The following is a 57,185-nucleotide window of genomic DNA, read 5'->3' on the forward strand; positions in this document are numbered from 1 at the left end:
TACCGCTCCGACGACCGGGGCGAGAGCTTCGAGTTGGTGCGTCCTCTGTGGGAGCACCCGACCCGTTCGCGCTGGGAGCCGGGCGGCGGCGGGGAGGCCCTGCACACCATCCTGACCGACGCGCGCGACCCGGCCGCGGTGACGGTGGCCGTCTCCACGGCCGGGGTGTTCCGCACCCTGGACGGCGGTGCGAGCTGGACGCCTTCCAACTCCGGTGTCTCAGCGGTGTTCCTGCCCGACCCGAACCCCGAGTTCGGCCAGTGCGTCCACAAGGTCGCGCGGGACGCGGTCGACCCGGACCGCCTCTATCTGCAGAACCACTGGGGTGTCTTCCGCAGCGACGACGCGGGCGAGAACTGGACCGACATCGGCCAGGGCCTGCCTTCCGACTTCGGCTTCGCCGTGGCCGCCCACCCCCACCGCGCCGACACCGCCTATGTCTTCCCCATCAACGCGGACGCGGACCGGGTGCCCGCCGGTCGGCGCTGCCGCGTCTACCGCACAGCGGACGCGGGCAAGAGCTGGGAGCCGCTCTCCGCGGGACTGCCCGATGGCGACCACTACGGCACGGTGCTGCGCGACGCCCTGCGCACCGACGACGCGGACCCGGCCGGCATCTACTTCGGCAACCGCAACGGCGAGCTGTACGCCAGCGCGGACGACGGCGACAGCTGGCAGCAGCTCGCCTCGCATCTGCCGGATGTTCTGTGCGTACGGGCGGCGGTGATCGACTGACCGGGGTCACTCACGGCTGGGGACAACCCGGTCCACCGGCCGTTCCTCCTGGCCAGGCGGGGTGGGTCGCGCCCGGGCGCGGCCGCCTTGCCCGGGGCCTCAGTCTGCCCGGCCGTCGCCTACGGCAGGCGCCAGTCGACCGGCTGCGCGCCCTGTCGCGCGAGCAGCTCGTTGGCCCGGCTGAACGGGCGCGAGCCGAAGAAGCCACGGTCTGCTGACATCGGCGAGGGATGCGCGGACTCGATCGCCGGGAGATCCCCGAGCAGCGGTCGCAGATTGCGGGCGTCGCGCCCCCACAGCACCGACACCAGCGGGGTCCCGCGCGCCACCAGCGCCCGGATGGCCTGGTCGGTGACCTCTTCCCAACCCTTGCCCCGGTGCGCCGCCGGCTTGCGGGGCGCCGTCGTCAGCGCCCTGTTGAGCAGCAGCACGCCTTGCTCGGTCCAGGGCGTCAGGTCGCCGTTGGACGGCCTGGGCAGCCCCAGGTCGGCGTGCAGTTCCCGGAAGATGTTCTCCAGGCTGCCCGGCAGCGACCGCACCTCGGGCGAGACCGCGAAACTCAACCCGATGGCCATCCCCGGCGTGGGATAGGGGTCCTGACCGACGATCAGCACCCGGACGTCGTCAAAGGGCTGCTGGAACGCCCGCAGCACGTTCGCCCCAGCCGGAAGATACGTCCGGCCCGCCGCCACCTCGGCCCGGAGGAAGTCCCCCATGGCCGCAACGCGTTCGGCCACAGGCTCCAAAGCCTTCGCCCAGCCGGCTTCAACAAGTTCACGCAGAGGTCGTGGTGCCACAACACGTCACTCTACTGGTCCACACCGAGACCCCGCACAAACACCCAAGCCCCGCCCACGGGACCGCACCGCGGCGCTACTCTTCCTCCTCGTCGAGGTCATCGAGCCGGTCGAGCAGATCGTGCGGCCGGTCACCGAGAGGGAGCCGATCACCGAGCAGGAGGGGAGCTTGTCGCGTCCAGTGAGGCCGTCCTGTGTGCTGGGGGTGGATTCGGGGGGCTCAGGGCTGCGTGTCGCGCTCGGGGTCGGCGGGGACGGCCTGCGGCGGGTTGGCCCGGTCTCGTCGAAGGAGCCGGTGCGTACGGGGCCAGGCGGGATCGACGCGGAGCATCTGCTGGAGCAGTTGATTCCGATNCCCTGGTGCCGCAGTACGCCGCCCGCCCCGAGCCGGGCCCCCTCGCGCACCGGCAGCCAGGAGACGCTGCCCGAGCCGTAGTTCGCGGTGACCAGATGCCCCGCAGCCAGCGCCAGATGGGTGGGGCTCGCGCCGCCCACGGCGACCGGTGCGCCGAGCGGCACCGGCCGTTCGCCGAGCACATCGAAGGCGGCGGCCTGGCCCCGCTCGCTCTCACCGACGGCGTAGAGCACGTCACAGGCGTCCGACAGCGTGAGGTACGAGGGGTCGGCGAGGACGTCCGTGCTGCTCAGCACGGTGAGTGCTCCGGTGTCCTGGTCGACGGCGGCCGTGGTGATGCCGCGGCCGCCCGCCGAGGTGAAGGAACCGATGTATGCCCGGGCGCCGCCCATGTCCGAACCCCTCCGTCGGCAGGTTTTCGGCAGACGGTAGCAGGCGGTCTAGACCAAAGTCTCAGGTGCTGGCGAGCGCGGGCTCCGGAGCGCGCCGCAGAGGCGTGGCGAGCCCGGTGAGCGCCTGCTCCAGACCGTGCAGATGGGCGAGCGCCTCCTCGGCGCCGGGGTGGTGGCGCGGCGCGGTCGCCGGGTGCGGGCCGAAGGAGCCGACGAGCGCCTCCTCGCTGTCGACCAGCGTGTCCAGCGCCACGGCGACGCGGCGGCAGGCCGCGGTCAGGCGGACGTCGTGCGACGCGTCCGGGTCGGCGGCGACCACGGCCAGGCCGCGCACCTCGCGGGCGCAGTCGTCGAGCAGTACGAGGATCTGGCGGGCGCGGGCCTTGCGGGCGCGCAGTGGGCTGAGCGGGTGGACCAGCGGCGCGAGGGCCATCCGTACCCGGCCGAGCAGTGCCTCGAGTTCGGCGGCGTGCGGCGCGGGGTCGGCACTCTCGTCGCCCGCGAGACGCCGGGCGGCCTCGTCGGTGCAGCGGTGGACCCGGCGCAGCGCGCGCTGAATCCACGCCTCGGTAGCGGCGTGCGTGGTGATCGGCAGGACCAGCAGTACGGCGAGAGCGGCCCCGAGTGCGCCGACGCCGGTCTCGACGAAGCGCAGCACCAGCAGTCCCGGGTGCAGCACGCCGAGGAGTCCGTACAGCAGGCCCGCCATGATCGTGACGAAGAACATCATCCACGAGTACGACGGTGCCGCGGTGTAGAAGATGCCGAAGACGCAGACCGCGACCAGCGCGGCCGTGGGCCCCGGCGCCCCGTGCAGCGGGACGGCGACCAGCAGTCCCGCGGCGATCCCGACGACCGTGCCCAGCACCCGGCGGAAGCCGCGGACCAGGGTCTCGCCGCGGGACGCGGTGTTGACGAAGATCCACCAGGCGGTCCCGACGGCCCAGTACCAGCGGTCACCGGACACGAACTGCCCGATGACGACCGCGAAGGCGCAGGCCGCGGTCGCCTGGAAGGCCTGCCGGGTGCTGGGGCGCTCAAGACCGGCTCCGGCGAGCGGCGCGGGCGGCATCGGTGCCGGAGTGCGCCGCTCGATGCACCAGACGCCGAAGCGCACGGTGGCCGACGCGAGAAGCGCCAGCGCGACAGCGGCGTACAGCTCGGGCAGCTGACCGGGGACGGCGTGTAGGAACTGTGCGACGAAGAACTGCATGAAGGCGAAGATGCCGAGCGCGTGCCCGCGGGGCCCCCAGCGCCGTGCGTACACACCGCAGAAGACGACGGCGACGAAGGCGGCGTCCCGCAGCAGCGGCATCCCGTGCAGCGTGGCCGCGAGGGCGAGCACCGGGAATCCCGCGGCGGGCAGGAGCGCGGTGGTCACCGCCTGTTTGCGTACGGTGGCGTCGCCGACGGTGAACAGCGCGAGCAGCGCGGCGAGCCCGCCCGTGATCGAGGCGGTCAGCGAGAGCCCGGCGAGCTCGGCGGCCGCCACCGCGAGTCCGACACCGAGCACGGCGCGCAGCGAGACCCGCAGGCGCAGCAGCCCCGGATCAGGAGCCACGAACATCTTCCGCACGACCGCGGTCCACCCCTTCGTCACATAGCAAAGGCGCCGCGGGTCCAACCCGCAGCGCCATCGACGGACTCAGGAAAGCATCTAGCGGCCCACTGGCTCAACTCGGCCTTTGCGGCCTGAACCATTGGCACAGTCTGGGACGGTCAGGCCGTGCCACCGGAAGGCCAACGGACCATGACCGCGCCCCCGCCCGCGCGGCGGGGGCGCGGCGCCCGCATCAGCCGCCGAGTGCACGGTGTAAACCGGCGCGGTCCGTTCCCAGCTTGGTGAAGACCGCGGACAGCAGGCGCGACACGGCGTCCTCGTCCAGCCGGAGTGCGGTGGCGATCGCCGCGTTGTCGAGGCCGCGTGCGGCGTGCCGGGCCGCCGCGCTCTCCCCCTCGGTCAGGGTGTCCTGCCCCGGGATCTGCGGGTGGTGCGGGCGCAGTCCGGCGGCGGCCAGTTCGGTACGGGCCCGGGTGGCCAGGGTGTCAGCGCCGCAGGCGGTGGCGGTTTCCATGCCGCGGTAGTACTGGCGGGCGGCCTGTTCCAGGTTGCCCACGGTGTACAGGGCTGAGCCGTGGTCGATGAGGGCCTGGGCGAGTTCATAGGCCGCCGGGGACTGTTCGAGGTGGTCGACGGCTTGTTGCAGCAGGTCGACCGCCCGCCCGGGGTCGGTGGCCGCGGCGGCGCGCAGCGCGTGGCCCAGGACGCTGGCGGTGCCGAAGACACGGGCGCGTGCCACGGCCTCGTCCGCGGTGGCGCGGGCCTGGTCGGGATCGTGCTTCGACTGGGCGATGGCGAGGTCGAGCTGCCAGGGGCTCCACGCGGGGTTGCGCATGCCACGGCGGTCGAGGCGGTGGCCGGCCGCTGTCAGGTGCTGTTCGGCCTGCTCTCGGTCGCCTCGGGCCAGGAGGAGTTTCCCGTACACGGCTTGCGGGTCGGGGTAGACGACGGCCTTCGGGAAGTCCCTTCCGAAGTCGTAGGCGTCCGCGATGTTCTGGGCTTCGGTGATGCGCCCTCGGGCGATCAGGGTCTCGACGAGGGTGCCGACCGCGTACCACTGCGCCGGGATTCCCTGCCCGACGCGGTTGGCGATCTGCAGTCCGTTGCGGACGAAGTCCTCCGCGTCGGTGAGCCGTCCGCGGCGGTAGCGAATGTAGCCGAGGAGGGTGTAGGCGAACGAGAGGTGCGCGCCGCGCCAGCCTCGCTCCTCGAATTCAGCTATGCCCTGGTTGAACAGCTCTTCGGCTCGGCCTGGCTGGTCGCAGTACATGAAGGTGAGCGCGACCACGGCCGGCACCTCGAAACCGAAGTCCTGGTCGGTCCAGCTCATGCCGCCTTCCAGGGCCCGCTCGGCGTAGTGCAGCGCCTTGCCCGCGGGCTCGCCACGCCGCACGGCGTCGAAGGCCCGCAGTCCCAGAATCTGGCGCTCGGCCAGGTCGCGGCCGGTCAGGCGCTTGGCGAACTGGGTCAGCAGCCGGGACCGGGCGGAGGAGTCCTGCTCGTCGACACGGACCGAGTCCCACTTGAACTGCTCGGCCTGCATGCGCAGTCGGGTACGGGCACTGGTGGTGTGGCGGGCCTCCGCCGCGAGGAGTTCGGTGGCCTGCTGCACCTGGCCGACGTGTCCGAGCGCCTGGGCGAGCCGGTAGATGACGGCTTCGCGCAGACGCTGGTCGATCTTCGGCTCCTCCAACGCGGCCCGCAGGTGGTTCACCGCGGTCGCGGGCTCGTGGAGCAGCCCCGCCGAGCCGAGTTCGAACAGCAGCTGAGCTCGGTCTTCCAGGTCCGGCGGTTCGCGCAGCGCGCGGGACAGGCAGCGCAGTGCCGCGTCCGGCGCGCCGGAGGAGAAGTTCTCGCGGGCGGCCTGGCGCAGCTGCTGCACGACCCACGGGTCGCCTTCCGGATGCATCTCCAGAATGTGGCGGGCGGCGGCCGTGGCTCCGTGGCCCGCGTCGATCAGGGCCTGCGCGGCCACGCCGTGCATGGCGACGCGCGTGGCGGGTTTGATCGACCGGTACACGGCGGTGGCGACCAGCGGGTGGAAGAACTCCACGACCTCCTCGCGTCTGACATGGGGCAGGGAGGTCAGGATGCGCGCTTCGTGCAGGCGCGCGATGGCGTCGGCGGTCTGTGCTTCGCCGAGCGCGGCGACGCTGCCCACCACCGCCGTGGAGTTCCCGCTGCCCAGCACCGCGGCGGCCCAGGCCAGCCGGACGGTGGAGGTGCCCAGGTGCTCCAGGCGTTCCACGAGGCCGCTGCCCTTGACGGCGGAGGCGAGATCCCTGAGCTGCGGGATGTTCTCCACCAGCGGCTTCAGCCCACGCTCGCGCCCCTTCTCGACCAGTTCGACGACCTCGAAGGGATTTCCCCCGGTGATCGCCCAGCACTCCCGGCAGAACGTGTCGTCGGCCTCGCCGCCCAGAACGTCCCGTACGAGGCGTGCCACCGCGCCGGTGGTGAGGGGCGACAGCTGGTGCGGGCGGGCCCCATGGCGCTCGGCCAGGTCCTGCAACGCGCCGACGTCGGCGAGGAGTTCGTCAGGCCGGTGGGCGACCACGATCAGCATCGCCAGCTCTTCGGCGCGCGCCGCGAAGGCGGCCAGCCAGGTCATCGACTCCGCATCGGCCCAGTGCGCGTCGTCGAGCACCAGCAGCACGGGGGCGCTGCGCACCGACAGATGGGTGACGACCCAGTCCAGACCGTCGCGCACACCCTGAGGGTCGGGCGCCGAGTTGTCCAGCGGACCGGTGAGGCCGATCGCCGGTGCCACGATGCCGTACCAGTGGCCCAGGACGTCACGGCGTTCGCTTTCACCCATGGCGGCGAGGGACGGTTGGACGAGTTGACGCACCACATGGAACGGCACCTGCCGTTCCTGCTCGCCGCCCCGCGCGGACAGCACGGTGCAGCCGCGGTCGGCGGCCTCCCGGCGCAGCTCGTTGATCAGGGTGGTCTTACCGAGCCCGGCCGGTGCCGCGAAGGTGAGCACGCCACCGTGCCGGGTGCCCGCACCATCGGCCGATGTACCGCACAGGTCGTCCAACGCGCCGTGGATGGCGCGTAGTTCAGATTCCCGTTCGAGTACCGGTGGGGTGGCCCATCGTTGCTGTTCCGCGGACTGTTCTTGTGTCATCCCAACGCCCCTTCAGCGCGTGTGGCCGAGTGTACGGCCACGGGGGCAGGGAGTTGCAGCTTGCGGCCTGATTGGGGAACTCCGCCCTCCAGTACGTGTCAGGCCCGTATCCTTGGTCGACTCAGCGCTGCCGCGGGTGGGGAATCATGGGCAGGTGGTCTGGTTGCGGGATGCCCGCGGGGACTTCGCGTACGGTCACGCCCGGCGCATGGACCACATCCCACCGGGACATCACGCTCGCCACGGCTATCACGATTTCCGCCGCCGCGAAATGGTCCCCGATGCATTTGTGTTGACCGGCCCCGAAGGGAATGAAGCTGTTGAGGTGCGGCCGACGCCTCGGGTTCCCCTCCCATCGCTCCGGCCGGAATTTCTGCGGTTCGGGGAACAGCGCGGGGTCGCGGTGGAGTGCGTAGAGGCTGTACGCCAATTCGGCCCCGTCCGGGATGGCGACGCCGCCGAGGTTCACCGGAGCCAGCGCGCGCCGAGTGAAGAGCAGCGGCGAATGCAGCCGTAGCGCCTCGTGGAAGACGTGGTGTGTGTACGTGAGCCGGGGAACGTCGTCGGGCCGTACGGGCCGGTCGCCGATCACGTCGTCGACTTCGGCCTGTACGCGCTTGCGGGCCTCGGGGTGGCGGCCGAGTTCATGGAAGATCCAGGTCAGCACCGTGGCCGAGGTCTCGGTGCCGGCGAACATGATGGCGATCACTTCGTCGCGCACCTGCTCGTCGCTCATGGTCTCGCCGGTCTCGGCGTCCACGCTGGACAGCAGGAGCGACAGGAGGTCCTGACGGTCCGCCTGCTCCGCGCGGTATTCCACGATCACCTGGTCGATGATGCGGCGCAGCCGTGCGGCGGCCGTGTCGAACCGGCGGTTCAGCGGGATCGGTAGCCGGTCGAGTGCCTTGGGGATGACCGCTCGGACGAGCATGCCTTCCAGGATGACCGGCAGCGAGCGCTGCACCTCCGCGACGGCGGGGCGGCCCAGATCACCCGAGAAGATCATCTTGGCCACCGACGACAGCGTGAAGCCGCGCATCTCCGTGACGATCGAGAGCTCTTGCCCCGCGGTCCACGAGGCGGCCATCTCGTCCGCCTGTTGGGCCATCACCTCGGCGTAGGCGGTGAGTTGGGCCCGACGGAACGCTGGTTGCATCAGTCGGCGCTGTTTGCGGTGGAACTCGCCGTCGGTGGTCACGATGCCGTTGCCGAACAGCGGGCGCAGCTTGTCGAAGACCCTGCCGCGCCCGAACTGCTGTGCCTCACCGACCAGTATGGCGTCGACGAGGTCCGGGCTGGTGAGCACGTAGACCGGCCAGGTGCCGAGATCGATCCGTACGACACCGCCGACCGTGCGCAGCGACTCCAGGAACGCGATCGGGCGGCGCCACAGCTGGACCGCGTGCCCGAGGACAGGCAACCTCCCCGGTGCCACCGCGGGTTCGACGGCGTCGGACTCCTGGGGTGTGGGCACCACGGCCTGGCCGCCCGTCATGCCGCGGACACCAGGTCCGGTCGGGTGTAGGCGCCTTCACCCCCGGTCACCCATCGCTCGTCGCTGTACCGGGTGCACTCGTACCGCTGCCACAGGTCGGCGCCGATGATCCAGTCCTCGTAGCTGCGCACGCACCGCGCCACTCCGGCGCGTGTGGGCGGGTCCGTCACGCCGAGCACGGTCATCACGTGCGGCAGTGTCCGCGCCGCGGCCTGGAAGTCCTGGAGGCGGGAGCTGATCCGCTCCTCGACGGCGCGCACGGCACGCGGCAAGGGCCAGTCCTGCCACCAGGCCAGCAGAACGACGAGGTTGTTGTTGTCCCCGCACGCGTACTCCTTGCGCAGGGAGAAGATGTCGTTGCCCCAGGAGATGATGTCCACGGCACTCCACAGGAGAGCTTGGAACGTCGGGCTTTGGTAGACCTCTTCGGGCACCTCGATGCCCAGCGAGGCCTCCACCATGTCCATCATAGGCAGGAGTTGGGAGCTGTGGCGGCGCATCAGCACATACTCGTCGACCGTTGGCGGCCGCTGCGCGGCTCCGCGGTTGACGGCCTCCTGGTCCAGGGAGCGCAGCATGGGGGGTATGTGAGCGCGGTAGCGCTTGCGTATCCCCGGCGGCATCCCGGACAGGATGGAGGCGTGCAGGTCGGTGAATCCGTCCACCAGCGCGTTCGCGTGGCGCCGAGGCGCCAGGTAGGACGTCCCGTCGGTCAGGTACTCGTTGATGGCGTCGGTTACGGGTCGCCACACGTCGAGCCGGCCGGACCTGATGACATGGTCGTGCTGGTCGTCCAGCACGAAGGACCAGGCCATCCACTGGGAGAGCAGGAGGAGTTCGCGGTACGACGCCCCGTGCATCACGCGCCCCGCCAGGTGGCCGCAGCCGATGCCCGAGAACTGGTTCGCCGCGTCCTTGATCAGGCCCTGGCCGAGCGCCCAGGAGGTGGCCTCCGCATTGGCCTGTTCCGCTTGGAGGTGTTTGGTGCTCTCAAACGGGAGGTGAAAGTCCGGGATGCTGAACGAGTCGAGAAGGGCCATGCAAACCTCCAGGATAATTCTGGATGCGCCACTCCCCGCTCATACATAACAAGTTCGATCAGTTTATGCGCATGAACGACACATCAAACAAGCCACATGGCCATTAACGCTCAGCCTGAAGAAGATTGTCAACAGAGTTCGACGTCAAAAACCAGGACAGAGCGGGCAATTGCCGAGTCAGCGCTTCACTAGGCATATGCACCGGCCATACTCCCTTCGGCCAGGGGGAGTTGAGGGGTCCCAAGCCCAACACCCGGCACCCCTCACCCCCTCACCCCCTCACGACCCGGCTACCGGACGCTCCTGCCCACGAGGCCCAACGCGTGCAACTCCCCCTGGACCAGAGCGGCGAACTCGGTCGCTCCGCGCACCGACGTATGGGTGTTGTCGCGCGCCTCGTTGTAGAGGAAGAGCGCCTTGGAGTCCTCGGGCCCGAGCTCCTCGACCCGCCGCTTGGTCAGTGCCGTGAGGTCGATCAGCGGGACGCCTTTCGCGGCGGCGAGCGAGCGCATCTCGGCCGGGAGGTCCACGCCGAGGCCGTTGACGTTGAGCGCGATGCCGTTGTCGAGTGTGCCGTCGGAGTTGAACCAGCGCCTGACGATCGGCGTGACGAGGACAGGGCGTCCGCCACGGCCCCGTACGCGCTCGATCATCGTGGAGAGGTTGGCGCGGTAGACGTCCGCCGGTGTCTGCTTGTCGTTGTGCGCGAGCTGGATCAGCACCAGGTCACGCGGCCTGACCTGGGACAGCAGGACGGGAAAGAGCGCCGGGTTGTCCAGGAAGGACTGCGAACCCTCCCCCGAGTCCGCGTAGTTGGCCACCGAGGTACCACCGCCGAAGTACCGCGGCAGCTGCTGCCCCCAGCCGGTGTACGGGGCACTCGGCTGGTCGCAGACGGTCGAGTCCCCGGCCAACAGGATCTGCGGGGTCCGGGGCGCCGGAGTGACCCTCAGGTCCACCACCCGCGGGGCCTGGCCACCGAAGCGCAGGTCCAGGCCCGGGCTCCCGGCGGGGCCCGTCGGCTCTCCCTCGGGATCGCGCACGTTCACCGTGAAGGTGCGGCGTACGGTCTCCCCGGCCGCCGTGGCCGTCTCGGCGAGCATCGATCTCCGGGCCTCCGCGGTGACGTCCGTACGGCCCGCCGTGTCACCGCCGAGCAGGACCGAGACACGGTACGTGCCGGGGGCGACGTCGAAGTGGCAGACCACCGGGGCGGTTCCGGTGCAGTGCGCCGGGGCGGGGTGCGTGCCGTAGCCGGGCGGTTCGGCATGAGCGGGGGCCGCGGCCGTCAGGCCCGCGACGGTGAGCGCGGCCAGCAGTGCGGTACCAGCGCGTTTCATGGGGCGACTCCTCATACCAGGATGGACGGTCCAGGTCGGTCAGTTGGGGATCTCGTCGGGGATCTTGTCGCCCACCAGGGCGAGGTTCTGAATGGCCGCCAGGCCGTACAGGGCCGTGGTGTTGGTGCCGACCCAGGGCGCCTCGCTGCCCGGCACGAGGGCGATCGGCCCGTCGATCTTCTCGGTCTTCCACGGGTCGGACTCGCGGTAGTCCCAGGGGTCGCCGTCGTAGAACTTGCTCCAGGCCCGCGCGGCGAGCTTGTCGTCCCCGAGCTGGACCGCCGCGTACGCGTCCTGGCGGGAGTGGCCCTGGAAGAGCAGCAGGGTGCCGAAGTTCTTCCCGTAGCGCTCGGCCTGCGCGGTCTTTCCGGCGCTGTAGTAGCGGCAGTAGTCCAGCCATGCCTCCTTGAACTTCGGCATCTCGATCATGCCGATCAGCTCGGCGTTGATCTCGACCAGGCCGAACATCGCGGACAGGTGTGAGACCCCGACCGCGGGTTCGTCGGCGACGGCGAACCGGCCGGTGTCCAGGTCGTAGAGCGCGGTGCCCTGGACGAAGCCGTTGGGCTGGGCGGCGATGGTCTCCATCGTGCCGAGCAGCCGGTCCTTGGCCTTGGCGGCCTTGGGCCCGCGGCGCTCCCACTCGGTGAGCCAGGCCGACGCCAGGCCGCTCCAGTCGGTGCCGAAGCCGATGGACAGGGCGTTGCGGTCGGGCTCGTACGGCTCCTTCCTGATCTTGCGGATCGGGTCGAGGGCGAGGAACGTCTCGTCGGAGTCGACCAGGGCGTGCATCAGGTCCCCGACCCGTTCGTCGGCCGTGAGGAAGTAGTACTGGCGGCGGTAGACGGCCGTGGAGATGCGCTGCTGCTTGGCACTGTCGGCGTAGTGCTGTACGCCGTGCCGGGTGCCGAGCCCGGCCCACTTGCCGAGGTGGTAGACGTCGACCTCGCCGGTGTGCCGGGTCATGGCCTCGGCGAAGCGGAAGATGTCGGCGCGGCCCGAGCGGAGATAGGCGTACCAGAGCCACAGGTCCGGCGAGAGCTCGGAGTTGTCCCAGGCGTAGCCGCCCACGTCGTAGCGCCACTGGTGCCGGTCGGTGTCGTAGGTGTGCATGATGTCGCCGTAGTCCCAGAAGCCGTACCAACGGCGTTGGTCCACCTGGTCCTTGTAGTACGTGAAGAGGAAGTCGAGGTGATCCTCGATCTTCTTCTTGGCCAGGGTGGAGCGGTCGACGGGCGCGAACAGGCCGCCGAACACATCGGCCCCGGCGAGGTGTTCGGGCGGGGCGGCCAGCTGCGGCGGGGTCTGCGCCGCCGCGGCCTGCCGGGCGAGCTCCGCCGCCGCCGGGGTGGCGTCGTTGGCCCAGAACATCAACTCGCTGGTGCGTGCGATGCCGTACGGGGTGCCGAAGCCGGGCTCGTAGTCCTCGTACGTGATGTTGAGACCCTCAAGCTGCTCGGGATGGGTCTCCTGGCCCATGCCGTCATGGTAGAAGCGCAGGTCCATCGGCTCCGCCTCCGGCGACCACAGCCACAGGGTGACCTCGGCCGCGTCCGTCTGGGCGTCGCGGATGTCGAGCTGGGCGGGGAACTTCCGCCAGAAGTCACGCAGTCCGAAGGAGAAGCCACCGGAGACGCCGCCCACATAGCCGAACCCGGAGGCGCGCCGTCCGCCGCCGGCCGGAATCCAGCCGTGCCCCTTCTTGGTGCGTTTGCGCAGACCGAACCCGTCGGCGGAGAGCTGCGCGAGCGTGTAGTCGCCCCACTCGGGGATGTACTGCAGCCGGGAGGTGACCCGTTGGTCCCAGCTGCTGGGGTCGGGCAGCTTGTCACCCTTGAACTGGGCGGCGCGGACTGCCTTGCCCGGATCGCGGCGCAGCCCGGTGATGCCCTTGACCGCCTCGACGAGCATCCCGTCGCCCTCGCCACCGATCCTGATGTGGCGGTCGTACGACTCGTCGCGCATCGGGACGGTGAAGCGGACGCCGAGGCCGCGGACGAAGTCGCCCTTCGCCTTTCCCGGCTCCTGGGTGCCGTCGAAGGTGATGGTGTGCACCATGCGGAAGGACTCGGCGCCCGCGTAGAAGTAGAGCCGGATACTGAAGGGCAGCCAGGAGCGACGCCCGCGGCGGTGCTTGCCGTCAATACGGACGACGGCGCGGACCGGGCCGCGCTGTTCCACCTCGACCTTGTCGATGGCGCTCTCGAAGTGCTCGTACTTCTCCTTCGCTTCCTGGGCGTCGTGGAGTTCGCCCTGACGCAGGAGCACGAGGCGGCCGTTTCTGGCGATCTCGGTGCCGCCGCGGGTGACGGACCGGACGAGGGCGGAGCCCCTGGTACCGATTTTCGCGGTGATGACGCCGGTGGACACGGTGACGGTGGAGCCGCTGGTGGCGACGGTCACCTTCTTCGCGGGCGCGGCGGCGGTGCCCGCGGTGAGCATGAACTTCTCGGCCTTGCCCGCCGCCCCGGGACCGACCGCGTGCGCGGTCCACTTCAGGGAGCCGTCGGGCCAGAAGCCGGTGGCCCAGGTCTGTACGGGCACCGCTGTGCCGTCGGCGGTCGCGAGGGCGAAGGCCTGGTCCTTCTCGTATCGGCCCTTGGGCCAGGGGACGCCGAAGGTACTGCCGGGGGCAGCGCCGAGCCCGCCGTCCTCCAGCCAGCTGATCTCGACGGGGCCGGGAGCCGCGGCCTTCGCGGCGGCCTGACCGCCTGCTTCGGGGGCCGCGGCGGCCGCCTGGTCCTGGCTGCCGATGAGCCCGGCGAACGGGACGGCGGCGCTCGCGGCGGTGGCCGCCTTGAGCAGGGTTCTACGAGGGATCGGAGACACAGTGGGTCCTCTCAACTTTAGGTCAGGTGCATGACAGATGACGCTGCGGCCGCCGCCGTCCCGTGAGGGACGACGGCGGCGCGCGTCAGTGGGACCGGCGCCGCTCCTCGACCGCCACGGCCGCAGCGGCGAGCGCCCCCAGCACAGGCGCCGCCAGCGGGAGCGAGAACCAGGCCGAGGCGGCCACCACGGCGATCCCCCCGATGAGCAGGAAGGACCCCGCGGGATCGAGCACGGTGTGCCGGGCCGCCACGGCAAGCAGGGCCCGCCAGGAGTCGCCGGGCATCCACCGGGCGGCGGCTCGCAGCACCGCCACCACCAGCCCGAGCAGGGCACCGATGCCGACGGCGCCGACGAACGCGCCGCCGGGCAGCCCTGCCCGTACGGCCGCCAGGTCGAGCCAGAGCAGCCCGAGCGCCGCCCACGCGGCGAGCCCGACGGCCCAGCCGGTACGCAGGGCGGCCCGCAGATCCGCGGTGAACTGCCGCCACCCAGTGGACTCCTGGCCGAGATGGCCTGGATGGCCTGGCTGGCCGAGATCGTCGAGGTGCCCGAGATGCCGCCGCAGGTGCCGGGCTCCGGCCGCGAAGGCCGCGGGCGCGGTCACCAGCGGCAGCGCCGCCACCGCGATCCACACGCCGGTGAGCAGGCACTCGGCGAAGGTGCCGAAGCGCTCCATGAAGGCCGATTCACGGCCTGTGGCACCGGACTTGGCCCGCCCCGCGGCCAACAGCCTCATCCCTCAGCCCTTCAGTCCGGACGTCGCCATGCCGTCGATCAAGTACCGCTGGAAGGCCAGGAAGAAGAGGAGCACGGGCAGCAGCGCCACCAGGGACATCGCGATCATCCCGCCGTAGTTGGCCACCGCGTCCTGGTCCACGAACATCTTCAGACCCAGCGAAACCGTGTACTTCTCAGGCTCGTTGAGATAGATCAGCGGCCCCATGAAGTCGTTCCAGGCATGGATGAACGTGAAGATCGCGCTGGTGATCAGGGCCGGTCGGCACAACGGCAGCACGATCGACCAGTAGATCCGCAGATGCCCGCAGCCGTCGAGCCGCGCCGCCTCGTCCAGCTCCTTCGGCAGGTTCCGCATGAACTGCATCATCAGGAAGACGAAGAAGGCGTCCGTGGCCAGGTACTTGCCCAGCAGCAGCGGCGTGTACGTATTGATCAGGTCCAGCTTCTGGAACAGCACATACTGCGGGATCAGCAGGACGTGGTACGGCAGCAGCAGGGTGCCGATCATCAGGGCGAAGAGCAGGTTGCGGCCGGTGAACCTGATCTTGGCGAAGGCGTACGCCGCCAGCGAGCTGGAGAACAGCACGCCGACCACCGAACCCACCGCGAGGAAGGTGGAGTTGTAGAAGAAGGTGGAGATCGGGATGTCCGCGATGCCGTCGGCGAGACCCGCGTAGTTGTCCGTGACCGGATTGCTGGGGAACAGCTCCAGACTGCCGACGATCTCGTCGTTCGGCTTGAAGGAACCGCCGATCACCCACACGACGGGGTAGAGCACGACCGCGAGGATCGCCAGCGCCCCCAGGTGCCAGGCGAGCGAGCCGGAGCCCGCGCGCCGGGTCCGCGTACGGATGCTCATCGGGCGGCCTCCTCGTAGTGCACCCAGCGCCGCTGGGACCAGAACAGCACCGCCGTCACCAGGCCGACCGCGAGCAGCAGCATCCAGGCCATCGCCGAGGCGAGGCCCATCCGGCTGTTCTCGAAGCCCTGGATGTAGAGGTAGCAGGTGTAGACGAGCGTGGCGTCGGCGGGACCGCAGGAGTTGCCCGCGCCGCCCAGGATGTACGCCGAGCCGAAGATCTGGAACGAATGGATGGTCTCCAGCAGGACGTTGAAGAACAGCACGGGGGAAATCATCGGCAGGGTGATGTTCCAGAACCTCCGCAGCGCTCCCGCCCCGTCCACCTCCGCGGCCTCGTACAACTCGCGCGGCACCTGCTTGAGCCCGGCGAGGAAGATCACCATAGGAGCGCCGAACTGCCAGACGGTGAGCGCCACCAGGGCGTAGAGAATCCACTCCGGGTCGCCGATCCAGCCGCCGACGTCGGCGCCGAACAGCTTCTGCGTACGGTCGACGATCGCCTCGTCCGAGAACAGCGCCCGCCACACGATGGCCACCGAGACGCTCGCGCCGATGAGCGACGGCGCGTAGAACGCCGCGCGGTAGAAGGCCTGGCCGCGGCGGCTCTGGGCGAGCAGCAGGGCGACCCCGAGTGCGGCGGCGAGCTTGAGCGGCGTGCCGATGACCACGTACCAGGCGGTCACCTCGACCGACTTGCGCCACCGGGGGTCGCCGAACATCTCGGTGAAGTTGTCCAGACCGATCCACCGCGGGGCGTCGAAGAGGTTGTAGTCGGTGAAGGCGAAGTACAGCGAGGCGATCATCGGGCCCGCGGTGAGCAGCAGGAATCCGGCGAGCCAGGGGGACATGAAGAGCAGTCCGGCCAGGTTCTCGCGGCGGCCCCGCCGCCGGGCGGCGGCGGGGCGTCTGGCGTCGCCCGGACGGTCCCGCGGCCCGGGGTCCCCGGTCGGGGCCTCCACCGCGGGGGTGTACGTGTGTGTCACTGTCGATCCCCTCAGGAGCCGAGGGCCGTCTTCGCCTCGGAGAAGAACTGCTTCGCCGCGTCGGCCGGCGGCGTCTTGCCGAGCGACAACTCCTCGGCCAGCCGCAGGAAGGCCGCCTCGGCGACGTCCGCGCCGGACGGGTGCGGGGTGATGGGCTCCAGCACCCCGGCGTCGGCGATCTGCTGCTCGTACGCGGCGATCTGCTGGTTGACCGGGTCGTCGGGCTTGAACGCCTCGAACTGCTCGGTGGTCGCGAGCACGCCGCGGTCATAGCCCATGATCTTGCCGACCTCGGGGTCGTGGACCATGAAGCTGATGAACTGGGCGACTTCCTTGGGGTGTTTGGTGCGCTTGGACGCGCTGAGCATCAGCGAGCCGAGGTACTGGCCGGTCTTCTTGCCGTCGGTGGTGGGGATCGGTGCGAGGCCGTAGCTGCTCTTGCCCTCGGCGCTGTAGCGGTGGGTGAAGTTGTCCCAGGTGAACTCGCCGGCCGCGAGTCCGCCGGCCACCGCGGACTTGGGCTTGATCTGCTGCACCTTCTTCGGGTCCGCGTAGATCCCCGACTTGACGCCGTCGAGCCCCTTGGTCCACCAGTCCTTGAGATCGGCCTCGGTGAAGCCGAGTCCGTCCGCGGTGAAGAAGGCCTTGCCGTTCTGCCGCAGATACAGGTCGTAGAGGTACATGATCCCAGCGGGGCTGGAGTCACCGGCCTGGCCCTGGCTGTCGCGGATCTTCTCCAGCGCCGCGTAGTAGTCGTCCCAGGTCCAGCCCATCTCGGGGGTGACGCCCGCCTTCTTGTACACGGCCTCGTCGATGACCAGGGCCATCGAGTTGCTGCCGACCGGGACCCCGAGCAGTTTGCCGTCGACCTCCCCGAACTTCTCCAGGCCGGCACGGAAGTTCCCCATGTCCAGGTTGCCCGCCTTGACCTGCTCGTTCAGGTCGAGCAGGACGTTGCGCTCGTCGTACTTGCGCAGGAACCCGATCGCGTTCTGGAAGACATCGGGTGGATTGCCGCCGGACGCCTGGGTGTTGAACTTCTTCCAGAAGTCCTGGTATGGCTGGAAGTCCGTCTTGACCTTGATCTTCGGGTGCTTCTTCTCGAAGAGGGCGATCGTCTCGTTGATCTTCTTCGCCCGGTCGTCGGCCCCCCACCACGCGTACCGGATCGTCACGGTCCCGTCCCCGGAACCGCTTCCGCCGCCACCACAACCTGCCGCCGTCAGACCGAGGGCGGCCAGTGAGCCGCCCGCGAGCTTGAGCAGGCCACGTCGGTCAAGGTCCCTTTGCGTAGGCACAGTCGGCCCCTCCACTCGCGCAATTGAATCGTTTTAGGGAAGCGCTTGCCGGGACAACGTAGATTTGACCGACCCCCACGTCAACGGTTCGGGCAGGATTTCATTGAAGCGCTTTCTATGAGCTCGACACAGGGCCTATCGCGCTTGTTCGACCCTTCGAACCTGCCGAGCGGACCGCGCAGATAACGAACAGCCAAGATCGGACAGCGGGAAAGTGAATCGATTCAACGCGCCACCCCGTCCGTGTCGTGTGCGGCCTGCGAGACCAGTGCGCCCACTGCGATAACCTCACCGTGCTGGGGTGAAGCAACACACATACGGGGGCACACCATGCCGGAGCACCGGCCCGATATGCCGGACCCACGGGCGTCCGGGGACACCGCGCTACGACAGGCCGGGGCGGAGCGGCTGCAGCACGGCGACCCGTACCGGATCGGTCCGTACGCGCCGATGGGGCATCTCGGCAGCGGCGGGATGGGCCGGGTGTACCTCGCCCGCCCCGCGGACAACGCTCCTGGCCTGGCCGCGGTCAAGGTGATCCGCCCCGAGTTCGCCCAAGACGCCGAGTTCCGGAGGCGGTTCGAGCGCGAGGCGGCCGTACTGGCCCGGGTGCACGGTGCGCACGCGCCGCGGCTCCTGAACACCGGCTTCGACGGCGACCTGCTCTGGATGGCCACGGACTACCTGCCCGGCCTCAACCTCTCGGACGCCGTGCGCGACTACGGCCTGCTGGCGGCCCCCGGAGCCTGGCGACTGCTCGGCGAGCTCGGGCAGGCGCTGTCCGAACTGGCCGCCGCCGAGGTGGTACACCGCGACCTCAAGCCGTCCAACGTGATCCTGTCCGGGTACGGCGCGCACGTCATCGACTTCGGCATCTCGCAGGCCGCGGACAGCACCGCGATCACCACCACCGGCAAGGCTGTCGGCACCCCCGCGTACATGTCGCCGGAGCGCCTCAAGAACGGGCGGTCCGACGCCACTTCGGATGTGTTCTCGCTCGCCTGCACCCTGGTATTCGCCGCCACCGGACGGGCGCCCTTCGGTGACGGCACCGGCGTGGACGTCATGCACCGGGTGGCGTACGAGGACCCCGACCGCGAGGTGATAGCGGAACTCTCCGCGGTCGACCCCGCGTTGGCGTCGCTGCTGTCCGCCTGCCTGGCCAAGGACCCGGCCCAGCGCCCCGATCCGCAGCGCCTCATCGACGCGGCGGCGGCCCGGCCGCGTATGGCGCAGTGGCAGGAACCGCTCGACTCGCAGCTGGCCGGGCGTCGGCGGGCGTACGAGGTGCTCAAGGAACTGCCCGTGGAGCGGACGGCCCATCTCCGGCTCCCGGCACCCGCGGGGGCGCCGCAGGCTGCCGCGGCGCCCTCTGCTGCGGCGGCCGTCGCTGGCCCGGCTGCGGCTGTCCCGGCCGCTGCTGTCCCGGCCGACGCTCCTCCGGGCTTCGGGCCGCCCCCGGAAGCGTCGGGGCCGGGCAAGCGCCGTAAGGGGCTGTACCTGGCCGGTGCGGCGGGGCTCGCGGTCTGTGCCGTAGCCCTGACGGCGTTTGTCCTGACCCGCCCCGACTCAGGCACCGACCAGGTCGGTGCGGCGGGCACACAGTCCAGCGCACCTGCCGACGACTCCCCCGCGGGCGACGACCCGCCGGTGCCCGCCTTCTCCCCCGAAGGCTCCGATTCCCCGAAGAAGGACGGCGAGGACGGCAAGGGGAAGCAGGACGAGAAGGAGACCGATGGCGAGGGGCGCTCCCCACTCCCCGATGACGAGCAGGACGGCGCGAGCGGCTCCGCTCAGCCGGGCGGCGGCAAGGACACCCCTCAGGCCACCGCTTCCCGTACGACTCCGACACAGCCCGGTGGCGGTGACAACTCCCCGACCGCGACGCCGAAGCCGAGCCCGACCCAGCCCGCCACTCCCCCGTGGATCTCCGACTGCACGTACTACTCGGGCACCGAGATCACCCGGTACGGCGACCGGGGCCAGCCCGTGGTCCAGGTGCAGTGCATGCTGAGCAAGCGCGGCTACAGCATCGGTGGCTCCGGTGTGGACGGGCAGTTCGGCGACGACACCCGCGCTGCGGTGCGGCTCTTCCAGAGCGACCGGAAGCTGGCCGTCGACGGCGAGGTGGGACCCAACACCTGGGGCGCCCTGCGCAGCAAGACCTGACGGCCCGAGCCGTCACCGGGAATCGGCGCACGGCGGCCGATGTTGCCGTGGCAGGACTCGATCCAGTGGAGGCAGATGTGTACGGCGACCGGGCAACGATCGACAGGATTCTCACCGAGCTCGGTGACACCTGGGCCGTCGTCGGCCTGTCCAACAACCGGCAGCGCGCGGCCTACGGGGTCGCCGAAGTGCTCAAGCGGCACGGCAAGCGGGTCGTCCCGATACATCCGAAGGCGGAGACCGTGCATGGGGAGCCGGGATACGCCTCCCTCGCGGACGTGCCGTTCGCCATCGATGTGGTCGATGTGTTCGTGAACAGCGGCCTGGCGGGCGCCGTCGCAGAGGAGGCTGTCGCCGTGGGCGCGAAGGCGGTCTGGTTCCAGCTGGGCGTCATCGACGACACGGCGTACGAGCGGACCCGTGCGGCCGGGCTCGACATGGTGATGGACCGCTGCCCGGCGATCGAACTGCGCTGAGCGGCGCGGGCCCGCCACCACCGGGCGCCTTGTCCGTACCGGACGAGCTCGCGCGGCGGGAGCACGTGCCCCCGCCGCGTTCCCGCCCCACCACGACGTAGAGCGCACCCACCCGCAAGCACACTGAAGACGTGATGCCGGACCCCAACGCACACACCGCACCCACCGGCCCCGAGGCAGTGACCCTACGACGCGCCCGGCATCCGCGCGGCAACACCGACTGGCCGCTGGTGGGGATCTTCGCGCAGCGCGGCAAGAACCGGCTCTCCAGGAGTTCGGCCCGCGGGGTGAACTCCGGCAGCCCGCCTGGTCGGTGGAGCTGATGGGCGAGTACTACTGACCAGGCGGGGCGGGGGAGCTGACCGGCTCAGCTGCCGCCGAGCCCGTCCAGCACTACCGCTCCCGGCAGTTCGGCGAAGGTCTTGCCCGGCACGATCAGCTTGCCGCGGCGGCTGCCGCTGCCGATCAGGACGTACTCCGTGTCGGCCACGGCCGCGTCCACCAACAGCGGCCAGTTGGCCGGCAGGCCGATCGGGGTGATGCCGCCATACTCCATCCCGGTCTCGCCGGTGGCCGTGTCCATCGGCGCGAACGAGGCCTTGCGGGCACCGAGTTGGCGGCGTACGGCGCCATTGACGTCGACCCGCGTGCGGGACAGGACCACGCAGGCCGCGAGGCTGGTCTCGCCGCCGCGCCTGCCCGCGACGACCACGCAGTTCGCCGACTGGTCCAGGAGCTCGGCGCCGTGCCGCTCGACGAAGACGGCCGTGTCGGCGATCGCCGGGTCGGTGTCGACGTAGAGCAGCTGCTCGGCGGGCACGCTGCCACGCCAACTGCGTACGGCGTCGGCCACAGGCTGGGTGAGCAGGTCCAGGCAGTCGGGGGCGGGGCGGGCGTCCGTGAAGTCGCCGATAGGTGCACGCATGACGGCAAGTTAACAGCCCGCGCTACGCGTTCGGCGGGGTGTCTCAGTGTGCGGGAGGGACGGCGACGGCCATGGTCATCTCGACCGGTGTCCCGCCGTCGTTGCGGTACGCGTGGGACACGTTCGCCTCGAAGGTGGCCGACGTCCCGGCCGGTACGGGGTACGACTCGCCGTCCACGACCAGGGTGAGCTCGCCCGCGGTGACCCGCAGCAGCTCGACCGTGCCCGACGGGTGCGCGTCGGACTCGTGCGCGTCACCCGGCATCAGGCACCAGGACCACAGCTCGAACGGCCCCCGGGTCTCGCTGCCGACCAGGAGCTTGGTCCAGCTCCCGGCGTCCGTGGACCACATGCGTACGGCCTGCTCCTCGGGCACGAGTCTGACCTCGGGCCCCTGCTCGTAGTCGAGCAGCGTGGTGATGCTGATGCCCAGCGCGTCCGCGAGCTTCACGGTGGTGCCGACGCTCGGGTTCGTACGGGCCTGCTCGATCTGGATGATCATGCCGCGGCTGACTCCCGCGCGTGCGGCGAGTGCGTCGAGGGTGTAGCCCCGCTCGCCGCGCCAGCGTTTGAGGCTGCGCGCGAGTGACTGGGTGAGTTGATCGAGGTCCGACACATTCCGTCCAATATTTTGGATGAACTGGTTCAGTTTGTTGTACTACGGTGTGGTGCACCTGAAGGTTCACCACACTGTACTGCGAGGTTCCCCGATGACCGCACTGCTCGCCCTGGCCACCAGTCTCCTGTGGGGGCTGGCCGACTTCGGCGGAGGGCTGCTGACCCGAAGGACGCCCGCGCTCACGGTCGTTGTCGTCTCGCAGTGCATCGCCGTGGTGGTGCTCGGTGCGATCGTGATCGCCACCGGGGCCTGGACCGAGACCGGGCCGAAGCTCTGGTTCGCGGTGGCGGCCGGTGTGGTGGGGCCGGTGGCGATGCTCGCCTTCTACAAGGCGTTGGCGCTGGGGCCGATGGGTGTGGTCTCGCCGCTGGGCTCACTGGGGGTCGTCGTACCTCTCGGTGTCGGCCTGGTCCTGGGCGAGCGGCCTGGGGTGCTGCAGTTCGCGGGGATCGGTGTGGCGGTCGCGGGCGTGATGCTTGCGGGCGGGCCACAGTTCCGGGGCGCGCCGGTGCAGCGGCAGGCGGTGCTGCTGACGCTGGTCGCGGCGTTTGGGTTCGGCTCGGTGATGGCGCTGATCGCCGAGGCGTCGGTGAGCCTCTCCGGGCTGTTCCTCGCGTTGTTCGTGCAGCGGGTCGCCAATGTCGTGGTGGGCGGTGGCGCGCTGTACGTCTCGGTGAAGCGGGGCGGGCGGGCGCTGCCGGAGGACGGCGGGATGGGGGTCATCCGCGCGTCCCTTCCGGCGCTCGCGTTCGTGGGGCTCGCCGATGTGGCCGCGAACGGGACGTATGCGATCGCCGCGCAGAACGGGCCGGTTACNCCGGTGGTCGTGGAACCGGCGTGAGGGGGCGTGGTGGGGGGTGCGCGCGGACCGCCCAACCTCGACCCCACCACCGGGCTCGCTATACCGCTACCGGGTCACCTCGCGCGGCGGGAGCACGTACCCCCCAGCGCGCCCCCGCCCCACAACGAAACAGAACGCACCCGAGACGCGGCGCGGCGCGGCGCGTGCCAAGGAGCGCGGCGATCACCCGGCGCGAGGGGCCTGTGGGCTCGGCGGGGGCTCGGTCGGGAGGTCGGACAAGGCCAGGAGTTGCTCCGGGGTGACGCCCTCGGGGATCGGCACCGGTGCCGGGGTACGGAGCGGGGGCTGCCAGCCGGATGCGGGCGTCCAGCTGCGGACCACGCGGGCGGGTGCCCCGGCCACCACCGCGTGGTCGGGGACATCGCCGCGTACCACCGCGCCCGCCGCCACCACGACGTTCCGCCCAAGCCGCGCACCCGGCAGGATCACCGCGTTGGTGCCGACCCAGCAGCCGGGTCCGATCTCCACCGGCTCCATCCGCGGCCACTGCTTGCCCACGGGTTGGTGTGGATCGTCGTAGCTGTGGTTCGTGGACGTGACGTAGACGTGCGGGCCGAAGTAGCAGTCGTCCCCGATGGTCACCGTCGTGTCGGCGATGACATGGCTGCCGCGGCCGAGCACCACGCCGCTGCCGATCCGGAGTATCGGGTCAGGGCCGAGGTCCAGGTCCGGCATCATCCCCGCGGTGAGGGTGACCTGCTCGCCCACGATGCAGTGGTCACCCAGCTGGATCCACGGCTCGCCGAACACCGTGCCCTGCGGAAAGGCCAGCTTCGTACCGGTGCCGATCGCGCCGAAGCGCAGTCTGCCGGGCCGCTCCGCGGTCACCGCGCCGGCCCGCTGCGCCCAGCGCCAGCCCGCCTGGACCGCGCGCGTCACCAGACGGCGCCGCCGGGCGGCCAGGGATGAGAACGTGTTCCTGCTCTTCGGCACCCGCACACGGTACTCAGCGCCGCTACCGGTCGTGGGCGGCACGGGCTGTGATCTTCGCCCCACCCGGTCGGCGGGCCGTGCGCCGGGTCGCTTACGGTGCCGGTGGGTGTGACCGGCGTACTTGGGAGAAGGAGACCGTAATGACAGAGCGGGCGTTGATCGCGGAGGTCGGCGGCAAGGACCCTCAGGTGGACCCGGAGGCCTTCGCGGCCCCCACGTCCGTCGTGGTCGGCGATGTGACGCTGCGCCCCGGCGCGAGCCTCTGGTACCACGCGGTGCTGCGCGCCGACTGCGGCCCGATCGTGCTCGGCGCCGACAGCAACATCCAGGACAACTGCACGGTGCATGTCGACCCCGGCTTCCCGGTCACCATCGGCGAGCGCGTCTCGGTCGGCCACAACGCGACCGTGCACGGCTGCACCGTCGAGGACGACTGCCTGATCGGCATGGGCGCCACGGTGCTCAACGGCGCGGTGATCGGCGCCGGTTCGCTGGTCGCGGCCCAGGCGCTGGTGCCGCAGGGCATGCAGGTGCCGCCGGGCTCGCTGGTCGCGGGTGTGCCCGCGAAGGTCAGGCGGCAGCTGACCGAGGAGGAGCGCGAGGGCATCAAGGTCAACGCGGCGATGTACACCGAGCTGGCCAAGGCGCACCGCGCGGCCTACGAGGACTGACCGCCCGCGCTCACTCCGGCGCCCCCACCCGCGCCTCCCCGCGCAGCCGCAGATCGCGGGACGAGGCGCCCACCCACACCGTGCGCAGGCCGGTACCCAGTACCCACGCGTGCCATTCGGTGTCCCACGAGGACAGGGTGCGCCGGGTGACCCGTACGGTCATCCGGCGCCGCTCGCCCGCCTTCAGCGCGAGCCTGCGGTAGCCGGCGAGGGCCCGCTCCGGCTGGTCGAGTCGGAGATCGGGGGACGGGCCCACGTAGACCTGGGCGACCTCGATGCCGTCGCGGCCGCCGGTGTTGCGTACGGAGCAGCTCACCGCGAGGCCGTCCCCCACGGTGTGCACCGCCAGATCCGAGTACGCGAAGGTCGTGTACGACAGACCGTGCCCGAAGGGGAACAGGGGCCGCAGTCGGTTGGCGTCGTACCAGCGGTGGCCGATGTGGACGCCCTCGGAGTACTCCTCGATCCCGTCGACGCCCGGATAGCGGCGCGCATTCCCGGCCATGGGGTGCGTCTGGTCGTCGAGCGGGAAGGTCTGGGTGAGCCGCCCGCCGGGGTCCGTGTCACCGAACAGGATCGCGGCGGTGGCCGCCGCGCCCTCCTGCCCGGGGTAGTACATCTGCAGCACCGCGGCGGTCCGCTCCAGCCACGGCATCGTGATCGCCGAGGAGGTGTTGAGGACGACGGTGGTTCGCTCGTTGGCCGCTGTGACGGCCTCGATCAGGCGCTCCTGGTGGCCGGGGAGGGCGAGCGTCGTGCGGTCCTGGCCTTCGGTGGCGTCCTCGTAGGCGAAGAGCACGACGCTGTGCGCGGCGCGCGCGACCCGTACCGCGTCGGCCAGATCCTCGGCGCGGGTCGCTCCGGTGATGCGCCGCAGGCGGAAGAGCTGCCCGTTGTCGCCGCCCGTCGCGGTGATCCGCAGCTGGTGTCGGCCTGCGGGGAGGCCGAGGGTCTTGCGGCGTACCGTGAGTCCGTCGGGGGCGGTCGGCACCAGGCCTCCGTTGAAGAGCTCGCCGAGGCCCTCGGCGAGGGGGAAGAGCTCCTCGCCGTCCAGGTGGACCTCGGGGCGCTCGCCCGAGTAGTGGACGACGAAGGTCCACTCGTCCTGCTCGGGTGTGGTGAGGGTCCCGTCGTACTCCCAGGTCTCGCCCGGGCCAACGCCCTGCCCCTCCGGCTCGAATCCGGAGGTCAGCGCGGCCTCGGGCAGTGGCCTGCCATAGAGGTCCTCGCCCAGTGCGTAGGTCACCCGCGCCGCGTTGCCCGCGCGTTCGGTGAGGGTGTGGAGGGGGCTGTCGGCGTGGTCGGGGACCACATGGGCGCTGCCGCCCCCGCTGACGAAGGGGACGGAGCCGGTGGGCCCGACGACGGCGATGTGCTGGGCCGCGTGCCCGGTGAGCGGGAGGGTGCGGTGCTCGTTGCGGAGCAGAACCGCCCCGGCCTTGGCGACCTTCAGCGCGATCCCGGCCCCGGCCTCGGGGCTCCGGGCGGGCCGCGCCGGAGCGCTGCCGTCCAGCAGTCCGAAGCGGTCGAGGACGGACAGGATCCGGCCCACGGCACGGTCCACGGCGGCCTGGGACGCGCGGCCGTCCTGGACGGCTTCCCGCAGCGCGGCATCGAAGTGGATGCCGCTCGGCATCTCCATGTCGAGCCCGGCGTCGAGCGCGGCGACCGTGCTGTGCGCAGCGAACCAGTCGGTCATCACCCAGCCGTCGAAGTCCCAGTCCTTGCGCAGCAGATCGCTGAGCAGTTCCCTGTTCTCGCAGGCGAAGGTGCCGTTGACCTTGTTGTACGCCCCCATGACGGCCCCGGCTCCGGCGGCCACGGCGGCTTCGAAGCCCCGTAGCTCGGTCTCGCGCATCGTCCGGTCTCCGGCGACCACGTCGATGGTCATCCGGTCCTTCTCCTGGTTGTTCAGCGCGAAGTGCTTCACCGTCGCGATGAGTCCCTCGTCCTGGATGCCCCGGATCTCCTCGGCGACCAGGTCGGCCGAGAGCAGCGGGTCCTCGCTGAAGGTCTCGAAGTTCCGTCCCGCGTACGGCGTGCGGATAAGGTTGACCATGGGCGACAGCAGGACGTCCTGGCCCAGCGCCCGCCCCTCCCTGCCGATGACCCGGCCGTACTCGCGGGCCAGCGCCGGGTCGAAGGCCGAGGCCAGCATCACGGGCGCGGGCAGCGCGGTGGCGTGCTCGGCCACCCGTACGCCTGCGGGGCCGTCCGCGAGCCGCAGCTCGGGGATGCCGAGGCGGGGCACACCGGGTACGTATCCGGCCTGGCCGAGGCTCTGGGGGTCCTCGGCGCCGTGCAGCAGCGAGATCTTCTCGTCGAGGGTGAGCTGGGCCAGCAGCGCCGCGGCCCGCGGGCCGCCTGGTGAGCGACCTGCTCGGGCCGCCGCGGGCGAGCGGCTGGCGAGACTCGCGGTGGCCGCGGTGGCGACCGCGATCGCGGTACTCAGCAGCCGCAGCGCCGACCGCCTGGACACGGTCTCGGACATAGGCCGTCCCTCCTGGAGTCCTTCTGTCGTGGCACACACCAGTCGAACGCACTATGCGACAGAACGGACTTGACAGTCTGTTGGACACCCCTGATCACGGCGGAAAACCACCACGCGAAACGGCGGACGCGCCGACCGGCCCCAAGGGGTTCGGTCGGCGCGTCGGCCCCAAGGGGTTCGGTCGGCGCGTCCGCCGCCGGTTGCCTGTGCTGCTGTTCAGCTGTTGGGACGCAGGGTCCAGGTGACGGTCATCTCCCCGGTCACCGCGCCGTCCTCGCGCTGGATGGCGATGGCGACGGGGAACTCCGGACGCTGGCCCGCGTCCAGCTCCGCGACCACGTCGGCGGCCGGGCGGCCCAGCGTCGCGGTGGCGGTCACCTGACCCATGGCGAGCTTCTTGTACGCGATGTCGGCACTCACCGCGAGCGGCACGGCCCGCGAGAGCTGGTCGCCGAACGCGGCGAGGACGATCGCCCCGCTCGCGGACTCGCCCAGCGTGAACATGGCGCCGGCGTGCGGTCCGCCGACGTGGTTGTGGTAGTCCGGCTGGTCCGGCAGCCGGAGTACGGCACGCTCAGGGGTGGTCTCGACGAGCTCGAGGTTCAGGGTCCGGGCCATCGGCACGGTGGCGGCGAGCATCTCGCCGATCGACATCTGGTCAGCGCTCATGGCGGCGATGTTACCCGCCAGTAGGAGTCCTTGGCCATCCCTCTCGGACGCGGTATCGCCGGGGGAACACTTGTACCGAGCACGTCACAAGAGAGGGGCGGCGATGGCACCCGTATCCCCACCCCTCTATCGTTCTCGCCATGTGGCCAGGACAGCAGCCGCCCGGGGGCGAGCAGAACCCGCAGGACCAGAACCAGAATCCCTACCAGCAGCCGGGGTACCAGCAGCCGAACCCGTACCAGCAACCGGGATACCAGCAGCAGCCCGACACGTACCAGCAGCCTGCCTACCAACAGCAACAGCAGGGGCAGGGGCAGTGGAACGCACCGACGGCCCCGATGGGCGCCGTCGCGTCGCCGCCGGGCAACGACCGCAAGAAGACGACGGTCATCGCCATCGTCGCGGCGACCGCGGTCGTGGTGGCGGCGGGTGTCACGGGCTACCTGGTGCTCGGCGGTGACGACGACGACACGAAGGACGAGTCCAAGGGCAAGAAGGAGAACGTCAAGGCCTCGCCGACGGCCTCGAAGGACCCCAGCCCCGACGCGTCGGAGTCGGCGCCGGACAACCCGCGCGGCACCGAGGACAAGGTCAAGCCTCAAATCAAGGGCTGGAAGGTCGTGGTCAACCCCAAGCACGGGACGGCCTTCGACGTGCCGCCGGAGTGGGAGATCGACTCCCCCGGCGTGATCACCGGCTACGAGAAGGACGACGCCAAGGCCGGCGACAAGCCCATCATCGTGATGTCGGCGCCCGCGTACTACAAGAGCGAGTGGTGCGGCGAGGACGACGACAAGGACGGCAAGACCGACTACACACGGCTCGCCACGACCGGCACCAAGGGCGCCAACGGCGCGACCAGCACCGCCGACGTCGCCGAGAAGCAGGTGCCGTGGTGGGTGTTCGGCGCCTACACGCAGCCGGACAAGAAGAGCATCACGTGGGACAAGAAGCCCAAGTCCTACACCACCGAGGCCGGCATCAAGGGCAGCTACGCGTGGGCCCGCTCCAAGGACTCGCCGCAGAAGGGCAAGAGCAAGTGCGCCACCGACGGCAAGGCGATCACCTTCGGCTTCAAGAACGCCAAGGGTGACTACGTGGCCTGGAGCCTGCACGGCGCGACCGGCGTCGACGACGAGCTGCCGGACAAGGACATCATGAAGATCATGAGCACGGTCCGGCACGCCGAACAGGACGAGTCCGCCGACTAGCACCGCTGACGCGGTCGCCCGGAAAAGGGTTTGGCAGGGCCCGAACTCCACGGCGATAGTTCACCGGTGGATCAGCCAGTGAACGCCGCCCCGCGACCGCACCGGCCCTCCTGGGCCGGACGCAACTACACCCTGCTGGCCGCCGCCGCGGTGGTGACGAACCTGGGCAGCCATGGTGCGTTGATCGCGGCGGCGTTCGCCGTTCTGGAGACGGGTGGCGACGGCGGCGACGTAGGTCTTGTGGCGATGGCCCGTACGTTGCCGCTGGTGCTGTTCCTGCTGATCGGCGGGGCGGTCGCGGACCGGCTGCCGCGACATCGGGTGATGGTCGCCGCCAACGCGCTGAACTGCGTGTCCCAGGCGGCCTTCGCGGTGCTGGTGCTCGCCGGTGAGCCGCGGTTGTGGCAGATGATGCTGCTCACTGGGCTCGGCGGCGCCGGGCAGGCGTTCTTCAACCCCGCCGCCGAGGGCATGCTGCTCTCCACCGTCACCGGCGAACAGGCCTCGCGCGCCTTCGCTGTCTTCCGGATGGCCGTGCAGGGCGCGGCGATCGGCGGTGCCGCGCTGGGCGGCGCCATGATCGCGGCGATCGGTCCCGGCTGGGTGCTCGCCGTGGACGCGGCGGCCTTCGCCGTCGCCGCGGCGCTACGGGCGTTCCTCGACGTCAGCCACATCCCCCGGCGCGAGCCCGGCGGCGGAATGCTCGCCGACCTGCGCGAGGGCTGGCAGGAGTTCGTCAGCCGGGCCTGGCTGTGGGCGATCGTCGCGCAGTTCTCGGTGGTGGTCGCGGTGGTGGGCGCCGCCGAGGCGGTGTACGGGCCGCTGGTCGCCCGGGACTCGCTGGGTGGTGCCGGTCCGTGGGGCCTGGCGCTGGCCGCTTTCGGGGCGGGTACGGTCGGCGGGGCACTGCTGATGATCCGCTGGAAGCCGCGCCGGCTGCTGCTGGCCGGCACGCTGTGCGTGTTCCCGCTCGCGCTGCCGTCGGCGGCGCTCGCCGTTCCGGTGTCGGCGGGAGCGCTGGCCGCCGTGATGTTCGTCAGCGGGGTCGCCATCGAGGTGTTCAGCGTCGCCTGGATGACGGCACTGCATCAGGAGATTCCGGAGGAGAAGTTCTCCCGGGTGTCCGCCTACGACTTCTTCGGGTCGCTCGCCATGGTGCCGCTGGCGACCGCGCTGGCCGGTCCCGCGGAGAGTGCGTTCGGGCGCGGGCCCGCGCTGTGGGCCTGCGCCGTGCTGGTCGTGGTGGTCACGGCCGCGGTGCTGTTCGTGCCGGACGTACGGAATCTGACGCTCCGTACGAAGGAGATCACAGGGGCCGCGACGACCACCGAGGCGTCAGCCGACGCTGAAGGCGCCGCCTGGCGGCTCGGGTGAGGGCACCGCGTCCTCGTCCCGTACCGGCGTCGCGTCCCCGATGAGGCGCCGCAGCGCCTTGCCCTGCTCCACGCGGGCGGGGAAGACGTCGGCGGCCGTGCGGCGGGCCAGGGCGGCGGTGTCCAGTTCGCGGTGTGCGGCGACCAGGACCGCGTTGCCGAAGCGTCGGCCGCGCAGCACCGACGGTTCCGCGATCAGGGCGAGGTGGGGGAACACCTCCTGGAACGTCGCGAGTTGGGACCGCAGGAAGGTGAAGGGCGCGCCGTCCGCGAGGTTCGCCGCGTAGACGCCGTCCGGGCGCAGCACCCGGTCGGCCTCGCGTGCGTACGCCAGCGTGGTCAGGTGCGCGGGTACCCGGGAGCCGCCGAAGACATCGCCGACCAGGACGTCGGCGCTGTCGGCCGGGGCCGCCGCGAGCCAGGCGCGGGCGTCCGCGCTGTGGGTGCGGACGCCGTCCGCCGGGTCGAGCGGCAGGTGCTCGGCGACCAGGGCGAGCAGGCCGCGGTCCGCCTCGACGACGTCCTGTCGCGATCCCGGTCGGGTCGCCGCGAGGTAGCGCGGCAGCGTCAGCGCCCCGCCGCCCAGGTGCACGGCGTCGAGGGGCCGGCCGGGCTCGGCCGTGGTGTCCAGGACGTGGGCGAGTCGGCGCGCGTACTCGAACTCCAGGTGGGTGGGTTCGTCCAGGTCTACGTATGACTGGGGCGCGCCGTCGACGGTGAGCAGCCAGGCGCGCGCCCGGTCCACGTCGGGCAGCAGCTTGGCCGTGCCGTGGTCCACGGCACGCGTCACGGGTATGGGTTCGTCCACCGCTCCATTGTGCCGGGCTCCGGGCCCGCCGACGCCCGCCCTCCGCGGTCCTGCGGAGGGCGGGCGCGCGCCGTCAGCCGACCTCGGTGACGGTGCCGGCGCCGACCGTACGGCCGCCCTCGCGGATCGCGAAGCCGAGCCCTGCCTCGAGCGGCACGTCACGCCCCAGCTCGACGGTGAGCGTGACGGTGTCGCCGGGGCGGGCGAGGGCGGTCTCGCCCAGGTCGACGTCGCCGACGACGTCCGCGGTACGGATGTAGAACTGCGGCCGGTAGCCGGTGGTGATCGGCGTCGTACGGCCGCCGTCCCTGGCGGACAGGACGTACACCTGGGCGGTGAAGCGCCGCCCGGGTGTGACGCTGCCCGGCGCGGCGACGATGTGGCCGCGCCGCACCCCGTCCCGTGGCACCCCGCGTAGCAGCAGCGCGACGTTGTCCCCGGCCTCGGCCTCGGCCATCGGCTTGCCGAAGGTCTCCAGACCGGTGACCACCGTCTCGGTGTCCGCGCCCAGGACCTCGACGCGGTCCCCGACGCGCACCGTGCCGCGCTCGACGGCGCCGGTCACGACGGTCCCGCGCCCGGTGATCGTGAGGACGTTCTCCACGGACAGCAGGAACGGGGCGTCGGTGTACCTGACCGGCATCGGGACGTAGGTGTCGACGGCGTCGAGGAGCGCCTCGACCGCCGCGGTCCAGCGCGGGTCCCCCTCCAGGGCCCGCAGCCCCGAGACCCGTACGACAGGCGCGCTGTCGCCTCCGTAGCCGTGCGCGGAGAGCAGCTCGCGTACCTCGAGCTCGACCAGGTCGGTGAGCTCCTCGTCGCCCGCGTCCGCCTTGTTGAGCGCCACGACGATGTGGTCGACGCCGACTTGGCGGGCGAGCAGTACGTGCTCGGCGGTCTGCGGCATGATCCCGTCGAGCGCGGAGACGACGAGGATCGCCCCGTCCAGCTGCGCGGCGCCGGTGACCATGTTCTTGACGTAGTCGGCATGGCCCGGCATGTCCACGTGCGCGTAGTGCCGGGTGTCGGTCTCGTACTCGACGTGCGAGATGTTGATGGTGATGCCGCGCTGCGCCTCCTCCGGGGCCCGGTCGATGCGGTCGAAGGGCACGAAGGTGCCGGAGCCACGCTCGGACAGGACCTTGGTGATGGCGGCGGTGAGGGTGGTCTTGCCGTGGTCGACGTGGCCCATGGTGCCGATGTTGAGGTGCGGCTTGGTGCGTACGTATGCCGTCTTGGGCATGGTGAATTTCCCTGTACTACTCGAAGTACTCGAAGTGTGAGCGGGGACCCCGGAGCTTCGCCGACCCTCCCCCTGCGGGGTCCGCCGGACGATCCGGGAAGGGTCAGCTTCGGGCGCCGTCGAGCAGGACGGCGGCAGCCTTGGCAGCGTCCGCGACTGCGGACGGAGCTGCGAGGAAGGCGTGCCGGAACATGTCAGCGATCATCGCCGACGGGGGCGTGCCGGTCGAATGGTTTTCCCGCTACGGGAGTTCGGGCGGGCCGGGTCGCGCGCGGCACCCTGCCTTACGGGGCGTGGGGGTGCCCGTGGGGTGTATGAGACGCACCATACGGCGATCACACGTATGGGTCGGTTAGTCTCCCCGGATGCTCGCCCCCGTCCCCAGGCCCGCCTCCATAGGCCTCGCCGCGCGCTGCGCCGGCGTCCTGCTCTCCCCGCGGTCGCGGCTGATCCTGCTCGCCGTGCTGCTCGCCTGCGCGGGGGCGGCGGTGCTGGTCTTCGAGCCGCAGCGGCTGCTCGTGGACGGCTGGCCGCCGCAGGTGAACGGGGCCGCGGCGGTCGTCTTCTTCGCGGTGGCGTACGGCGTGTGCACGGCGGCGTTCGTGCCGCGGCCGCTGCTGAACCTCGCGGCGGGCGCGCTGTTCGGGTCCCAGGCGGGTCTGGTCGGGGCGCTCGCCGGTACGGTGATCGGCGCCGGGATCGCCTTCGGGCTCGGCCGAGTGCTGGGGCAGGAGGCGCTGCGGCCGCTGCTGCGCGGGCGCTGGGTGCGTGCCGTGGACGGGCAGCTCAGTCGGCACGGGTTCCGGTCGGTGCTGGCTTCTCGGTTGTTTCCCGGGGTCCCGTTCTGGGCGGTGAACTACTGCGCGGCGGTGTCCCGGATGCGTCCCGAGCCCTTTCTGCTGGCTACCGCCCTGGGGTCGATACCCAACACCGCGGCCTACGTCATCGCGGGCAGCCGGGCCACGACGCCGACATCGCCCGTGTTCCTGATCGCGATGGGGTTCATCGCGATCACCGGTCTCGCCGGCCTGGTGGTCGCCTGGTGCAAGCGCCACCGGCTGCGCGGCGCGCGTTGATCCGCGGGCGGGCCGCGGTCCCGCGTGCGGGTGAGGGGGCTCGCTCAGCGCTCACTTTTTCGGACGGTACGCTGCGCACCGGCGAGGAGTCGATCTCCTCCCTCACCTGACCAATTCCGCACGACGTCCGGACCCGCGTGTGCGTGGGCCGACGCATGATCAGACCCGGGACGGCACAAGCCCCATGAGCTGGTTCGAATCATTCATCCTCGGACTCGTCCAGGGGCTAAGTGAGTTCCTCCCCATCTCCTCCAGCGCCCATCTGCGGCTGACGGCCGCCTTCGCGGGCTGGGAGGACCCGGGGGCCGCGTTCACGGCCATCAGCCAGATCGGCACCGAGGCGGCCGTGCTGATCTACTTCCGCAAGGACATCGGACGCATCCTGTCCGCCTGGACCCGCTCCCTCACGGACAAGGCGATGCGCGGCGACCACGACGCCCAGATGGGCTGGCTGGTCATCGTCGGCTCGATCCCGATCGGCGTGTTCGGCCTCACGCTCAAGGACCAGATCGAGGGCCCGTTCCGCGATCTGCGGCTGATCGCCACGACCCTGATCGTCCTCGGCGTGGTCCTCGGTGTCGCGGACCGTCTCGCGGCCCGCGACGAGACGGGCGGCAAGCACCGCGCGGTGAAGCAGCGCAAGACCCTCAAAGACCTCGGCATCAGGGACGGCCTGATCTTCGGCCTCTGCCAGTCGATGGCCCTGATCCCGGGCGTCTCCCGCTCCGGCGCCACGATCAGCGGCGGTCTGCTGATGGGCTACACGCGTGAGTCCGCGGCCCGCTACTCCTTCCTGCTGGCCATTCCGGCGGTGCTCGCCTCCGGCGCGTACGAGCTCAAGGAGGTCGGCGAGAGCCATGTCTCGTGGGGCCCGACGATCTTCGCGACAATTGTTGCTTTTGTTGTGGGGTACGCGGTTATCGCCTGGTTTATGAAGTTCATCACGACCAAGAGCTTCATGCCCTTTGTCTACTACCGCATCGCCCTCGGCCTCGTCCTGTTCGCCCTGATCGGTACGGATGCACTGAGCCCGCACGCGGGCGAGTCGGGGGACTGATCAGCCGCGACAGGAGCCCGGTGAACCCTCTGTGAGGCCAAGGTCACAGTTTCGAACGGATACGCCGGATTGGCGCTATATCCCCTGGTCAGAGTGATCTCCGGCGCCTACACCGGGCCGCTGGGGCTCGACACGGGGGAACGGACGGTCAGAATCCGCCCCTAGGCTTTACGGCATGCCCCCGAAACCTGAGCCCTGTCGTTCCGTGCGGTCCGCCGATGTCGTGAACGACCAGATCCGTGCCCTGTGGGCGCGTGCGGGCGGCCGCCTGGGTACGGAGCAGCGGCGCGAGTACGAGCGGCTGATCGCGGAGTGGGCGGCGGCGGTGCGCCGCGAAAGCGCCGCCCCGGCACCTGCCCGTCGGCGCACGCCCCGGAGCACCGGCCACTCGCGTCGGGCGGCCGACGCCGCGGCCGTGCGCCGCTGATCTCAAGCGGCCGTGCGCCGCTGATCTCAGGCGGCCCTGCACCGCGCATCGCAAGCGGCCGTGCGCCGCTGATCGCAAGCTCGGCCTTTCGGACCGTTCCGGCTCTGAATGTGTTCGCCCAGGTCACGGGTGCGCCACGCACCTCCCTGTTTCGCTGCGGCCGCTGCCACCGGCGCGCCACACTCCCCCGTCTGACCCCGTCGACGGAGGACCACCATGAAGTCGCGTTTCGCGAACATACCCATCGCGGTCACGGTGGCCGCAGCCGTGGCTGTGCTCGGCGCATGCGCCGCACCCGTTGACGGCAAGAACCCCGCCGCCGGCTCCACCCCGTCGGCAGCCGATTCCGCCACCGCGCCCACGCTGGCCGAACAGACGGGCGAGGCCCTGGACGACGCGGTGGCCGCCGCCCGTGACGCCGGGCTGACCGCCTCTTCGCACGACGCCAGCGACCTGAGCCGTACTCCGTTGCGCACCTCGGCCTGGACCGTCTGCTTCGAGGAACGTACGGCGAAGACCGTCGACTTCGGGGTGGTCAGGGCCAAGGAACCATGCCCCGCGAAGGACAAGGAGCCGATTCCCTGGCCGACGCTTCCCGACCTTGTCGGTCTCACTACCGACAAAGCGGCCGCCAAGCTGCGGGCCGAGGGAATCCGCTCCGCGAAACTCCGGATCGTCAGCCCGTTCAAGGACGTCACCGTCCCCGCCGAAGCCGGTGACTGGACGGTCTGCTTCACCGATCCCGAGGCCGGAGCCGACATCACGTCCGCCGTCCGCGTCATCGAGCTCGAGGCCGTCAAGCCGGAAACCTCCTGCCCGAAGACCAGCGGCGGCTATCTGGACCGGACCAACGACCCCGACTACAAGCCCGCGCCCAAACCCACACCCACGCCCACACCGACGCCGAAACCCGCCCGCCCACACCGACGCCGAAACCCGCCCCCGCACCCACCCGCACGCCGGCGCCCGCACCCACTCACACGCCGCAACCCGGCAACACCGGTGGCTCCTCCGACAGCGTCCAGAAGGGGGTCTGGCCCGGTTCGTTCTGCTCCGCGCACGGGGCCTACGGACGCACCGCCAAGGGCACCCTGATGCGGTGTACGACCACCGCCACCGACGACCGGTACCGCTGGCGGGCCGTCTGAACCAGGGCGCCCCACGCCCGAACTCGCGATACCTGGGCTCGGGCGCCCAATAATCGGTTGTCCTCCGCGGCGGCCGTCTGCTGCACTGCGTGGCGACGGCAAGCCGACCAAGGAGTCGTGATCATGCGCGGATCTCTCATGTCCACCCAGCGGGAAATCACTGCCTACGCAGAGGACATGACACTCCGTGCACACCCTCAATCTGGGAATTCTGGCGCATGTTGACGCCGGCAAGACAAGCCTGACCGAACGGCTGCTGCACGCCGTCGGAGTCATCGACGAGATCGGAAGCGTCGATGACGGAAGTGCCCTGACCGATTCGCTGCCCCTGGAACGGCAACGGGGCATCACCATCAAGTCCGCGGTCGCCTCCTTCGTCGTCGACGGGGTCACCGTCAACCTGCTCGACACTCCGGGACACCCCGACTTCATCGCCGAGGTGGAGCGGGTGCTGAGCGTGCTCGACGGGGCCGTGCTCGTCGTCTCGGCCGTGGAGGGCGTACAGGCGCAGACCCGCGTGCTGATGCGCACGCTGCGGCGGCTGCGCATCCCCACCCTGGTCTTCGTCAACAAAGTCGACCGCCGCGGGGCGCGGGAGCAGGACCTACTGCGCGCGATCTCCGACCGACTGGCCGTGGACGGCGTCGCCCTCGGCACGGTGCGCGGGCTCGGCACCCGCGAGGCGCTCAGCGTCCCGTACGGTCCGGACGACGCCGGTTTCATCTCCCGGCTGGTCGATGTCCTGACCCGCCACGACGACGCGCTGCTCGCCGCCTGCCTGGACGACGCGGCGCCCGTGTCGTACGCGCGACTGCGCGCCGAGCTCGCCGCGCAGACCCGGTGCGGGCAGGTGTGTCCGGTGTTCTTCGGGTCGGCGATCACGGGCACCGGCGTCGACGCGCTGATCAGCGGCATCACCGAGCTGCTGCCCACGGCGGCGGGCGCCGCCGACGGGCCGGTCTCGGGCACCGTATTCAAGATCGAGCGCGGCCCTGCCGGGGAGAAGATCGCCTATGTGCGAATGGTCGCGGGAACGGTGCGGGTGCGGCAGCGGCTGCGGTTCGGGCGGGGCGAGGAGGGCAAGGTCACCGCGATCAGCGTGTTCGAGCATGGCTCGGACGTCCCGTACGAATCCGTCGGCGCGGGGCGGATCGCCCGGATCTGGGGGCTCGGCGCCATCCGGATCGGCGACACGATCGCCGACGCCACCGACGCGTCGGACGCCGCGCCGGACGCCGCGGGGCACCACTTCGCGCTGCCGACCCTGGAGACGGTCGTGGCGCCCCTCCGACGCGCCGACAAGGCCTCGCTGCACCAGGCGCTCACCCAACTCGCCGAACAGGACCCGCTGATCAACCTGCGGCAGGACGACCTCCGCCAGGAGACATCGGTCTCGCTCTACGGCGAGGTCCAGAAGGAGGTCATCCAGGCGACCCTCGCAGGCGACTTCGGCGTCGACGTCACCTTCCGCGAGACGACGACCGTCCACATCGAGCGGCCCGTCAGCAGCGGCGCGGCCGTCGAGATCATGCACACCGACCCCAACCCGTTCCTCGCCACCGTCGGGCTGCGCGTCGATCCGGAGCCCGTCGGCACCGGAGTGCGGTTCCGGCTGGGCGTCGAGCTCGGGGCGATGCCGTACGCGTTCTTCCGGGCGGTCGAGGAGACCGTCATGGAGACGCTGGGGCAGGGTCTGAACGGGTGGCAGGTGACGGACTGCACGGTCACCATGACGCATTCCGGTTACGCGCCGCGCCAGAGCCACGCCCACGCGATCTTCGACAAGAGCATGTCGAGCACCGCCGGGGACTTCCGCAATCTGACGCCCCTGGTCCTGATGAGCGCGCTCCAGCGGGCCGGGACCCGCGTGTCCGAGCCGATGCACCACTTCACCCTGGACATCCCGGCCCAGACCTACGGTTCGGTGCTGCCCGCCCTCGCCCGCCAGCGCGCCGTCCCTGGGACCTCGGTCCTGCGGGGGGCGTCGTATCTGGTGGAAGGCGTGATCCCGGCGGCTTCGGTGCACGGCCTGGAACAGCAGCTGCCGCCCCTGACCAGCGGCGAAGGCGTACTGACCAGCGCCTTCGACCACTACCAGGCAGTCCGCGGCGAGCCCCCGGCGCGCGCCCGGTGGGACCACGACCCGCTCAACCGCGAGGAGTACCTGCTGCGGGTCGTACGACGGGTCACCAGCCACCAGGAGCACGGGTGAACCGGGGGCGGTGTTCTCGCCCTTGGCGCAGGGGCAGCTCACCGACCGCTGTCCTCAGGGGTTTCCGGCCGATTCGCGGATGGCGGCCTCGCGGTTCCCGCAGCGCGGCAACCTGCCCGACGAACGGCTCGGACTGCTCCGTGGCGTACGGCAGCGGGAACATAACCTCATGTCGCTCGGCTGGCCCGACTCCTCGGCGGACGAACTCACCGAGACCGACCGACTGTCCGGCCGCGCGGGTGTCGAGGTGCCCGTTCGGGCCTGATCGCGGCATGGCTCTTGGCTGAGGAGCCGCAGTGGTCAACACTGAGCCGATGACACAGCGCGTGGACCTTGCGACCGTGATGGACCGGCTGGCGATCGACGCTCTGATCACCGACTACGCGATCACCCTCGACGACGGGGACTGGGCGGCCTACCAGGGCCTGTTCAGCCCGGACGGGCGCGCCGACTACCGCTCGGCGGGCGGCGTCGAGGGCGCCGCGGGCGAGGTCGCCGAGTGGCTGGCGGACACCGTGGGGCGGTTCCCGATGCGGCAGCATCTGATCGTCAACCGGCGGTTCCGCTTCGAGATCGTGGACGGCGACCCCGGGGACACCGCCCAGGTACAGGCCGACTATCTGAACCCGATGCGGCTGGCCGAGAAGAACGGCGACGACTCGGCGCCGGACCTCGAGTGCGGCGGCCGGTACGCCTTCTCCGTACTGCGTACCCGCATCGGCTGGCGGATCACCCGCGTCGTCGTCCATGAGAAATGGCGGCGTTTGGCCGCGAAGTCCAGCACCTGAGCCCGACTCCCCCGGCGACCAGCGCGCACGGCCCGAGCGCCCCGGCTCACGCGCCCTGTCGCCGTGCGCACCGGGCGCGCACACTGGGACGTAGGACGCACCACCGGGCATCCGGGGGCTGGACGACAGGACCCAGGGAGGCGCGGAATGGACCTCGCTGTCCGCCGGTGGGCGGCGCCGCTCGGCAGCCCGTGGTGGCGGGGCTGCGCCGCCCTGGTCGGCGGGGCGCTGCCCGCACTGGCGTTCCCCGCGCCGTCCTGGTGGTGGTTCGCCTACGTCGCGCTGGTGCCCTGGATGCTGCTCGCGGCCTCGGCGCCCACCGGACGGCGGGCTGCCCTGGACGGCTGGCTGGGCGGGGTCGGGTTCATGCTGGCGGCGCACCACTGGCTGCTGCCGAACCTCCATGTGTTCACGGTGCTGATCGCCGCCCTGCTGGGGCTGCTGTGGGCGCCCTGGGGCTGGCTGGTGCGCCATCTGCTGGGCGGGCGGCCCGCACGCGGCCGGGCCGCCGCGGCCCTGGTGGTGCTGCCGTCGGCCTGGCTGATCGTTGAGCTGGTCAGGTCGTGGGAGGGGTTGGGTGGCCCGTGGGGGCTGCTCGGCTCCAGCCAGTGGCAGGTGGAACCGGCGCTGCGGCTCGCGTCGGTGGGCGGGGTGTGGCTGGTCAGCCTGCTGATCGTGGCGGTGAACACCGCGGTCACCGCGCTGATCGCGGTCCCTGGGGCGCGTACCCCCGCGGTCGCCGGAATCTGCGCGGCCGCCCTCGCCACAGCGGCGGTCTGGCTCTGGTCCCCACGGCCGCGGCCCGCGGACCCGGTGCGGATCGCCCTGGTCCAGCCCGGCATCGTGAACGGCGCGGGCGACGGCGACAAGCGCTTCGCCCGCGAGGAGGCGCTGACCAGAACGCTGTCCGGCCAGGACACGGACCTGGTGGTCTGGGGCGAGAGCAGTGTCGGCCACGACCTGGCGGACCGGCCCGACCTGGCCGAGCGGCTCGCCGCGCTGTCGCGCGAGGTGGGCGCCCCGATCCTGGTGAACGTGGACGCGCGGCGCTCGGACCGGCCCGGGATCTTCAAGTCCTCGGTGCTGGTCGGCCCCGAGGGACCCACGGTCCAGCGGTACGACAAGATGCGTCTGGTCCCGTTCGGCGAGTACGTTCCCGCCCGCTCGCTGCTCGGCTGGGCGACGTCCGTGGGCAAGGCCGCCGACGAGGACCGCAGGCGCGGTCAGGCCCAGGTGCTGCTCGACGTGGCGGACGGCCTGCGAGTAGGGCCGCTGGTCTGCTTCGAGTCGGCGTTCCCCGACATGAGCCGGCAGCTGACGCGGGACGGCGCCCAGGTGCTGGTGGCCCAGTCGGCGACCTCCACGTTCCAGGGCAGCTGGGCGCCGGAGCAGCACGCCTCGCTCGCGGCGCTGCGGGCCGCCGAGAACGGCCGCCCCATGGTGCACGCCACGCTCACCGGAGTCTCCGCCGTGTACGGCCCGAGCGGGGAGCGGATCGGGGACCGGCTCGGCACGGACGCCCGTGTGGCGGCGGTCTACGAGGTGCCGCTGGCCTCGGGCAGCACGCTTTACGTCCGCCTGGGCGACTGGCCGGTGTACGGGGCGCTCGCGGTCCTGGCCGTACTGTGCGCGGCCGAGGGGGTGCGGGCCCTCAGGAGGCCTGCTCCCGAGCTTGCTGGACGATCCGCTCGCACAGCTCATGGGTCAGCAGGGCGTCCTGGGCACTGAGCACCACGCCGGCCCGTACGGAGTCCAGGAAGGCGAGGACGATCTGCTCGATGCCGCGCTGCCTGGCGACCGACACCCAGTCGCCGCGCCGCCGCACGCTCGGCTGGCCCTTGTGGTCCACGATCTCGGCGAGGTTGCGCACCTCCCGCTTGGTGTCCTGACCTGAGACCTCCAGGATCTCCTCGGCCGAGCCACTGAGCCGGTTCATCACGCCGATCGCCGTGAAGCCGTCACCGGCGAGCTGCAGCACCACATGGTGCATCAGGCCGTCCTTGACGCGGGCCCGCACCCCGATGTGGTCGACCGCGCCCGGTGCCAGAAAGCGCAGGGTGTCCACCACATGGATGAAGTCGTCGAGCACCAGCGTGCGCGGGTCCTCGGGCAGTCCGACGCGGTTCTTCTGCATCAGGATGAGCTCGCGCGGGTGCTCGACACACTGGGCGTAGCCGGGCGCGTAGCGGCGGTTGAAGCCGACGGCGAGGCTGGTGTCGCGCTCCTCGGCGAGCCGTACGAGCCGTTCGGAGTCGGCGAGTTCGTACGCCAGGGGCTTGTCGACGTAGGTGGCGACGCCCGCTTCGAGCAGGCGGGTGACGATCTCGGGGTGCACGCCGGTCGGCGCGTGGACGAACGCGGCGTCCAGGCCCTGGGCGAGCAGCGAGTCGAGGTCGGTGTGGCAGTGCGCGTCGGGGATGTGGTGGGTGGCCGCGACCCGCTTCAGGGTCGCGGGGCTGCGCGTCTGCAGATGGAGTTCGACACCCGGAAGCGTGCTGAGTACCGGCAGATAGGCCTTCCGCGCGATGTCCCCGAGCCCGATACAGCCGACCTTCACGTCCGTCTCCCTGCTGTCACTGGCGTTCCGCTTCGGCAGCATACGTGGCCGGAGAGCCTGCTTCGGAGGGCGGCCGCCAGTCCACGATGCCGTCGAAGCCGCGCAGGACCAGGTGGGGCGCCAGTGTGTTGACGCCCGCGATCAGCGCGTTGCGCAGCAGGACGCCGGGGGCGCTGGTGAGGGTGGTCATCCGGCCCGTCCGCGCGGACTTGCGGACGATGTCCATGGTGCGCGGCAGCCGGTCGCGGGTGTACGAGGCGAGTGCCGCGCCGGGGTCAGCGGTGGGGGTCGCGTGGTGGGCGAGTACGACCGCGTCCTCGATCGCCTGGTTGCCGCCCTGGCCGAGGCTGGGCGGCATGGCGTGCGCGGCGTCGCCGAGCAGCACTGTCCTGCCCCGGTGGTAGGCGGGCAGTGCCTGGCGCATGTAGTGCACGTCGTGGCGCAGTACGTGGTCCGGGCGTACGGCTTCGAGGATGTCCGGGACCGGGTGGTGCCAGGTGCCGAACCGGCGCTGGAGTTCGGCCTTCTCGTCGTCGGGTGCGTGCCCGCCCTCAGGGGCACGGGCGGCCGCGTAGGCGTAGGCCCGGCCGTCCTTCATCAGGTGGGTGCCCCAGAGCTGCCCCTTGCCCCAGGTCTCGTGCGAGCCGAACGGCCGCGCGGGCGCCGGGACCACGACCCGCCAGGTGGTGAAGCCGGCGTACTCAGGCCCGGGGTGCGCGGGGAAGAGTGCGCGCCGGACGCCGGAGTTGATGCCGTCGGCGCCGACCACGAGCTCGGCTTCGACGGCGCCGCCGGGGGTGCTGACGACGGCTGGCCGGTCGGGGCCGCCGGGGTCGGTGAGGGTGGCGGCGCTGGCGGTCCGTACGGCGCCTTCGGGCAGGCGGACGCGGAGCGTCTCGACGAGGGTGGCCCGGTGCAGCAGCACGATGGTGCCGCCGAAGCGCTCGGCCGCGGCCTTGCTTGAGGTGCGGGACAGCCAGCGTCCGCTGGGGGTGCGCAGGCCGCCGTCGCCCTGCCAGGCGGCGAGATCGCGGATCTCGTCGCCGACGCCGATGGTGTCCAGGGCGCGCTGGGAGTTGGGGGCGAGGGAGATTCCGGCGCCCACGGGCTCCAGGGCTGCGGCCCGTTCGAGGACGGTGACCTTCCAGCCCCGCTGATGCAGTGCGGCGGCAGCGGTCAGCCCGCCGATGCCGCCTCCGATGACGACCGCGCGTGCCATGACTCCTCCTCGGAACTACACCTGTAGTGCTCGATACGGAGACCGTACTACATGTGTAGTGACGCGGGGTAGGGTGTGGCTCATGGCCGCCGAACAGATGCCGGGTGTGCCCCGTGCCGAGCTCATCGCCGACGCCGCCCTGGCCCTGCTCGCCGAGCGCGGGATGCGCGGGCTCACCCACCGCGCCGTGGACGAGGCGGCGGGGCTGCCGCAGGGGTCGACGTCCAACCACGCGCGCACCCGGCTCGCTCTGCTGGAGGCGGCGGTACGGCGGCAGGCGGAGCGTGAGGCGGCCGTGCTGACGCCGGACGAGATACCGGACCCGACGGGCGGCGTCGAGACGCTGGCGGACGGCCTGGCGCTCGTCCTGCACCGCTATCTGACCGGCCACCGCCCCCTGCTCGTCTCGCGGTACGAGTTGGCCCTTGAGGCGACCCGCAGACCGGAGCTGCGCGCCTTCTACGACCAGGCGGGACGCCAATTCCGGGAGGCGGTGCTCGGCCTGTTGCGGGCGGTGGGATCGACGGCACCGGAGCGGCACACGCTGGCACTGGTGGCATACATCGACGGAATGATGTTCGCCTGCGTGGCCGGTTCGTTCCACGCCGAGGTGCCGAGCGAGGGCGAGCTAAGGGCGGGCCTCGGCGAGCTGCTACGCGGCATGGTCGACGCCTGACGGGGCGTGGTCGACGCCTGACCAGGCGTGGTCGAGGCCTGACCAGGCGTGGTCGACGCCTGACCGGGCGCGCGGGCCGCGTCAACCGGCCCCGTCACTCGTGCGGGGCATATCCACGCCCGTCCGTTCACCGCAGGGGGCTCAAGGCACCAGAGTGGCGCGGATGCACCGCACAACAACTACCGCGGCCCTGCTGGTGACGGTGGCGGCCTCGGCCGTCTCCGGCTGCGTCACCGTGGAACGGCCACCCGGGGCCCGGACCCCGTCCCCCACCGCGACACCGCACTCCGTGCCACACGCCCGCCACGGCACGGAGCCGCGCGAGGTACAGGCCCCCGCCCGCGAGGCACTGGAGATGATCGCCCCCGCGCAACGGGCATCGCCCGACGCCCCGCCCACGAGCGCCGCGTCGAAGCGCCCCGCGCCCACCGAGCCAGCGCCCCGCGGCCGCGCCGCCCGCCCCGACGCGGAGGCTCCCTCGAACACTCCGGGGAGCAAGGTCCGCCCGCCACGGCCCAGCCACGCCCCGGACGCCCCCGGACGGCCCGACACACCACCCGGCCTCGACCTCAGTCGAGGCCCGGTACCCGGCAGCGAGCAGTCCTGGGCCGGCCTGTGCGCGCTCGGCGAGCGGTACGGCGGCTGGCCCGCCGACAGCCCCGAGGCCCGCATCTGCCGGAAGGCCCACGGCCGCTGACCGGGCAGGCGGCGCGCCCGAGGATCGCTGACCTCCCGCACCCCCTGCCAGAGCGTGTGTCGGAAGTCCCTCCCGCCCTCCGGGCGACCAGCGGGACTTCCGACACACGTCTAGGCCCCGAGTCGCAGCTCAAGCCGCTCCACGGCGGCCCGAATACCGTCGCCGTACGGGTCGTCCCCCAGAACGCCGAGTCGGCCACGTGCCTTCCTCAGATGCGTGCGCGCCTCCTGCTCACGGCCGAGCTTCACGTAGTCGGCGGCCAGATTGAGGTGCAGCGAGGGATAGAACGCGCGCACCGCGAGTGACTGGTGATGCTCCTCCAGCCGCTCGTCGGTGAGCACATCGGCCGCGGTCAGCGCCCGCAGGTCCCAGGCGAGCTCATCCGCGGGGTCGTCCTGGGTGTCGGCCATGTAGTGCGCGATGGTGCAGCGGTGCAGGGGATCGCCGTCCTCGCCGATCTCGGTCCACAGCTCGAGGAAGCGGTTGCGGGCTTCTTCCCGGTCACCCGCGCGGTGCAGCATGATCGCCTGACCCGCCCGGGCCATCACGGGGTCCTGCGCCGCCTGTTCCTGCTGCTCTGCCACTGCTGCCTCCACGCTCGTGCGACAACCGCCGATCCGATCACCTGTGACGCTAACCGTCGCCACTGACAATCCCGGGCAGGCGCGGGGACGGCGGAGAGGGGTCAGGCCGCCGACTGGGCCAGGTCAGGGATGCGCCAGTCGATCGGGGCGTGCCCCTGGGCCGCCACCGCCTCGTTGATCTGCGTGAACGGCCTGGAGCCGAAGAACTTCTTCGCGGACAGCGGCGAGGGGTGCGCGCCCTTCACCACCACGTGCCGCTCGGTGTCGATCAGCGGGAGCTTCTTCTGCGCGTAGTTCCCCCACAGGACGAAGACGGCCGGATCGGTCCGCTCGGCCACGGTCCTGATCACCGCGTCCGTGAACTTCTCCCAGCCCTTGCCCTTGTGGGAGTTGGCCTCCCCGGCCCGGACCGTCAGAACCGCGTTGAGCAGCAGGACGCCCTGCTGGGCCCAGGGCAGCAGATATCCGTTGTCCGGGATCGGGGTGCCGAGCTCGGCCTGCATCTCCTTGTAGATGTTCCGCAGCGAGGGCGGGGTCTTCACACCGGGCCGTACGGAAAAGCACAGGCCATGCCCCTGGCCCTCGCCGTGATACGGGTCCTGGCCGAGCACCAGTACCTTGACCTGGTCGAACGGCGTGGCCTCCAGCGCGGCGAACACCTCGTCGCGCGGGGGGTACACGGGGCCCTTCGCCCGCTCGTCCTCGACGAAGTCGATGAGCTCCTTGAAGTAGGGCTGGTGCAGTTCGTCGCCCAGGACCCCGCGCCAGGACTCGGGGAGCAGGTCAGTGTCGGTCACGTCAACAACCTCCGGTGTGCGGTCACTTGTACACCGCAGAACCTACCGTCCGGCACTGACAACGCCCGCTCCGCCGAGTCCGGCCAGGCCACCCGGGCCTAGGGGCGTCTCCCCCTAGCGCCGCTACCAGCTGGTCTTCCGCGTGAGCTCCCACATCATCATGATCGTCGAGGGGTCCAGGGCACGTTCGCCGCCCGCGATCTCCTCGCTCGCCGCGATGTACTGCTTGCCCTGCCACAGCGGCAGCAGCCGTACGTCGTCCACGAGGATCTCCTGCGCCTTCTTGATCTGCCCGGCCACCGCGCCGCGGTCGCTCTCCTGACGGGACTGCGGCAGCAGCTCGTCGGTGATCTTCGGGGCCAGGTACGGCGTGCCGAGGGCGTTGCGCTCGCCGACGAAGGGCGCGATGAAGTTGTCCGGGTCCGGGAAGTCGGGGAACCAGCCACGGCCGAAGACGGGGAAATCGCCGTTGCGGTAGCCCTGCTCGTACGTCTTCCAGAGGTCGTGGCTCTTGAGCGTGACGTCGAACAGCCCCGTCTTCTCGAGCTGCCGCTTGATCTCCTTGAACTCCGGCTCGGTGACGGAGCCGTAGCGGTCGGTGGTGTACCAGAGGGTGAGCGGCACGGTCTCGGTGATGCCCGCGTCGGTCAGGATCTTCCTGGCCTTCGTGGTGCTCGGCTTGCCGTAGTCGTCGAAGAAGCCGGTGGTGTGGCCGGTGACGCCCTGCGGGACCATCGAGTACAGCGGCTCGACGGTGTCCTTGTAGACCTTGTGGGCGATCGCGCCGCGGTCGATGACCTGGGCGACGGCCTTGCGGACCGCCGGGTTCTTCGTCCAGGTCTCCTCGAGGTTGAACACCAGGTAGCGGATCTCCATCCCGGCTCCCTCCAGGAGCTGGAGGCCGTCCTTGGCGTTCTTGCCCTGGAGCTCGACGACGTCCTCGGAGGCCAGACCGCGGTACGTCACGTCGATCTTCTGCTCCTTCAGGGCGTCGACCATGGTGGACGAGTCCTGGAAGTAGCGGATGGTGACGGCGTCGTTCTTGCGGTCGGCGCGCCCCTTGTAGCGCGAGTTCCCGGACAGCTGCGCCGTCTTGCCCTCCTCGTAGGAGTCGAGGACATAGGGCCCGGAGCCGGAGATCCCGCCGTCCTCGCGGAGCTTGTCCGCGGGGTACTCCTTGGGGTTCACCAGGGACAGCGCGGGTGTGGCGAGCACGAACGGGAAGGTCGCGTCGGCCTTCTTGAGGTGGAAGACGACCTCGTGGTCGCCCTTCGTCTCGACCCGGTCCAGGCTACCGAGCAGCCCCTCAGGTCCACCCAGGACCTTGATCTTCCTGATCCGGTCGACGGAGTGCTTCACCGCCGCGGCGTCGAGCTTGTCCCCATTGGAGAAGCTCATGTCCTTGCGGAGCTCACAGCGGTACGTGCGGCTCGACCCGTCGGTGAACTCGCACTCCTTGGCCGCGTCGGGCTCGGGCACCGAGCCGCCGGTCGGGAAGCTCAGCAGGGTCTGGTAGACGTTGCGGAACAGCTCCCAGGAGCCGTCCCAGGCGGCTGCGGGGTCGAGCGTACTCGGAGCACTGGTGGTCCCCACGACAATGCGTTGGTCGTCGTCGGAATCGCCCGAAGAGAGCACTCCGCATCCCATGAGCAGGGATATGGACGCAACTGTCGCAGCTGCCTGCAGACATCGGGTCCGGTTGAACACGCGCACGCTCCTCGATTGGCCACGCCAAAGGTGGCCAGACGATACCGCAGTGCCCCACCGGGTCCGCTGTGCAGGCCCGGCGGGGCACTTGATGTGGGCGAACGTCGCCTACGAGGTGTTCGAGGCGTACGGGGGTTACGGGGGTTACGAGAGGTACAGGGGGTTCGTCAGCCGACGCCCGCATTGAGGAACATGCCGCCATCCACCACGAGTGTCTGCCCGGTGATCCAGTCCGACTGGTCCGAGGTGAGGAACGCGGCGGCGCCCCCGATGTCCGCGGGCACCCCGAGGCGGCCCAGCGGGTAGGCCGCCGCCGCCTCGTCCTCGCGGCCTTCGTAGAGCGCCTGGGCGAACTTGGTCTTCACGACCGCGGGCGCGATGGCGTTGACCCGTACCCCCGGCGCGAACTCGTGCGCCAGCTGCAGCGTCAGGTTCACCATGGCCGCCTTGCTCATGCCGTACGCGCCGATGAAGGGCGAGGCCGAGACACCGGCGATGGAGGCGATGTTGACGATCGCCCCGCCGTGCTCGCTCTGCCAGGCCTTCCAGGTCTGCTGGGCGAAGCCGAGCGCCGAGATCACGTTGGTCTCGTACACCTTGCGCGCGACGTCCAGGTCGAGCTCGGCGATCGGCCCGAAGACCGGGTTCGTACCGGCGTTGTTCACCAGGAAGTCGACCCGTCCGAAGGCCTCCATGGCCTGCTCGACGGCGCGGGCCTGGTGGGCCTCGTCGTGGGCCTTGCCCGCGACGCCGATCACCCGGTCCGCGCCGAGCTTCTCGACGGCCTCCTTGAGCGCGTCCTCGTTGCGCCCGGTGATGCACACCCGGTCACCGCGGGCGACCAGCGCCTCGGCGACGCCGTAGCCGATGCCGCGGCTCGCGCCGGTGACCAGCGCGGCCTTTCCACTGTCCTGCACTGTCATGATCCGTCGTCCTTTACGCGTCAGTGAGTCAGCAAGTCAGCGGTCAGTTGAGCGGGCCACCGGCCACGTACATGACCTGGCCGGAGACGAAGCCGGCCGCCTCGCCGGTGAAGAAGGCGATGGCGTTGGCGATGTCCTCGGGCTTGCCGACGCGCTGGACGGGGATCTGAGTGGCGGCCGCGGCCTGGAAGTCCTCGAAGCCCATGCCGACGCGCTCGGCGGTGGCCTTGGTCATCTCGGTGACGATGAAGCCGGGGGCGACGGAGTTGGCGGTGATGCCGAACTTGCCGAGCTCCTTGGCCAGGGTCTTGGTGAAGCCCTGCAGGCCGGCCTTGGCGGCGGAGTAGTTGGCCTGGCCGCGGTTGCCGAGCGCCGAGGAGCTGGAGAGGTTCACGATCCGGCCGAAGCCCGCGTCCACCATGTGCTTCTGGCAGGCCTTGGCCATCAGGAACGCGCCGCGCAGGTGCACGTTCATGACCGTGTCCCAGTCGGACGCCTCCATCTTGAACAGCAGGTTGTCGCGGAGTACGCCCGCGTTGTTGACCAGGATCGACGGAGCCCCGAGCTCGGCGGCGATCCGCGCGACGGCCGCCTCGACCTGGGCCTCGTCGGAGACGTCGCAGCCGACGGCGAGCGCCTTGCCGCCGGCCGCGGTGATGGTCTCCACGGTGTCCTTGCAGGCTGCCTCGTCAAGGTCGATGACGGCGACGGCGCGGCCCTCGGCGGCCAGTCGTACGGCGGTCGCCGCGCCGATACCTCGCGCGGCGCCCGTCACGACGGCAACGCGCTGCTCGGTGGTGGACATGCTGGTTCTCCTCGCCCTTGGAAACGGCTCTCACGGCACGCCCCGAATGGTGAGCGACCGCTTAGTACCTTCAGCAAGACGTGACGCTAGAAGCCCTGGCACCCGGTGTCAACGGCCCACCGCGTGCCCGCCCCGGGGTCAGGAAACACCTCAGCGCACCAGCAGGTCGAGAAGGCGCTCCACCTCCGCCTCGGGGTCCGCGGTGAGGCCGGTGTGCACGGGGCCCGGCTGGACGACGGTCGAGCGCGGCGCGATCAGCCAGCGAAAGCGCCGCCCGGCGTCGTCGCGGGCGGCCTGTCCCGCCGCCTCACCGCCGTGGCAGACCCCCTCGACGGCGCGCAGCGCGGCCCGCACACCGGCGACGTCCGCGTGCGGGTCGAGGGCCGCCAGCTTGGCCTCGTCGAGGTGGGTGCGGGCGGCCACGAAGGTCTTGGCGCGGCAGTAGACCACCACGCCCGCGTTGAACTGCTCGCCGCGCTCCACTCGCGGTACCACCCGCAGGAGCGCGTACTCGAAGACGTCTCGCTCGCTCACCTGACGCCACCCTTGGTCTCGGCCTTGCTGCCCTCGGCCTTGCTGCTCCCCGCCTCGCTACTCCCAGCCTCGCGCGGGGCGTGCGGCCAGGGGGCCAGATGGTCGGTCAGCCAACCGGGGGCCTGGGACGCGGGGCGCTCGGTGCGCGGCCCCAGGGTGATCCGGCCCTCAAGGCCCGCTACGCGCGCGTGCAGCACGGAGACGTAGGCGCGGCGCAGCTCGTCGGGGTGGTCAAACCCCGGCTCGTCGACCAGCCAGACGTCGGGAACGTCGGCGGCGACCTCGGTGAGCAGATCCTCGGTGACGCGCGGCGCGAGCTCGGCGGCCGCGGCGACGACATCCGGCCCGAAGGGCGCCAGGACGTGGTCGGACGCGTCGTAGGGCTTGGCGGCCGCGGCCTCGGCGGTGCGCCAGTTGTGGTGCCAGATCATGCTGGCGCCGTGGTCGATGAGCCAGGGATCGCCGTGCCAGACCAGCATGTTGGGGTTGCGCCAGGAGCGGTCGACGTTGTTGACCAGCGCGTCGAACCACACGATCCGGCCCGCCTCGTCGGCGGCCACCTCGTAGGCCAGAGGGTCGAAGCCGATCGATCCCGGCAGGTAGTCCATCCCGAGGTTGAGCCCGCCGCTCGCCTTGAGGAGCTCCTGCACCTCCTGGTCGGGCTCGGCGAGTCCGATCACCGGGTCCAGCTGAATCTGCACCAGTTCGGGCACCCGCAGCCCAAGACGGCGCGCGAGCTGTCCGCAGATGACCTCCGCGACGAGGGTCTTGCGCCCCTGTCCGGCTCCGGTGAACTTCATGACATACGTGCCCAGGTCATCGGCCTCGACGATGCCGGGCAGCGATCCGCCCTCACGCAGCGGCGTGACGTAGCGGGTCGCGGTGACTTCTGTCAGCATTTCCCCAGGCTATACGGCCTGACCTCCTGGAAATCCACGGGCCAGGTGGGCGTCGCACAACTTGAGGAATGGTGCCCGGTCAGCCTTGGGGAGAATCTGGGGAGTTGCGACTGGCATGCCGGTCGGCCTGACTCCCGAGCAGTCCGTCCGGGGCGTGTTGGGGAAGTCGGTGGCCTGCCTGGTGGCCGTCCGGGTCATCGACGCGGTCGCCGTTCTCGCTGTCGGCGCCGTAGTACCTGACCCTCGTCGACACGTCTCCCATCCACCCGCGTTACCCACCACGTGGCCACCGCCCACAGGGCAACCGCCGAGTGCGAGTTGACCGAGAGCTACCCGCCGTCACCGTCATGGGCGCCGAGGACTTCCCACGCATCCTCGAACGCGTCCCCGGCACCGTGGCCTTCCCCGGCACCCGTCCGCCCGGCCAATGCCCCAGGGCCTCCGCCTCATTCGTCCGCCGGGCGTACCACCTCTACCCCCTGGTCCCGCAGCTCCTGCACCACCGAGGAGTCGTTGGGGGCGTCCGTGACGATGAGGGCGATCTGTTCCATCGAGCAGATACGACCGAGCGCCGCGCGACCGAGCTTGTCGGCGGTCGCAACCAGGATCACCCTCTGCGCCGCCTTCACGGCGGCACGCTTCACCTGTACGTCGTCCAGGTTGTAGGCGGTGGCGCCCTGAACCGGATCGACGCCGCAGCAGCCCAGGATGAACGTGTCGAAGCACAGGTCCTTGAATGTCTGGACAGGGGTGTGGCCGTAGAAGGAGAGCTCCTCGGGCCGCACCTGCCCGCCCGGCATCAGAAGCTGGACGCCGGAGTGCCCGGAGAGTGCGAAGGCGGCGTGCAGGGAGAGCGGGGTGACAGTCAACTGACGGCCAGCCATGGCCTTGGCGATGGCGACGGCCGTCGTGCCGGTGTCCAGGGCGACCGTCTCGCCGTCAGTCAGCAGCTCGACCACCGTATGGGCAAGCCGCTCCTTGGCCTGCGCCTCGGACATGGCACGGATGGCGTACGGCGGCTCGACACCACCAGGCAGATTGCTGAGCGCGCCTCCTCGCACCCGGCGCAGCGCGCCCCGGGACTCCAGGACCTCCAGGTCCCGGCGAATGGTCATCTCCGACGCCCCGGTGGCCCGGGCCAGCTCGGCTACGGTCGCGCGGTTCTCCTTCATGAGCAGTGCCACCACGAACTTGTGTCTCTCCATCACGTTCATGCGTCTGCTTGTAGCACAGAAAGGTGCGCGAGCGAGCATACGCACATCAGAACTGTTGAAACGAACGGTGATCTTGACTAGTGTTCGGCTTATTGCGTGAAGTCGAGCATGTTTCGAACGTCAGTCATGTTCGTTCAATAGTCAATTGATGAAGCGACGAGGAGAACGATGCCCGCAACCAGTGAGGCCGACCTGCCGGACATGGGAAGGCCGCTCCTCACCACCGTCGCGGTCATCGCCTCGTGCGTGGGATTCGTGGTGATCGGAGCCCTACAGGCGCTCTACGGTCCGGCGATCCCGGCGCTGCGTGACGAGTACGGGCTGAGCCCGGCGGCGGCAGGGCTCAGCCTCAGCGCACACTTCATCGGCGCGCTCCTGGGTGTGCTGGTCTACCACCTCCTCAGGGGCCGTCTGACCAACCGCGTACTGCTCGGCGGCTCCTACCTCCTCATGGCGGTCGGCGCGGCCGGCTTCGCGTTCTCCCCGACCTGGGGCCTCGCCCTGACCGGTACTTTCGTCATCGGTTTGGGTTTCGGCGGCATCGACTACGGCCTGAACCAACTCTTCGCCATCGGCTTCGGCCGCCGCAGCACAGCCATGCTCAACCTGCTCAACGGCCACTTCGGCGTCGGTGCCATCGCCGGCCCGGCCCTGATCGGCTGGCTCGGAGCGGCCAACTATCCGGTGATCTTCATCGGTGTCGGGGTGCTCTGCGTGCTTATCCTGTTCACGCTGGGCGGGGTGGCCGCCAAGGAGCCCGAGCCCGCCGCGGTGGAAGGCGCTTCGGCGGGCGGGGCCCGAGTCCTTCCGATCATCGCCGTGTTCATCGGCATCTACGTGCTGCACGTGGCCATCGAGACCGGGGTCGGCGGCTGGGAACCCACGCACCTCGAAGCGGTGGGTTACGGCGCCGCCACCGCCGCCACGGCGACGTCGGCGTACTGGGCCGCCATGACGCTCGGCCGGTTCATCGCCGCCCCGCTCAGTCTGCGCTTCTCGGCACCGGCGATCCTGATCGTCTGCTGCGTCGGCATGGCGGGCTTCCTGCTCCTGGCGACCGTCCCGGCGTTCGCGCCGTACGCCTACTTCGGCGTCGGCCTGATGATCGCGCCCATCTTCCCCACCTGTCTGCCCTGGCTGAACCGCGCCGTGCCCAGCGTGGCGGCCGCTGGCGCCTATGTGATCGCCGCCTCGATGATCGGCGGCGTGGCCTTCCCGCCGCTGCTCGGCGGGGTGATCGACACGGTGGACGTCAAGGCGCTGCCGCTGGTGCTGTTCGGGCTCGCCGTGGCCTGCGCGCTACTGAGCCTGTGGCTGCGCAAGAACGCACCCGATCCCGACGGTGTCCGCCGCCCACGCGAGGCGGAGCGCGCGGACGCCGTCACAACCCAAGGAACCTGAGGCATGAAAGCCGTTCTCTTCGACATGTTCGGCGTCATAGCGCGCGTCCAGTCACCCGAGTCCCAAGCCGTGATGGAACGCACGGCAGGCGGTGAACGGGACCGGTTCTGGGAGGCGTACTGGTCCCAGCGCACCCCCTACGACCGCGGCGACGTAGCCGGTCCCGCGTACTGGAAGGGAGTCTGCGCCGCGCTGGGAATCCCGTACGACGCGGGCCTGGTCGACGACCTGATCGCCGCCGACCTCGCCAGTTGGAGTGAGGTCGACCAGCGCAGCGTCGACCTGCTCCGCACCCTCGCCGGCCGCGGAATCACCTGCGGTCTGCTCTCCAACATCCCCGAGGAACTGGCCGTCCGGTACGAGGCCAGCCAGCCCTGGCTGGAGCACTTCTCGGTGGTCGGCTTCTCCTGCCGGATCGGCAGCGCCAAGCCCGAACCAGCCGCCTACCAGTGGTGCGTCAGGGAACTGGGACTGCCCCCTGAGGAGATCCTGTTCGTCGACGACCGGGCCGAGAACGTCCGGGCCGCACAAGAACTGGGTCTCCAGGGGCACATGTTCACCTCCCCCGCCGAACTTCAGACCGCGCTGTCTATCGCGCTGCCTACCGCGCCGGAGGATGCGCCACGGTGACGGCGACGGCGTTACTCTTCGCGCTCCACTCCGCCGGGACGCGCCCGTGGCCGGGCCTCGGCGGCCGTCGCCGATTCCCGTGCGTATTCGGCCTCGGCTATGGCTTTTTCGGTTGGCCATTCCCGTCTGGCGCGAACGGAGCCGAGACACTCCGCGAGCTTCGGCAAAACTAGATGCATTGGCCCAACACATCTCTTGTCAAGATCGGTCCGAATATGTTCGTATGAGTGAGCAGGCGTCACCGATAAACGCCCCAGCACATCGAGGGGGGAAACTGGACCGCCCGCATCTGGCATCAAGCCACTTCCCTTCCTTTCTCTTCGGGCGTGACCTGTGTCGCCTTCCGTTCATATCTCGACGTTTTACGTGACCGCATGAGGGACCGATGGATACCAAAGATATTACCGACCACATCTATTACCCCGTCAGCGACCGCAAGATGGACCGCGGTGAGGGCGTCTACCTCTACGACGAAGACGGCAAGCGCTACCTCGACTGCGCATCGGCGACCTTCAATCTGAGCCTCGGATACTCCCACCCGGCCGTCATCGCCGCCATGAAGGACCAGCTCGACAAGGTGGTCCACCTGACCTCCTCGTACCAGAGCGAACCCATCAACGGCTTGGTCCAGCGGCTGGTAGAGGTCTCCCCCGGGAGCCTGACCAAGGTGCACCCCAAGGTGTCCGGCGGCTCGGCCGCCAACGAGGGCGCCATCAAGATGGCCCAGATGGCGACCGGCAAGTCGGAGGTCATCACGCTGTTCCGCAGCCATGTCGGACAGACGATGATGATGACCTCGATGTCGGGCAACTCCTTCCGCCGCGAGCCGTTCCCCAACCTCTTCCCCGGCAGCCTCCAGGTGCCCGACCCGTACTGCTTCCGCTGCTTCTACGGGCAGCAGAAGGAGACCTGCGGGACGATGTGCGTGGACCGCCTTGAGGACTTCGTCGACTACGCGAGCTCGGGCCGCGTCGCCGCCGTCCTCATCGAGCCGATTTCCGGTAACGGTGGCAATATCGTGCCGCCCGACGGCTATATGCAAAAGCTCCGGGCCTTCTGCGACGAGCAGAACATCGCGCTCATTTTCGACGAGATTCAGACAGGCATCGGCCGCACCGGCCACATGTTCGCCGCCCAGCACTTCGACGTCGAGCCTGATGCCATCACCACGGCGAAGGGGCTCGGCGGATCGGGTGCCCAGGTCGCCGCGATCATTACCAACGAACGGCTCGCCGGCCTCCCCGCGAACCACCACTCCTTTACGTACGGGTCAAACCTCCTCGCCGCCGCTGCGGCCAATGTCACCCTCGACATCGTGCGTCGGCCGGAGTTCTTAGCCAACGTGACCCGAACCGGCGACTACATCATGGAACGCCTGGACGACATGAAGCGCCGCTATCCGGCCATCGTGGATGTCCGCGGCGTCGGCCTCATGATCGGGTTCGAGATCGCCGAGCCGGACGGCAAGCCGGCCGTGAAGCTCACCAACCACCTGGCCGAGAAGGCCATGGAGCACGGCCTGATCCTGCGCACCTCACGCTACGGCTACGGCAACGTCCTCAAGATCCGTCCGCCGCTGATCCTCACCATGGACCAGGCCAAGGAGATCTGCGACAAACTGGAGAACCTCTTCCTGGAGGAGCTGGCCCGATGAGCGCACCGAACCCGATGAAGCAGCTCCTCACCTCACTCGGTGAGCACGTCCGCACCGAGCTGCTGGCCTACGCGGACCACGGCCAGGACCGCCAGGTCCACGGCGACTCGCCCGGCGGTGACGCCCAGTTCGACGTCGACGAGGTGGCGGAGAAGGCCGTACTCGACTACCTGCGCGCCCACGCGGACGTCCCCCTGGCCCTGTACACCGAGGACGGGTCCTACGTCGAGCTCGCGCCCGAGCCGCAGCTCCTGCTCGTCGTCGACCCGATCGACGGCACCCGCCCCACTTCGGCCGGGCTGGAGATGGGCATGGTGTCCATCGCCGCCGCCCCCTACGGCGACGGTGCGCCCACCCTCGCCGACGTCAACGCCGCGTGTCTGGTGGAGATCAAGAGCGGGGCGTGGATCTACGGAGACGACACGGAGGGACTCACCAGCAGTGGGTTCACCACTGCGGTCCCCCGTCTGAGCCGCAACACGGACCTGACCCGGATGTTCTGGTCGATCGAGTTCAACGGCCACCCCATGCGCCTGATGACCGAGGCTTACGACCATCTCGTGAACCAGTCGGCCAACACCGGCGGCATCTTCGTCTTCAACAGCAGCACCTTCTCCATCTCCCGCATCATCACCGGCCAGCTCGATGCCTACGCCGACATCGGCAACCGCGTCCTGCGTGACCACCCGGACACCGAGGAGCAGTTCCTGAGCGTGGGGCGCGGTTCGATCCTGCACCTGTTCCCCTACGACATCGCCGCCGCCGTCTACCTCGCCCGGCTGGCCGACGTCGTCATCACCGACGCGTACGGCGACGACCTCGGCACCACCTCCCTCGTCGACCTCGGCCCCATGAACCAGAAGTCGTGCATCGCCGCGGCCACCCCCGAGCTCCACAAGCAGCTCCTCGACTCGATTCGCTGGGACCTCGGCCGGGGCACCACCGCGACCGCAACGGAGGCATCGTGAAAGCCCTGACGCTCTCTGCCGACCGCATGCTCGCCCTCGTCGAGCACCCCAAGCCCGAGCCCCGCGCCGCCGACGACGTCATCATCCGCGTCACGCAGAGCGGGATCTGCGGCACCGACCGCAGTGTGCTCGTCGGCAAGTTCCCTGCCGAGACCGGCGTGGTGATGGGACACGAGGCCGTAGGCGTCGTCGACGCCGTCGGCACCGGTGTCACCCGCTTCGCCGTCGGCGACCGGGTCATCGTCAACCCCACGCTGTACTGCGGGAACTGCCCCGCCTGCCTGAAAGGCCACTGGAACTTCTGCGGCCGCAAGGCCGGCACCGAGGTCGGCCTGGACTACGACGGCTCCTTCGCCGAGTTCATCCGCCTCCCCGAGCTCTTCTGCCACGCCATACCCGACGGCATGAGCTTCGACCGCGCCGTGGTCGTCGAACCGCTCGCCTGCGCTCTCAACAACATCGAGGCCGGCCGGCTGACCGCGGGCGAGACCGTGGTCGTCGTCGGCGGCGGCCCCATGGGCGTGGTGACCGCCATGGCCGCTCAGCTGTACGGGGCCCGGGTGCTGCTCGTCGAGCCGGACCCGGTCCGCCGGGAGCTGGGCCGCCAGGTGTTCGAAGCCCCCGAGTTCGGGGACCGCGTCACCCTTCACACCCCGGACGATCCCCTCCTCACCGAGAACGGCGACCTGGTCGTCGACTCCGTCGGCAACCTCCTGGAGCAGAGCATCGGCTACGCGGCGCTGCGCGGGCGCGTCGTCGTCATGGGCTTCAACAGCAACGCCACCGCCACCGTGCGCCCGCTGACCCTCCTTCAGCGCGGACTCCAGATCATCGGCGCCGGGGACTACAACAGCATGATCTTCCCCAAGGCCGTGGAACTGGCCCGGCGGCTTCCGCTGGAGCGGGTGGTCACGCACCGGTTCGACCTCGCCGACCACGAAGAGGCGTTCAAGGCCCTCGCCGCCGTCCCCGGCGCCGAGTACGCCGCGCTGAAGGTCGTTCTCGTACCCCCGCGCTCGGGGGCGGACGTATGAACCATTCCCCGTACACCAGCCTGGCGCGGACACTGATCCCCGGTACGTCCCGTCCCGTGGTCGTCGGCGAGTATCCGTACTACCGCGCGGACCCGGCCAACTGGGCGTCGAATTTACGGGAGTTACGCCGACTCGGGGTCGACGTGGTCTCCTGCTACCTCCCCTGG

The 57,185-nt window shown here is 70.5% G+C and carries 52 protein-coding genes and 1 pseudogene (2 of these 53 cut by a window edge); 24 read left to right on the top strand and 29 right to left on the bottom strand.

Annotated features, from left to right (window positions below):
- A protein-coding gene (locus U9R90_RS20830) for a WD40/YVTN/BNR-like repeat-containing protein (protein ID WP_411058162.1) crosses the window boundary here: on the top strand, positions 1-735 show its 3' portion. Its footprint begins 348 nt before the window's first position; the window shows 735 of its 1,083 coding nt (coding positions 349-1,083); the start codon falls outside the window, past its left edge; it ends in the stop codon at positions 733-735.
- 119 nt (positions 736-854) lie between these two features.
- On the opposite strand, the gene U9R90_RS20835 is transcribed toward U9R90_RS20830, so the two are convergent.
- The 12 genes and pseudogenes from U9R90_RS20835 to U9R90_RS20890 all read right to left on the bottom strand — a co-directional run bounded on the left by U9R90_RS20835 (position 855) and on the right by U9R90_RS20890 (position 17,561).
- The gene (locus tag U9R90_RS20835; RefSeq protein ID WP_411058163.1) at positions 855-1,532 is read right to left on the bottom strand and encodes a uracil-DNA glycosylase; all 678 of its coding nucleotides are present in this window, start codon (positions 1,530-1,532) and stop codon (positions 855-857) included.
- 348 nt (positions 1,533-1,880) lie between these two features.
- Positions 1,881-2,279: pseudogene (locus U9R90_RS20840) on the bottom strand (lactonase family protein); the annotation flags it as partial.
- Between the two features lie 61 nt (positions 2,280-2,340).
- Entirely contained in the window at positions 2,341-3,846 is a 1,506-nt protein-coding gene (locus U9R90_RS20845) for an FUSC family protein (protein ID WP_411059759.1), read from the bottom strand.
- A 226-nt stretch (positions 3,847-4,072) separates the two neighbouring features.
- Positions 4,073-6,973, bottom strand: coding sequence for an ATP-binding protein (locus U9R90_RS20850; protein WP_411058164.1), 2,901 nt, complete (start codon positions 6,971-6,973; stop codon positions 4,073-4,075).
- Between the two features lie 121 nt (positions 6,974-7,094).
- Positions 7,095-8,468 (bottom strand): cytochrome P450, encoded by a 1,374-nt coding sequence (locus U9R90_RS20855; protein WP_411058165.1) that lies wholly within the window; start codon positions 8,466-8,468, stop codon positions 7,095-7,097.
- Positions 8,465-9,508: a terpene synthase family protein gene (locus U9R90_RS20860; RefSeq protein ID WP_411058166.1), complete on the bottom strand. Its 1,044-nt coding sequence runs from the start codon at positions 9,506-9,508 to the stop codon at positions 8,465-8,467. The genes U9R90_RS20855 and U9R90_RS20860 overlap by 4 nt, the downstream gene beginning before the upstream one ends.
- 290 nt (positions 9,509-9,798) lie before the next feature.
- Positions 9,799-10,848: a rhamnogalacturonan acetylesterase gene (locus tag U9R90_RS20865; RefSeq protein ID WP_411058167.1), complete on the bottom strand. Its 1,050-nt coding sequence runs from the start codon at positions 10,846-10,848 to the stop codon at positions 9,799-9,801.
- A 39-nt stretch (positions 10,849-10,887) separates the two neighbouring features.
- Positions 10,888-13,677: a Tat pathway signal sequence domain protein gene (locus tag U9R90_RS20870; RefSeq protein ID WP_411058168.1), complete on the bottom strand. Its 2,790-nt coding sequence runs from the start codon at positions 13,675-13,677 to the stop codon at positions 10,888-10,890.
- A gap of 85 nt (positions 13,678-13,762) precedes the next feature.
- A complete protein-coding gene (locus U9R90_RS20875; protein WP_411058169.1) occupies positions 13,763-14,416 on the bottom strand; it encodes a hypothetical protein in 654 nt (217 codons plus the stop codon).
- Positions 14,417-14,419: 3 nt separating this feature from the next.
- The gene (locus tag U9R90_RS20880; protein ID WP_411058170.1) at positions 14,420-15,277 is read right to left on the bottom strand and encodes a carbohydrate ABC transporter permease; all 858 of its coding nucleotides are present in this window, start codon (positions 15,275-15,277) and stop codon (positions 14,420-14,422) included.
- On the bottom strand, positions 15,274-16,263 hold the full coding sequence (locus tag U9R90_RS20885) for a carbohydrate ABC transporter permease (RefSeq protein ID WP_411058171.1): 990 nt from the start codon (positions 16,261-16,263) through the stop codon (positions 15,274-15,276). The genes U9R90_RS20880 and U9R90_RS20885 overlap by 4 nt, the downstream gene beginning before the upstream one ends.
- A gap of 11 nt (positions 16,264-16,274) precedes the next feature.
- Positions 16,275-17,561, bottom strand: a complete 1,287-nt coding sequence (locus U9R90_RS20890; RefSeq protein ID WP_411058172.1) for an ABC transporter substrate-binding protein — start codon at positions 17,559-17,561, stop codon at positions 16,275-16,277.
- 330 nt (positions 17,562-17,891) lie between these two features.
- Here U9R90_RS20890 and U9R90_RS20895 point away from each other — a divergent pair, with 330 nt between their 5' ends.
- From U9R90_RS20895 to U9R90_RS20905, 3 genes are all read left to right on the top strand, one after another.
- Positions 17,892-19,730, top strand: coding sequence for a protein kinase domain-containing protein (locus tag U9R90_RS20895; protein ID WP_411058173.1), 1,839 nt, complete (start codon positions 17,892-17,894; stop codon positions 19,728-19,730).
- A 77-nt stretch (positions 19,731-19,807) separates the two neighbouring features.
- Positions 19,808-20,206, top strand: coding sequence for a CoA-binding protein (locus U9R90_RS20900; RefSeq protein WP_411059760.1), 399 nt, complete (start codon positions 19,808-19,810; stop codon positions 20,204-20,206).
- A 131-nt stretch (positions 20,207-20,337) separates the two neighbouring features.
- Positions 20,338-20,529, top strand: coding sequence for a hypothetical protein (locus U9R90_RS20905; protein ID WP_411058174.1), 192 nt, complete (start codon positions 20,338-20,340; stop codon positions 20,527-20,529).
- A gap of 44 nt (positions 20,530-20,573) precedes the next feature.
- On the opposite strand, the gene U9R90_RS20910 is transcribed toward U9R90_RS20905, so the two are convergent.
- Positions 20,574-21,131, bottom strand: a complete 558-nt coding sequence (locus U9R90_RS20910; RefSeq protein WP_411058175.1) for a YbaK/EbsC family protein — start codon at positions 21,129-21,131, stop codon at positions 20,574-20,576.
- Between the two features lie 43 nt (positions 21,132-21,174).
- The gene (locus U9R90_RS20915) at positions 21,175-21,747 is read right to left on the bottom strand and encodes an XRE family transcriptional regulator (RefSeq protein WP_411058176.1); all 573 of its coding nucleotides are present in this window, start codon (positions 21,745-21,747) and stop codon (positions 21,175-21,177) included.
- Between the two features lie 94 nt (positions 21,748-21,841).
- Here U9R90_RS20915 and U9R90_RS20920 point away from each other — a divergent pair, with 94 nt between their 5' ends.
- Positions 21,842-22,591, top strand: coding sequence for an EamA family transporter (locus U9R90_RS20920; protein ID WP_411058177.1), 750 nt, complete (start codon positions 21,842-21,844; stop codon positions 22,589-22,591).
- Between the two features lie 183 nt (positions 22,592-22,774).
- Here the strand turns inward: U9R90_RS20920 and U9R90_RS20925 are convergent, their stop codons facing one another.
- Positions 22,775-23,545: a DapH/DapD/GlmU-related protein gene (locus U9R90_RS20925; RefSeq protein ID WP_411058178.1), complete on the bottom strand. Its 771-nt coding sequence runs from the start codon at positions 23,543-23,545 to the stop codon at positions 22,775-22,777.
- A 140-nt stretch (positions 23,546-23,685) separates the two neighbouring features.
- On the opposite strand from U9R90_RS20925, the gene U9R90_RS20930 reads away from it, so the two are divergent.
- Positions 23,686-24,216, top strand: coding sequence for a gamma carbonic anhydrase family protein (locus U9R90_RS20930; protein ID WP_411058179.1), 531 nt, complete (start codon positions 23,686-23,688; stop codon positions 24,214-24,216).
- Between the two features lie 10 nt (positions 24,217-24,226).
- Here the strand turns inward: U9R90_RS20930 and U9R90_RS20935 are convergent, their stop codons facing one another.
- Both U9R90_RS20935 and U9R90_RS20940 read right to left on the bottom strand, forming a co-directional pair.
- Complete coding sequence (locus U9R90_RS20935) at positions 24,227-26,707, bottom strand: beta-glucosidase family protein (protein WP_411058180.1); 2,481 nt, start codon at positions 26,705-26,707, stop codon at positions 24,227-24,229.
- A 216-nt stretch (positions 26,708-26,923) separates the two neighbouring features.
- Positions 26,924-27,376 (bottom strand): DUF4442 domain-containing protein, encoded by a 453-nt coding sequence (locus tag U9R90_RS20940; protein WP_411058181.1) that lies wholly within the window; start codon positions 27,374-27,376, stop codon positions 26,924-26,926.
- A gap of 140 nt (positions 27,377-27,516) precedes the next feature.
- On the opposite strand from U9R90_RS20940, the gene U9R90_RS20945 reads away from it, so the two are divergent.
- Both U9R90_RS20945 and U9R90_RS20950 read left to right on the top strand, forming a co-directional pair.
- Positions 27,517-28,587 carry a hypothetical protein gene (locus tag U9R90_RS20945; RefSeq protein WP_411058182.1) on the top strand — a complete coding sequence of 357 codons (1,071 nt, stop codon included), beginning with the start codon at positions 27,517-27,519 and terminating at the stop codon, positions 28,585-28,587.
- A 66-nt stretch (positions 28,588-28,653) separates the two neighbouring features.
- Positions 28,654-29,961 carry an MFS transporter gene (locus tag U9R90_RS20950; protein ID WP_411058183.1) on the top strand — a complete coding sequence of 436 codons (1,308 nt, stop codon included), beginning with the start codon at positions 28,654-28,656 and terminating at the stop codon, positions 29,959-29,961.
- Here U9R90_RS20950 and U9R90_RS20955 read toward each other — a convergent pair.
- Positions 29,923-30,768 carry a spermidine synthase gene (locus U9R90_RS20955; RefSeq protein ID WP_411058184.1) on the bottom strand — a complete coding sequence of 282 codons (846 nt, stop codon included), beginning with the start codon at positions 30,766-30,768 and terminating at the stop codon, positions 29,923-29,925. The genes U9R90_RS20950 and U9R90_RS20955 overlap by 39 nt on opposite strands.
- A 73-nt stretch (positions 30,769-30,841) precedes the next feature.
- A complete protein-coding gene (gene tuf, locus U9R90_RS20960; protein ID WP_411058185.1) occupies positions 30,842-32,011 on the bottom strand; it encodes an elongation factor Tu in 1,170 nt (389 codons plus the stop codon).
- Between the two features lie 365 nt (positions 32,012-32,376).
- Here tuf and U9R90_RS20965 point away from each other — a divergent pair, with 365 nt between their 5' ends.
- The 8 genes from U9R90_RS20965 (at position 32,377) to lnt (ending at position 40,447) form a co-directional block, all read left to right on the top strand.
- Positions 32,377-33,087 (top strand): TVP38/TMEM64 family protein, encoded by a 711-nt coding sequence (locus U9R90_RS20965; RefSeq protein ID WP_411058186.1) that lies wholly within the window; start codon positions 32,377-32,379, stop codon positions 33,085-33,087.
- Positions 33,088-33,271: 184 nt separating this feature from the next.
- A complete protein-coding gene (locus U9R90_RS20970) occupies positions 33,272-34,144 on the top strand; it encodes an undecaprenyl-diphosphate phosphatase (RefSeq protein ID WP_411058187.1) in 873 nt (290 codons plus the stop codon).
- 175 nt (positions 34,145-34,319) lie between these two features.
- Positions 34,320-34,571, top strand: a complete 252-nt coding sequence (locus tag U9R90_RS20975; protein WP_411058188.1) for a hypothetical protein — start codon at positions 34,320-34,322, stop codon at positions 34,569-34,571.
- A 216-nt stretch (positions 34,572-34,787) separates the two neighbouring features.
- Positions 34,788-35,666, top strand: a complete 879-nt coding sequence (locus U9R90_RS20980; protein ID WP_411058189.1) for a PASTA domain-containing protein — start codon at positions 34,788-34,790, stop codon at positions 35,664-35,666.
- Positions 35,667-35,906: 240 nt separating this feature from the next.
- Positions 35,907-37,931, top strand: a complete 2,025-nt coding sequence (locus U9R90_RS20985) for a GTP-binding protein (RefSeq protein WP_411058190.1) — start codon at positions 35,907-35,909, stop codon at positions 37,929-37,931.
- A 79-nt stretch (positions 37,932-38,010) separates the two neighbouring features.
- A complete protein-coding gene (locus U9R90_RS20990; RefSeq protein WP_411058191.1) occupies positions 38,011-38,196 on the top strand; it encodes a hypothetical protein in 186 nt (61 codons plus the stop codon).
- Positions 38,197-38,245: 49 nt separating this feature from the next.
- The gene (locus U9R90_RS20995) at positions 38,246-38,719 is read left to right on the top strand and encodes a nuclear transport factor 2 family protein (RefSeq protein ID WP_411058192.1); all 474 of its coding nucleotides are present in this window, start codon (positions 38,246-38,248) and stop codon (positions 38,717-38,719) included.
- Positions 38,720-38,866: 147 nt separating this feature from the next.
- Positions 38,867-40,447 carry an apolipoprotein N-acyltransferase gene (lnt, locus tag U9R90_RS21000; protein ID WP_411058193.1) on the top strand — a complete coding sequence of 527 codons (1,581 nt, stop codon included), beginning with the start codon at positions 38,867-38,869 and terminating at the stop codon, positions 40,445-40,447.
- Here lnt and U9R90_RS21005 read toward each other — a convergent pair.
- Complete coding sequence (locus U9R90_RS21005) at positions 40,371-41,276, bottom strand: Gfo/Idh/MocA family protein (RefSeq protein ID WP_411058194.1); 906 nt, start codon at positions 41,274-41,276, stop codon at positions 40,371-40,373. The genes lnt and U9R90_RS21005 overlap by 77 nt on opposite strands.
- Before the next feature lie 16 nt (positions 41,277-41,292).
- Entirely contained in the window at positions 41,293-42,495 is a 1,203-nt protein-coding gene (locus U9R90_RS21010) for an FAD-dependent monooxygenase (protein ID WP_411058195.1), read from the bottom strand.
- Between the two features lie 82 nt (positions 42,496-42,577).
- Between U9R90_RS21010 and U9R90_RS21015 the strand changes: the two genes are divergently transcribed.
- Together U9R90_RS21015 and U9R90_RS21020 are read left to right on the top strand one after the other, a co-directional pair.
- On the top strand, positions 42,578-43,171 hold the full coding sequence (locus U9R90_RS21015; protein ID WP_411058196.1) for a TetR/AcrR family transcriptional regulator: 594 nt from the start codon (positions 42,578-42,580) through the stop codon (positions 43,169-43,171).
- Between the two features lie 163 nt (positions 43,172-43,334).
- The gene (locus U9R90_RS21020) at positions 43,335-43,868 is read left to right on the top strand and encodes a hypothetical protein (protein WP_411058197.1); all 534 of its coding nucleotides are present in this window, start codon (positions 43,335-43,337) and stop codon (positions 43,866-43,868) included.
- A gap of 110 nt (positions 43,869-43,978) precedes the next feature.
- On the opposite strand, the gene U9R90_RS21025 is transcribed toward U9R90_RS21020, so the two are convergent.
- The 8 genes from U9R90_RS21025 to U9R90_RS21060 all read right to left on the bottom strand — a co-directional run bounded on the left by U9R90_RS21025 (position 43,979) and on the right by U9R90_RS21060 (position 51,331).
- Entirely contained in the window at positions 43,979-44,452 is a 474-nt protein-coding gene (locus U9R90_RS21025; RefSeq protein ID WP_411058198.1) for a hypothetical protein, read from the bottom strand.
- 101 nt (positions 44,453-44,553) lie between these two features.
- Positions 44,554-45,249, bottom strand: a complete 696-nt coding sequence (gene ung / locus U9R90_RS21030; RefSeq protein WP_411058199.1) for a uracil-DNA glycosylase — start codon at positions 45,247-45,249, stop codon at positions 44,554-44,556.
- Positions 45,250-45,372: 123 nt separating this feature from the next.
- Positions 45,373-46,956, bottom strand: coding sequence for an ABC transporter substrate-binding protein (locus U9R90_RS21035; protein ID WP_411058200.1), 1,584 nt, complete (start codon positions 46,954-46,956; stop codon positions 45,373-45,375).
- A 167-nt stretch (positions 46,957-47,123) separates the two neighbouring features.
- Entirely contained in the window at positions 47,124-47,879 is a 756-nt protein-coding gene (locus tag U9R90_RS21040; protein ID WP_411058201.1) for an SDR family oxidoreductase, read from the bottom strand.
- 43 nt (positions 47,880-47,922) lie between these two features.
- Positions 47,923-48,684: a 3-oxoacyl-ACP reductase FabG gene (fabG, locus tag U9R90_RS21045; RefSeq protein WP_411058202.1), complete on the bottom strand. Its 762-nt coding sequence runs from the start codon at positions 48,682-48,684 to the stop codon at positions 47,923-47,925.
- Between the two features lie 150 nt (positions 48,685-48,834).
- Complete coding sequence (locus tag U9R90_RS21050; RefSeq protein ID WP_411058203.1) at positions 48,835-49,218, bottom strand: DUF3037 domain-containing protein; 384 nt, start codon at positions 49,216-49,218, stop codon at positions 48,835-48,837.
- Positions 49,215-50,117, bottom strand: a complete 903-nt coding sequence (locus U9R90_RS21055) for a HipA family kinase (RefSeq protein ID WP_411058204.1) — start codon at positions 50,115-50,117, stop codon at positions 49,215-49,217. The genes U9R90_RS21050 and U9R90_RS21055 overlap by 4 nt, the downstream gene beginning before the upstream one ends.
- A gap of 446 nt (positions 50,118-50,563) precedes the next feature.
- Entirely contained in the window at positions 50,564-51,331 is a 768-nt protein-coding gene (locus U9R90_RS21060; RefSeq protein WP_411058205.1) for a DeoR/GlpR family DNA-binding transcription regulator, read from the bottom strand.
- A 168-nt stretch (positions 51,332-51,499) separates the two neighbouring features.
- Here U9R90_RS21060 and U9R90_RS21065 point away from each other — a divergent pair, with 168 nt between their 5' ends.
- The 6 genes from U9R90_RS21065 to U9R90_RS21090 form a co-directional block, all read left to right on the top strand.
- A complete protein-coding gene (locus tag U9R90_RS21065; protein WP_411058206.1) occupies positions 51,500-52,732 on the top strand; it encodes an MFS transporter in 1,233 nt (410 codons plus the stop codon).
- A 3-nt stretch (positions 52,733-52,735) separates the two neighbouring features.
- Positions 52,736-53,362 (top strand): HAD family hydrolase, encoded by a 627-nt coding sequence (locus tag U9R90_RS21070; protein WP_411058207.1) that lies wholly within the window; start codon positions 52,736-52,738, stop codon positions 53,360-53,362.
- 385 nt (positions 53,363-53,747) lie between these two features.
- Entirely contained in the window at positions 53,748-55,016 is a 1,269-nt protein-coding gene (locus U9R90_RS21075; RefSeq protein ID WP_411058208.1) for an aspartate aminotransferase family protein, read from the top strand.
- Complete coding sequence (locus U9R90_RS21080) at positions 55,013-55,984, top strand: inositol monophosphatase family protein (protein WP_411058209.1); 972 nt, start codon at positions 55,013-55,015, stop codon at positions 55,982-55,984. Before U9R90_RS21075 ends, U9R90_RS21080 begins: the two co-directional genes overlap by 4 nt.
- Complete coding sequence (locus U9R90_RS21085; protein ID WP_411058210.1) at positions 55,981-57,018, top strand: zinc-dependent alcohol dehydrogenase; 1,038 nt, start codon at positions 55,981-55,983, stop codon at positions 57,016-57,018. Before U9R90_RS21080 ends, U9R90_RS21085 begins: the two co-directional genes overlap by 4 nt.
- On the top strand, positions 57,015-57,185 hold the beginning of the coding sequence (locus U9R90_RS21090; RefSeq protein ID WP_411058211.1) for a beta-galactosidase. The gene runs 1,740 nt beyond the window's last position; the window shows 171 of its 1,911 coding nt (coding positions 1-171); its start codon is at positions 57,015-57,017; its stop codon lies off the right edge, out of view. The genes U9R90_RS21085 and U9R90_RS21090 overlap by 4 nt, the downstream gene beginning before the upstream one ends.

The sequence above is a fragment of the Streptomyces sp. E11-3 genome, assembly GCF_046540415.1.
Lineage (GTDB): Bacteria > Actinomycetota > Actinomycetes > Streptomycetales > Streptomycetaceae > Streptomyces.

What these genes read in the sequence shown, in the direction of transcription:
- U9R90_RS20845 (WP_411059759.1), bottom strand. Translation starts at nt 3,846, where the DNA reads ATGTTCGTGGCTCCTGATCCGGGGCTGCTGCGCCTGCGGGTCTCGCTG.
- U9R90_RS20850 (WP_411058164.1), bottom strand. Translation starts at nt 6,973, where the DNA reads ATGACACAAGAACAGTCCGCGGAACAGCAACGATGGGCCACCCCACCG.
- U9R90_RS20855 (WP_411058165.1), bottom strand. Translation starts at nt 8,468, where the DNA reads ATGACGGGCGGCCAGGCCGTGGTGCCCACACCCCAGGAGTCCGACGCC.
- U9R90_RS20860 (WP_411058166.1), bottom strand. Translation starts at nt 9,508, where the DNA reads ATGGCCCTTCTCGACTCGTTCAGCATCCCGGACTTTCACCTCCCGTTT.
- U9R90_RS20865 (WP_411058167.1), bottom strand. Translation starts at nt 10,848, where the DNA reads ATGAAACGCGCTGGTACCGCACTGCTGGCCGCGCTCACCGTCGCGGGC.
- U9R90_RS20875 (WP_411058169.1), bottom strand. Translation starts at nt 14,416, where the DNA reads ATGAGGCTGTTGGCCGCGGGGCGGGCCAAGTCCGGTGCCACAGGCCGT.
- U9R90_RS20880 (WP_411058170.1), bottom strand. Translation starts at nt 15,277, where the DNA reads ATGAGCATCCGTACGCGGACCCGGCGCGCGGGCTCCGGCTCGCTCGCC.
- U9R90_RS20895 (WP_411058173.1), top strand. Translation starts at nt 17,892, where the DNA reads ATGCCGGAGCACCGGCCCGATATGCCGGACCCACGGGCGTCCGGGGAC.
- U9R90_RS20910 (WP_411058175.1), bottom strand. Translation starts at nt 21,131, where the DNA reads ATGCGTGCACCTATCGGCGACTTCACGGACGCCCGCCCCGCCCCCGAC.
- U9R90_RS20930 (WP_411058179.1), top strand. Translation starts at nt 23,686, where the DNA reads ATGACAGAGCGGGCGTTGATCGCGGAGGTCGGCGGCAAGGACCCTCAG.
- U9R90_RS20935 (WP_411058180.1), bottom strand. Translation starts at nt 26,707, where the DNA reads ATGTCCGAGACCGTGTCCAGGCGGTCGGCGCTGCGGCTGCTGAGTACC.
- U9R90_RS20940 (WP_411058181.1), bottom strand. Translation starts at nt 27,376, where the DNA reads ATGAGCGCTGACCAGATGTCGATCGGCGAGATGCTCGCCGCCACCGTG.
- U9R90_RS20945 (WP_411058182.1), top strand. Translation starts at nt 27,517, where the DNA reads ATGTGGCCAGGACAGCAGCCGCCCGGGGGCGAGCAGAACCCGCAGGAC.
- tuf (WP_411058185.1), bottom strand. Translation starts at nt 32,011, where the DNA reads ATGCCCAAGACGGCATACGTACGCACCAAGCCGCACCTCAACATCGGC.
- U9R90_RS20965 (WP_411058186.1), top strand. Translation starts at nt 32,377, where the DNA reads ATGCTCGCCCCCGTCCCCAGGCCCGCCTCCATAGGCCTCGCCGCGCGC.
- U9R90_RS20970 (WP_411058187.1), top strand. Translation starts at nt 33,272, where the DNA reads ATGAGCTGGTTCGAATCATTCATCCTCGGACTCGTCCAGGGGCTAAGT.
- U9R90_RS20975 (WP_411058188.1), top strand. Translation starts at nt 34,320, where the DNA reads ATGCCCCCGAAACCTGAGCCCTGTCGTTCCGTGCGGTCCGCCGATGTC.
- U9R90_RS20980 (WP_411058189.1), top strand. Translation starts at nt 34,788, where the DNA reads ATGAAGTCGCGTTTCGCGAACATACCCATCGCGGTCACGGTGGCCGCA.
- U9R90_RS20990 (WP_411058191.1), top strand. Translation starts at nt 38,011, where the DNA reads ATGGCGGCCTCGCGGTTCCCGCAGCGCGGCAACCTGCCCGACGAACGG.
- U9R90_RS20995 (WP_411058192.1), top strand. Translation starts at nt 38,246, where the DNA reads ATGACACAGCGCGTGGACCTTGCGACCGTGATGGACCGGCTGGCGATC.
- lnt (WP_411058193.1), top strand. Translation starts at nt 38,867, where the DNA reads ATGGACCTCGCTGTCCGCCGGTGGGCGGCGCCGCTCGGCAGCCCGTGG.
- U9R90_RS21010 (WP_411058195.1), bottom strand. Translation starts at nt 42,495, where the DNA reads ATGGCACGCGCGGTCGTCATCGGAGGCGGCATCGGCGGGCTGACCGCT.
- U9R90_RS21015 (WP_411058196.1), top strand. Translation starts at nt 42,578, where the DNA reads ATGGCCGCCGAACAGATGCCGGGTGTGCCCCGTGCCGAGCTCATCGCC.
- U9R90_RS21020 (WP_411058197.1), top strand. Translation starts at nt 43,335, where the DNA reads ATGCACCGCACAACAACTACCGCGGCCCTGCTGGTGACGGTGGCGGCC.
- U9R90_RS21040 (WP_411058201.1), bottom strand. Translation starts at nt 47,879, where the DNA reads ATGACAGTGCAGGACAGTGGAAAGGCCGCGCTGGTCACCGGCGCGAGC.
- fabG (WP_411058202.1), bottom strand. Translation starts at nt 48,684, where the DNA reads ATGTCCACCACCGAGCAGCGCGTTGCCGTCGTGACGGGCGCCGCGCGA.
- U9R90_RS21055 (WP_411058204.1), bottom strand. Translation starts at nt 50,117, where the DNA reads ATGCTGACAGAAGTCACCGCGACCCGCTACGTCACGCCGCTGCGTGAG.
- U9R90_RS21060 (WP_411058205.1), bottom strand. Translation starts at nt 51,331, where the DNA reads ATGAACGTGATGGAGAGACACAAGTTCGTGGTGGCACTGCTCATGAAG.
- U9R90_RS21065 (WP_411058206.1), top strand. Translation starts at nt 51,500, where the DNA reads ATGCCCGCAACCAGTGAGGCCGACCTGCCGGACATGGGAAGGCCGCTC.
- U9R90_RS21070 (WP_411058207.1), top strand. Translation starts at nt 52,736, where the DNA reads ATGAAAGCCGTTCTCTTCGACATGTTCGGCGTCATAGCGCGCGTCCAG.
- U9R90_RS21075 (WP_411058208.1), top strand. Translation starts at nt 53,748, where the DNA reads ATGGATACCAAAGATATTACCGACCACATCTATTACCCCGTCAGCGAC.
- U9R90_RS21080 (WP_411058209.1), top strand. Translation starts at nt 55,013, where the DNA reads ATGAGCGCACCGAACCCGATGAAGCAGCTCCTCACCTCACTCGGTGAG.